This window comes from Lacicoccus kunmingensis DSM 17847 (genome assembly GCF_059568765.1).
This window is the reverse complement of record NZ_JCANUC010000005.1, coordinates 111,193-164,760: the sequence shown is the minus strand read 5'-3', so window position 1 is coordinate 164,760 and position 53,568 is coordinate 111,193. Positions and strand designations below refer to the sequence as shown.

Annotated in this window: 49 protein-coding genes, 1 tRNA gene and 1 riboswitch; of the genes, 23 read left to right on the top strand and 27 right to left on the bottom strand. The window is 41.0% G+C overall.

The window, feature by feature from the left end; translation table 11 throughout:
* On the bottom strand, positions 1–213 hold a 213-nt coding region (gene tnpA, locus BO48_RS07580), incomplete at its 3' end, for an IS200/IS605 family transposase (protein WP_496366819.1).
* 262 nt (positions 214–475) lie between these two features.
* Here tnpA and murG point away from each other — a divergent pair.
* From murG to BO48_RS07515, 13 genes are all read left to right on the top strand, one after another.
* On the top strand, positions 476–1,555 hold the full coding sequence (murG, locus tag BO48_RS07575) for an undecaprenyldiphospho-muramoylpentapeptide beta-N-acetylglucosaminyltransferase (protein WP_496366818.1): 1,080 nt from the start codon (positions 476–478) through the stop codon (positions 1,553–1,555).
* Positions 1,555–2,178 (top strand): phosphatase PAP2 family protein, encoded by a 624-nt coding sequence (locus BO48_RS07570; protein WP_496366817.1) that lies wholly within the window; start codon positions 1,555–1,557, stop codon positions 2,176–2,178. The genes murG and BO48_RS07570 overlap by 1 nt, the downstream gene beginning before the upstream one ends.
* A 94-nt stretch (positions 2,179–2,272) precedes the next feature.
* Entirely contained in the window at positions 2,273–2,893 is a 621-nt protein-coding gene (locus tag BO48_RS07565) for a GNAT family N-acetyltransferase (protein WP_496366816.1), read from the top strand.
* A 77-nt stretch (positions 2,894–2,970) separates the two neighbouring features.
* The gene (locus BO48_RS07560; RefSeq protein WP_496366815.1) at positions 2,971–3,648 is read left to right on the top strand and encodes a response regulator transcription factor; all 678 of its coding nucleotides are present in this window, start codon (positions 2,971–2,973) and stop codon (positions 3,646–3,648) included.
* A complete protein-coding gene (locus BO48_RS07555) occupies positions 3,645–5,018 on the top strand; it encodes a sensor histidine kinase (protein ID WP_496366814.1) in 1,374 nt (457 codons plus the stop codon). Before BO48_RS07560 ends, BO48_RS07555 begins: the two co-directional genes overlap by 4 nt.
* A gap of 88 nt (positions 5,019–5,106) precedes the next feature.
* Positions 5,107–7,893 (top strand): 2-oxoglutarate dehydrogenase E1 component, encoded by a 2,787-nt coding sequence (locus tag BO48_RS07550; RefSeq protein WP_496366813.1) that lies wholly within the window; start codon positions 5,107–5,109, stop codon positions 7,891–7,893.
* Positions 7,893–9,185 carry a 2-oxoglutarate dehydrogenase complex dihydrolipoyllysine-residue succinyltransferase gene (gene odhB, locus BO48_RS07545; RefSeq protein WP_496366812.1) on the top strand — a complete coding sequence of 431 codons (1,293 nt, stop codon included), beginning with the start codon at positions 7,893–7,895 and terminating at the stop codon, positions 9,183–9,185. Before BO48_RS07550 ends, odhB begins: the two co-directional genes overlap by 1 nt.
* A 94-nt stretch (positions 9,186–9,279) precedes the next feature.
* On the top strand, positions 9,280–9,486 hold the full coding sequence (locus BO48_RS07540; RefSeq protein ID WP_496366828.1) for a DUF6501 family protein: 207 nt from the start codon (positions 9,280–9,282) through the stop codon (positions 9,484–9,486).
* Position 9,487: 1 nt separating this feature from the next.
* Complete coding sequence (locus BO48_RS07535; protein WP_496366811.1) at positions 9,488–10,282, top strand: ATP-binding protein; 795 nt, start codon at positions 9,488–9,490, stop codon at positions 10,280–10,282.
* A gap of 7 nt (positions 10,283–10,289) precedes the next feature.
* Positions 10,290–12,041: a vWA domain-containing protein gene (locus BO48_RS07530; RefSeq protein ID WP_496366810.1), complete on the top strand. Its 1,752-nt coding sequence runs from the start codon at positions 10,290–10,292 to the stop codon at positions 12,039–12,041.
* Positions 12,042–12,153: 112 nt separating this feature from the next.
* On the top strand, positions 12,154–13,467 hold the full coding sequence (brnQ, locus tag BO48_RS07525; protein WP_496366809.1) for a branched-chain amino acid transport system II carrier protein: 1,314 nt from the start codon (positions 12,154–12,156) through the stop codon (positions 13,465–13,467).
* 166 nt (positions 13,468–13,633) lie between these two features.
* Positions 13,634–14,533, top strand: coding sequence for an AEC family transporter (locus BO48_RS07520; protein WP_496366808.1), 900 nt, complete (start codon positions 13,634–13,636; stop codon positions 14,531–14,533).
* Positions 14,534–14,594: 61 nt separating this feature from the next.
* Entirely contained in the window at positions 14,595–15,011 is a 417-nt protein-coding gene (locus BO48_RS07515) for an RDD family protein (RefSeq protein ID WP_496366807.1), read from the top strand.
* A 59-nt stretch (positions 15,012–15,070) separates the two neighbouring features.
* Here BO48_RS07515 and BO48_RS07510 read toward each other — a convergent pair whose 3' ends face one another.
* Genes BO48_RS07510 through BO48_RS07500 form a run of 3 tightly spaced genes read right to left on the bottom strand, consistent with a single transcriptional unit; the run spans position 15,071 to position 17,264 of the window.
* Complete coding sequence (locus BO48_RS07510; protein WP_496366806.1) at positions 15,071–16,264, bottom strand: toxic anion resistance protein; 1,194 nt, start codon at positions 16,262–16,264, stop codon at positions 15,071–15,073.
* Entirely contained in the window at positions 16,251–16,976 is a 726-nt protein-coding gene (locus tag BO48_RS07505; RefSeq protein WP_496366805.1) for a 5-bromo-4-chloroindolyl phosphate hydrolysis family protein, read from the bottom strand. The genes BO48_RS07510 and BO48_RS07505 overlap by 14 nt, the downstream gene beginning before the upstream one ends.
* An 18-nt stretch (positions 16,977–16,994) precedes the next feature.
* Positions 16,995–17,264 (bottom strand): acylphosphatase, encoded by a 270-nt coding sequence (locus BO48_RS07500; protein WP_496366804.1) that lies wholly within the window; start codon positions 17,262–17,264, stop codon positions 16,995–16,997.
* 106 nt (positions 17,265–17,370) lie between these two features.
* Between BO48_RS07500 and BO48_RS07495 the strand changes: the two genes are divergently transcribed.
* Both BO48_RS07495 and cspA read left to right on the top strand, forming a co-directional pair.
* Positions 17,371–17,685: a DUF1033 family protein gene (locus BO48_RS07495; RefSeq protein ID WP_496366803.1), complete on the top strand. Its 315-nt coding sequence runs from the start codon at positions 17,371–17,373 to the stop codon at positions 17,683–17,685.
* Between the two features lie 148 nt (positions 17,686–17,833).
* Positions 17,834–18,034: a cold shock protein CspA gene (gene cspA, locus BO48_RS07490; protein ID WP_017548994.1), complete on the top strand. Its 201-nt coding sequence runs from the start codon at positions 17,834–17,836 to the stop codon at positions 18,032–18,034.
* Positions 18,035–18,114: 80 nt separating this feature from the next.
* Here cspA and lysA read toward each other — a convergent pair whose 3' ends face one another.
* The 8 genes from lysA to BO48_RS07450 all read right to left on the bottom strand — a co-directional run bounded on the left by lysA (position 18,115) and on the right by BO48_RS07450 (position 26,854).
* Positions 18,115–19,392 carry a diaminopimelate decarboxylase gene (gene lysA / locus BO48_RS07485; protein WP_496366802.1) on the bottom strand — a complete coding sequence of 426 codons (1,278 nt, stop codon included), beginning with the start codon at positions 19,390–19,392 and terminating at the stop codon, positions 18,115–18,117.
* The gene (locus BO48_RS07480) at positions 19,373–20,455 is read right to left on the bottom strand and encodes an alanine racemase (protein WP_496366801.1); all 1,083 of its coding nucleotides are present in this window, start codon (positions 20,453–20,455) and stop codon (positions 19,373–19,375) included. Before BO48_RS07480 ends, lysA begins: the two co-directional genes overlap by 20 nt.
* 10 nt (positions 20,456–20,465) lie before the next feature.
* A complete protein-coding gene (locus BO48_RS07475) occupies positions 20,466–21,608 on the bottom strand; it encodes a M20 metallopeptidase family protein (RefSeq protein WP_496366800.1) in 1,143 nt (380 codons plus the stop codon).
* Positions 21,601–22,317 (bottom strand): 2,3,4,5-tetrahydropyridine-2,6-dicarboxylate N-acetyltransferase, encoded by a 717-nt coding sequence (gene dapD / locus BO48_RS07470; RefSeq protein ID WP_496366799.1) that lies wholly within the window; start codon positions 22,315–22,317, stop codon positions 21,601–21,603. Before dapD ends, BO48_RS07475 begins: the two co-directional genes overlap by 8 nt.
* A 3-nt stretch (positions 22,318–22,320) precedes the next feature.
* Positions 22,321–23,046 carry a 4-hydroxy-tetrahydrodipicolinate reductase gene (gene dapB, locus BO48_RS07465; RefSeq protein ID WP_496366798.1) on the bottom strand — a complete coding sequence of 242 codons (726 nt, stop codon included), beginning with the start codon at positions 23,044–23,046 and terminating at the stop codon, positions 22,321–22,323.
* Positions 23,043–23,933 (bottom strand): 4-hydroxy-tetrahydrodipicolinate synthase, encoded by an 891-nt coding sequence (dapA, locus tag BO48_RS07460; RefSeq protein WP_496366797.1) that lies wholly within the window; start codon positions 23,931–23,933, stop codon positions 23,043–23,045. The genes dapB and dapA overlap by 4 nt, the downstream gene beginning before the upstream one ends.
* Positions 23,934–23,947: 14 nt before the next feature.
* The gene (locus BO48_RS07455) at positions 23,948–24,931 is read right to left on the bottom strand and encodes an aspartate-semialdehyde dehydrogenase (protein WP_496366796.1); all 984 of its coding nucleotides are present in this window, start codon (positions 24,929–24,931) and stop codon (positions 23,948–23,950) included.
* A 90-nt stretch (positions 24,932–25,021) separates the two neighbouring features.
* Positions 25,022–25,202: riboswitch (Lysine riboswitch) on the bottom strand.
* A gap of 47 nt (positions 25,203–25,249) precedes the next feature.
* Positions 25,250–26,854, bottom strand: a complete 1,605-nt coding sequence (locus BO48_RS07450; RefSeq protein WP_496366795.1) for an ABC-F family ATP-binding cassette domain-containing protein — start codon at positions 26,852–26,854, stop codon at positions 25,250–25,252.
* 80 nt (positions 26,855–26,934) lie between these two features.
* On the opposite strand from BO48_RS07450, the gene BO48_RS07445 reads away from it, so the two are divergent.
* Both BO48_RS07445 and BO48_RS07440 read left to right on the top strand, forming a co-directional pair.
* Entirely contained in the window at positions 26,935–27,660 is a 726-nt protein-coding gene (locus tag BO48_RS07445; RefSeq protein ID WP_496366794.1) for an NAD-dependent protein deacylase, read from the top strand.
* Positions 27,661–27,682: 22 nt separating this feature from the next.
* Entirely contained in the window at positions 27,683–28,546 is an 864-nt protein-coding gene (locus BO48_RS07440; RefSeq protein WP_496366793.1) for a CvfB family protein, read from the top strand.
* A 122-nt stretch (positions 28,547–28,668) separates the two neighbouring features.
* Here BO48_RS07440 and BO48_RS07435 read toward each other — a convergent pair whose 3' ends face one another.
* Positions 28,669–30,135, bottom strand: a complete 1,467-nt coding sequence (locus tag BO48_RS07435) for an MDR family MFS transporter (protein WP_496366792.1) — start codon at positions 30,133–30,135, stop codon at positions 28,669–28,671.
* Between the two features lie 135 nt (positions 30,136–30,270).
* Positions 30,271–32,076, bottom strand: a complete 1,806-nt coding sequence (gene pepF, locus BO48_RS07430) for an oligoendopeptidase F (protein WP_496366791.1) — start codon at positions 32,074–32,076, stop codon at positions 30,271–30,273.
* A 142-nt stretch (positions 32,077–32,218) separates the two neighbouring features.
* On the opposite strand from pepF, the gene BO48_RS07425 reads away from it, so the two are divergent.
* Entirely contained in the window at positions 32,219–32,548 is a 330-nt protein-coding gene (locus tag BO48_RS07425) for a hypothetical protein (protein WP_496366790.1), read from the top strand.
* Between the two features lie 432 nt (positions 32,549–32,980).
* Here BO48_RS07425 and BO48_RS07420 read toward each other — a convergent pair.
* A tRNA-Val gene (locus BO48_RS07420) sits at positions 32,981–33,052 on the bottom strand.
* Between the two features lie 584 nt (positions 33,053–33,636).
* On the opposite strand from BO48_RS07420, the gene BO48_RS07415 reads away from it, so the two are divergent.
* A complete protein-coding gene (locus BO48_RS07415; RefSeq protein WP_496366789.1) occupies positions 33,637–33,801 on the top strand; it encodes a hypothetical protein in 165 nt (54 codons plus the stop codon).
* Here BO48_RS07415 and BO48_RS07410 read toward each other — a convergent pair.
* From BO48_RS07410 to BO48_RS07395, 4 genes are all read right to left on the bottom strand, one after another.
* Positions 33,796–34,329 carry a hypothetical protein gene (locus BO48_RS07410; protein ID WP_496366827.1) on the bottom strand — a complete coding sequence of 178 codons (534 nt, stop codon included), beginning with the start codon at positions 34,327–34,329 and terminating at the stop codon, positions 33,796–33,798. The genes BO48_RS07415 and BO48_RS07410 overlap by 6 nt on opposite strands.
* A gap of 120 nt (positions 34,330–34,449) precedes the next feature.
* Entirely contained in the window at positions 34,450–35,694 is a 1,245-nt protein-coding gene (locus tag BO48_RS07405; RefSeq protein WP_496366788.1) for a peptidoglycan bridge formation glycyltransferase FemA/FemB family protein, read from the bottom strand.
* Positions 35,695–35,718: 24 nt separating this feature from the next.
* A complete protein-coding gene (locus BO48_RS07400) occupies positions 35,719–36,990 on the bottom strand; it encodes a peptidoglycan bridge formation glycyltransferase FemA/FemB family protein (RefSeq protein WP_496366826.1) in 1,272 nt (423 codons plus the stop codon).
* 7 nt (positions 36,991–36,997) lie between these two features.
* The gene (locus BO48_RS07395) at positions 36,998–38,257 is read right to left on the bottom strand and encodes an aminoacyltransferase (RefSeq protein ID WP_496366787.1); all 1,260 of its coding nucleotides are present in this window, start codon (positions 38,255–38,257) and stop codon (positions 36,998–37,000) included.
* A 189-nt stretch (positions 38,258–38,446) separates the two neighbouring features.
* On the opposite strand from BO48_RS07395, the gene BO48_RS07390 reads away from it, so the two are divergent.
* Both BO48_RS07390 and BO48_RS07385 read left to right on the top strand, forming a co-directional pair.
* The gene (locus tag BO48_RS07390) at positions 38,447–39,109 is read left to right on the top strand and encodes a sigma factor-like helix-turn-helix DNA-binding protein (protein WP_496366786.1); all 663 of its coding nucleotides are present in this window, start codon (positions 38,447–38,449) and stop codon (positions 39,107–39,109) included.
* Positions 39,109–39,456: a hypothetical protein gene (locus tag BO48_RS07385; RefSeq protein WP_496366785.1), complete on the top strand. Its 348-nt coding sequence runs from the start codon at positions 39,109–39,111 to the stop codon at positions 39,454–39,456. The genes BO48_RS07390 and BO48_RS07385 overlap by 1 nt, the downstream gene beginning before the upstream one ends.
* Here the strand turns inward: BO48_RS07385 and BO48_RS07380 are convergent.
* The 4 genes from BO48_RS07380 to BO48_RS07365 form a co-directional block, all read right to left on the bottom strand.
* Entirely contained in the window at positions 39,437–39,982 is a 546-nt protein-coding gene (locus BO48_RS07380; RefSeq protein WP_496366825.1) for a GNAT family N-acetyltransferase, read from the bottom strand. The genes BO48_RS07385 and BO48_RS07380 overlap by 20 nt on opposite strands.
* A gap of 29 nt (positions 39,983–40,011) precedes the next feature.
* Complete coding sequence (locus BO48_RS07375) at positions 40,012–40,449, bottom strand: GNAT family N-acetyltransferase (protein ID WP_496366784.1); 438 nt, start codon at positions 40,447–40,449, stop codon at positions 40,012–40,014.
* Positions 40,450–40,538: 89 nt separating this feature from the next.
* A complete protein-coding gene (locus BO48_RS07370) occupies positions 40,539–41,801 on the bottom strand; it encodes a Y-family DNA polymerase (protein ID WP_496366783.1) in 1,263 nt (420 codons plus the stop codon).
* A 97-nt stretch (positions 41,802–41,898) separates the two neighbouring features.
* Positions 41,899–42,912, bottom strand: a complete 1,014-nt coding sequence (locus BO48_RS07365; RefSeq protein WP_496366782.1) for an LCP family protein — start codon at positions 42,910–42,912, stop codon at positions 41,899–41,901.
* Positions 42,913–43,055: 143 nt separating this feature from the next.
* Between BO48_RS07365 and BO48_RS07360 the strand changes: the two genes are divergently transcribed.
* Positions 43,056–44,018: a DUF1002 domain-containing protein gene (locus BO48_RS07360; RefSeq protein ID WP_496366781.1), complete on the top strand. Its 963-nt coding sequence runs from the start codon at positions 43,056–43,058 to the stop codon at positions 44,016–44,018.
* 42 nt (positions 44,019–44,060) lie between these two features.
* On the opposite strand, the gene BO48_RS07355 is transcribed toward BO48_RS07360, so the two are convergent.
* Genes BO48_RS07355 through parE form a run of 3 tightly spaced genes read right to left on the bottom strand, consistent with a single transcriptional unit; the run spans position 44,061 to position 49,967 of the window.
* The gene (locus BO48_RS07355; RefSeq protein ID WP_496366780.1) at positions 44,061–45,515 is read right to left on the bottom strand and encodes an alanine/glycine:cation symporter family protein; all 1,455 of its coding nucleotides are present in this window, start codon (positions 45,513–45,515) and stop codon (positions 44,061–44,063) included.
* Between the two features lie 59 nt (positions 45,516–45,574).
* Positions 45,575–47,995 carry a DNA topoisomerase IV subunit A gene (gene parC, locus BO48_RS07350; protein WP_496366779.1) on the bottom strand — a complete coding sequence of 807 codons (2,421 nt, stop codon included), beginning with the start codon at positions 47,993–47,995 and terminating at the stop codon, positions 45,575–45,577.
* Positions 47,982–49,967, bottom strand: coding sequence for a DNA topoisomerase IV subunit B (parE, locus tag BO48_RS07345; protein ID WP_496366778.1), 1,986 nt, complete (start codon positions 49,965–49,967; stop codon positions 47,982–47,984). Before parE ends, parC begins: the two co-directional genes overlap by 14 nt.
* 217 nt (positions 49,968–50,184) lie before the next feature.
* On the opposite strand from parE, the gene plsY reads away from it, so the two are divergent.
* A complete protein-coding gene (gene plsY / locus BO48_RS07340) occupies positions 50,185–50,769 on the top strand; it encodes a glycerol-3-phosphate 1-O-acyltransferase PlsY (protein ID WP_496366776.1) in 585 nt (194 codons plus the stop codon).
* 65 nt (positions 50,770–50,834) lie between these two features.
* Here the strand turns inward: plsY and acnA are convergent, their stop codons facing one another.
* Positions 50,835–53,540, bottom strand: a complete 2,706-nt coding sequence (gene acnA / locus BO48_RS07335; RefSeq protein ID WP_496366775.1) for an aconitate hydratase AcnA — start codon at positions 53,538–53,540, stop codon at positions 50,835–50,837.
* Between the last annotated feature and the right edge of the window lie 28 nt (positions 53,541–53,568).

The following is a 53,568-nucleotide window of genomic DNA, read 5'->3' as shown; positions in this document are numbered from 1 at the left end:
TTTGGGTGGAATGCTCACCAGCATGTGTATATGATCTGAACAGGCATTCGCTTCATGAATCGTCACACCTTTTCGATCACATAGTTCTCTGATGATCTCTCCTACGCTGCGTTTGTATTTGCCGTATATAATCTGTCTCCGGTACTTCGAGGCAAACACGATATGATACTTACATTTCCATGATGTGTGTGCTAAACTGTTGTTGTCCTTCACTGGGCTGTCCTCCTATGTCTTGTGGAGTGGTCGGGAAACCAACTCCATAGTAGCATAGTCGAGGACCTTTTTTTATACCACGCTGGAAGCTCTTTGGAACCCCCCGCATAGCAGGGGGTTTTCAAAACCCATAAAAATACGGTCTATGACATTTCAGTCATCAACCGTATTTATTATAGAGCCAAATTTTTTGTGCGACTTTTATTGTGCCAAAACTCCAAATGGTTTAAAGTTATATCATAAAGAGAAAATGGAGGTTATTATGAAATCTTCAAAAAGAAAGGTTATTTTAACCGGCGGCGGAACAGTGGGTCACGTCATGCTGAATAAATTACTTATTCCCAGTTTTCAAAATAACAATGTAGAACCCGTCTACATCGGTTCAAAAAATGGTATTGAAAAAGAAATTATAAGTTCAACTTCAATAAGGTATCGTAATATTTCCAGCGGTAAATTAAGAAGATATATTTCATTTGAAAATTTGAAGGATATTTTCAAAGTTACAAAAGGTATATTCGATGCCCGCAAAATATTAAAAAAGGAAAAGCCTGATTTAGTATTTTCTAAAGGAGGTTTTGTCAGCGTTCCAGTTGTACTGGCCGCTAAATCTTTGAAAATCCCCGTTTATATTCATGAATCTGACTTGACGCCGGGGCTCGCAAATAAAATTTCAACAAAATTTGCCACTAAGTGTTATGTTACATTCCAAAAAACGATCGATTATCTTCCTAAAGAGAAAACTGAATACTTAGGGCCGGTCATCAGAGAGGAATTAATGAGTGGCAACAGCGAAACAGGTTATGAATTATCGGGTTTCAACTCTGAAAAGCCTATTCTAATGTTTATGGGCGGTTCGCTGGGATCCAAATCTATAAATGAGTTTGTCAGGGAAAACATTGATACTCTGACAGAGAAATTTCAAATCATTCATCTTTGCGGCAAAGATAATATAGACGAAAGCCTGACGCATCAAAAAGATTATATTCAATTTGAATTTGTCAGGGAGGAACTCGCTCATTTTATAAGTATTTCAGATATCGTCATCGGCCGCAGTGGGGCAAACGCCATTTATGAATTGCTTTTAAATAAAAAACCGATGATACTTGTACCATTACCACTTACTCAAAGCAGAGGAGATCAGTTGGAGAACGCCCAGTACTTTGAAGAGCATGGCTACGCAAAAGTCATTCAGGAAGAGCATTTGACTCTTCAGAATTTCAATGCTGCTGTTAACGATATTAATGACTCCCGTCATGATATCATTATGAACATGAAGAAATATACCGGCGGGTTTAAACCCGATACACTGGTGTCCAAGCTGCTAAATGAGGAGGAAGTTTAGTGAGCCGTATAAAAAAACTATCATTGTTCCTGGTCTTTACATTAATATTCGGTGTTATAGCTGTTTTCCATGAATCGAGACTTGGGCAGTGGATTGACAGAGAAGTATATGAATTCATCTACGCTTCTGAAAGCTTCATCACGACTGCGTTCATGCTCGGCTTCACTCAAATAGGAGAAGTCCTTTCGATGGTAATACTCTCGGTTATCATGATTGCCATATTGATGCTTTATAAACTTAAATTTCATACACTGTTTTTAATTATTTCGATGATGACAAGCAGTATTATGATTCCTGTGATGAAAAATGCTTTCGACAGAGAAAGACCTTCTTTATTAAGATTGATAGACATCTCAGGTTTCAGTTTTCCAAGTGGCCATGCCACAGGTTCAACGATCTTCTTCGGTTCTCTGATGGCGATTATTAATAAGACCTCTTTGAATAACAAAAGCGTATTATATGCTTTATGTGCTTTCTTTATTTTAATGATTTCATCATCAAGGGTATATCTTGGTGTTCATTATCCGACGGATATCATTGCGGGCATTACAATCGGTACAGCTGTAGTTGCAGGTACCAGCTATCTGCTGCACAACAAATTTAAGAAAACTCAATATGTTTAATGGAATGGCAGTGCAAACACTTTTGCATTGCCATTTTTCATTTACGCAATTATAATTAATCTGCATTATATAATTGTAAAGAAGGTGATTTCAAATGGCTGTAAATCTATACGAATCCATTACGCTGGGAAATGAAAGAATCGGGCTCGTCCCCCTTCAGTTGAGCCATGCAAATGAACTGCAGGATATCAACCATGAAAGCATATGGTCATATATGTTGTTCCAGGCAACTACACTGCCGCTGATGACAGAATGGATACAAAGTGCCATAGAACTGAGAAATCAATTGGAAAGCATACCTTTTGCAGTTATATTGAAAAGTACTGGAGAAGTGGTCGGCAGCACCAGAATACAATACATTGACTATGAACGGCAGAGCTGTGAAATAGGTGCAACATGGTTCGGAACTAAAGCACAGCGCTCCTTTGTTAACTCTGACAGCAAATTCCTTCTACTGGAGTTCTGCTTTGAAACTTTGAAAATGATGAGGGTGCAGATCAGAGTGGATGAAAGAAATGTCAGAAGTCACCGCGCAGTTGAAAGACTCGGATTTACTAAAGAGGGTATATTGAGAAAGGAACGCAAACTTCACGGTGTTCCGCGTAATTTAATCGTCTATTCCATCATTGATGATGAGTGGTCAGATATAAAGAAAAATTTAATGATCAAACAGCAGAGTTATATGCTGGATATGCCTGATTTCACGGCAAGCTGACACATAATTCATATTATGTGTTTTTTATTTTTCATATAAATAAAAAGTGGTATGATAGCACAAAGGAAGTGAATGAAGTGAAGCATGTTTTGGTTATAGAGGATGAGCTTAATTTAGCGCGTTTTATAGAACTCGAGCTGACTCATGAAGGGTACTCGGTGACATTGAGTGCTGATGGTGAAGATGGTCTCGACAAAGCGTTGAACTATAATTATGACTGCATCCTGCTGGATTTGATGCTGCCTGCTTTAAATGGCCTTGAAGTATGCCGCAGAATCCGCAAATCGAAAAATACACCGATTATTATGATCACCGCCAAAGGTGAAACGTATGACAAAGTGGTTGGGTTGGACTATGGTGCCGACGACTACATAGTAAAACCGTTCGAAATTGAAGAGCTTCTGGCACGCATCCGTGTCATGTTGAGAAGAACGGATGATCCGGAAACAAATCATAATAAAATACTTTCACTTCACGGCATTTCAGTCGATATTTCAGCTTACAAAGTGACAATTGAGGATAGTGAATTGGAGCTGACCAAAACTGAGTATGAACTGCTTTATCTGCTTATGAAAAATGTAGGTATTGTTCTGAGGCGTGAACAGATATTGGAACACGTCTGGGGTTATGACAGTGAAGTGGAAACCAATGTAGTAGATGTCTATATAAGATATTTACGGAATAAACTCAAGCCTTTTAACAAACACAAAGTGATTGAAACCGTACGGGGAGTCGGGTACGTGATAAGAACATGAACAGAAACTCCTTAAAGTATAAATGGCTGAGGTTATCCACGCTGATAATATCATTTACCTACCTGATATTCAGTACTCTTTTAATTTACTTTACAAGTCTTTATTTAAAAGACCTGGAAGAAAGGGCGCTGGACAGAAGTCTTGAAGAGCTTCAGCATATTTATGAAACGCAGCCGATCAACACGATTTCAAGAAATGATATTATCACGAGTCTTTATGATGAACAGACAATGATTCTTTATACACGCAGTGGAAATATAGTTTCTACAGAGCCGACAAATCAGTTGAGTGATCTGCCGATAGAATTTATACCTGTCAGTGATAAAGTGATTACGTCTCTTGAAAGCGATGATGGAAATTTCCTGGTTGGCCGTTCAAATATCGATACAATGTACTGGAATGGGTACTTAACAGTAATTCATCCACTTGATAACTATTATCTGATTATTCGTACGATGGTGCTTATCGCTTTGATTATCGGTTTTCTTTCAATTTTGTTCACTTCAATAGTTAGTTATTTCTTCTCTACTCAAATGGTTAAACCAATCAGAAGTATTGCAAATCAGTTGAAAAGAATAGAGGGGGAAGGTGTGTCCGAGCGGCTTTCATTATCCACCGATACCGAAGAAACCGATTATATGGTTACGTCGTTCAATAATATGATGGATTCTCTCGAAGAATCATTCAATCAGCAGAAACAATTTGTGGAAGATGCTTCTCACGAACTCAGGACACCGTTACAGATTATCCAGGGACATTTGAAGCTCATCAACAGGTGGGGGAAAAATGATCCAAAAATTCTGGAAGAGTCTCTGAATATATCAATAGATGAACTGCACCGTATCAATAAGCTGGTTGAAGAGTTATTACTGTTGACCAAAAATAATCCGAGACAGCTGGAAGAAATTGAAACCGTCAATATCGTGGATGAGATCAATTCACGGGTGGACAGTATGAGAAAGATACATCCGGATTATCATTTTGCCGTCGAACATTCGGACGAGTCGATACCGTTTAAGATTAACAATCATCATTTAGAGCAATTATTGCTTATATTCCTAGATAATGCTGTAAAATATGACACAGAGTATAAATACATCATTACTAAAACAAAAAAATATCTTGATTATTTTGATATTATAATTATGGACCATGGTATAGGCATACCTGGAGAAGACCTTGAAAATGTTTTCAACAGATTTTACAGAGTAGACAAATCACGAAGCCGACAACAGGGCGGTAATGGTCTGGGATTATCAATCGGAAAAAAACTGATTGAAAACTATCAGGGCAGAGTATGGTTTGAAAGTGAAGAAGGAAATTTTACAAAAGTTATTATCAGATTCCCTTTAAATGAAGGTAATTCATAAAGTTGACGCCTTTAAAATAGCATTAAGTAGTGCTAAAATGGGAATGTATAATATATAAAACATATAAAACTAAAGAGGTGCTGCAAAGATGGAAGGGAAAGCCTATGAAGAGGCTCCAATGAGATTCGGAATGAATCTTGGTTTAATCCTTGATATTCATGATTCTTATTTAGAAAATCCAAACAATGTCAGTGAAGAAATGCGCACATTGTTTGAAAGTCTAGGAACATCGCAAGATGGTAGTTTAAGTCAGGATGCGAAACAAAATGTAAAGGGTATGTTACGTCTTTTGGACGAAATTCGTCTGTTCGGTCATTTGGAAGCCGATATTTATCCTGTATATGAACCAGAGATTAAAAATAAACCTTCTTTAGACTTTAAAGAACACGGTATTTCAGATGAATTATTGAAGAATGTACCTGCTTCACTGGTAAGTCCCCACTTAGGATCGTTATATGACAACGCAAGCGAAGCTTTCAATCACTTGTATGAAGTCTATACGGGACCTATTGCCTACCAGTTCATGCATATCAATGATTCAAAAGAAAGACAGTGGCTTAAAGAAACAATTGAAAATCAAGATGAAGTCAATATGAAATCAGATGAAAAAATCGAACTGTTCAGAGTACTATCAAAAGTTGAAGGATTTGAAAAATACCTTCATAAAAACTTTGTCGGAGCGAAGCGTTTCTCCATTGAAGGTCTGGATACCATGGTGCCTATGCTCGAACATTTATTGAAGCTGATGGCTAAGGAAAATATTCCGAATCTTCAAATTGGTATGGCTCACAGAGGACGTTTGAATGTACTGACTCATATTTTGGAAAAACCATATGAAATGATGCTCAGTGAATTCATGCACACTGATCCGATGAAATTCCTGCCGGAAGATAATTCATTATCGCTGACATCCGGATGGGTCGGTGATGTTAAATATCACCTCGGCGGATCGAAGTTGAGAACCGACAATGGAATTGACCAGCAGATTACGCTGGCAAACAACCCGAGTCACCTTGAAGTTGTAAGTCCTGTTGTTCAAGGGAAAACAAGAGCCGATCAGGAAGATACTGACCATAACGGCCTGCCAAACCTGGATTTCAACCGCTCTTTGGCTGTTTTAGTCCATGGTGATGCTGCATTTCCTGCACAAGGTGTGGTCTTTGAGTCACTGAACCTTGGCAAATTGGACGGCTACACAACAGGCGGTTCTATTCATATAGTCGCCAATAACAGAGTCGGCTTTACAACTGAAGAATTCGATGCCCGTTCAACTGACCATGCGTCAGATGCTGCATTAAGTTTTAATCTGCCGGTATTTCATGTGAACGCAGACAAGCCGGAGCATGTACTCAGAACGATTGAACTCGCTCTTAAATATCGTCAGGAATTCAATAAAGATGCAGTTATCAATTTAATCGGATACCGTCGATACGGCCATAATGAAATGGATGAACCGAGCACAACCAATCCGATGCTCTATAAAGAAGTGAAAGCTCACGATACAATTGAGCATATATACGGCAATCAGCTGGTTGACGAGAAAATCATTTCAAAAGAAGAAAAACAAGATATCATAGAAGATGCACAAAAAGAAATGCGTGCTGCACATGATAAAATTGATAAGAGTGATACTGTCATCAAATCCGAAATCGAGGTGCCTGAAACAATTCAGGAAGGTCTGGAAAATGAACCGGAACCTGAAATCACCCGCGACAGATTAAAAGAAATCAATGATGCCTTATTCGAGTATCCGGAAGGTTTTACAGTATTCAAGAAATTAAAACAGGTGCTTGATCGCCGCAAACTTCCTTTCGAAGATGATTCGGCACTGGTGGACTGGGCACATGCAGAAGCTCTCGCATTTGCCACGATCAACCAGGATGGTACACCGATCAGATTGACCGGACAGGACTCCCAAAGAGGCACATTTGCTCATAGGCATGCAGTACTTCACGACTCGGAGAATGGTGAGGAATACATTCCACTGCATCATGTACCAGATGTAAAAGCAACATTTGATATTCATAACTCTCCTTTATCTGAGGCAGCAGTTGTTGGCTTTGATTATGGATATAATGTTGAAAATAAAGATTCTCTTGTCATCTGGGAAGCACAGTACGGTGACTTTGCCAACATGGCACAAGTTTACTTTGATAACTTCATGTCATCCGGTAATGCCAAATGGGGGGAAACAAGTGGATTTACACTGTTCCTGCCACACGGTCAGGAAGGCTCCGGCCCAGAGCATTCAAGTGCAAGACTTGAAAGATTCCTGCATTTGGGAGCAAATCAGAATATGACAGTAGTCAATCTGACAAGTACCGCAAACTACTTCTATTTATTGAGAAGACAGGCAAAATACCTGAATACTGATAAGATGAGACCTCTGGTAGTCATGTCACCGAAAAGCTTACTCAGAAATCAGCTTGTAAGTAACCCTGTAGATAAATTCATAGGCAATCATTTCAGAGAAATAATTGTCGAAAAACATGATAAGTCCAAGGTTAAAAAAGTGCTTCTGGCACATGGTAAGATGGCTGTAGACCTTTTGAATTATCAAAAGGACAATAACCCTGAAGAAATCGTTCTTATCAGAATCGAACAGCTTTATCCATTCCCAAGTGAAGAGATAAAAGAGGTTCTTGACAGCATTGAGAATCTTGACGAAGTCAGATTCGTACAGGAAGAACCGAAAAACATGGGTGCGTACAGCTCTGTACTGCCAAAAATCCTTGATATTCTACCACCAAATGTAAAAAGGTCATATATTGGCCGTCCGGTTTCATCATCACCAGCTGAAGGTGACGGCGAAACGTACAAAAAGATTCAACAAAATATTATAGAAAATGCAATGAAAGTGCAGGAGGATGAATAATGGCTGAAGTAAAAATACCTGAATTAGCTGAATCAATTTCAGAAGGAACAATTGCGTCATGGTTAAAAGGTGTAGGTGACTCTGTAGAGCAGGGTGAAAATATATTAGAGCTTGAAACTGATAAAGTCAACGTCGAAGTTATCAGTGAAGAATCTGGTGTAATTACAGAATTGAAGGCAGAAGAAGGTGACACTGTCGAAGTTGGACAAGTGGTTGCAGTTGTAGATGCAAATGGTGAAGCATCATCTTCAGATGATAAAAAAGAAGATAAGGAAGATAAGAAAGAGGAGTCTTCCAAAGATGATGAACCAAAATCCGAGTCCAAAGAAGAGCCAAAGGAATCAAAAGAAAATGATGACTCCGGTGATACTGAAGAAGGCTCAGACCGTATCATCGCTTCTCCTGCTGCAAGAAAACTTGCAAGAGAAAAAGGACTTTCACTTAAAGAAATCAATGCCGGAGATCCTAGAGGACATGTCCGTTCCCAGGATGTAGAAAACCACGAAGCATCTCAGGAAAACCAAAAATCAAGCAGCAAGAAGTCTGAAGAGAAACAAGAACAGAAATCTGCAAACACAGAGCCTGAAAAACCGGTAATCAGAGAAAAAATGTCCAGACGCCGTCAAACGATTGCCAAACGCTTACATGAAGTTAAGCAGAATACAGCAATGTTGACAACTTTCAATGAAGTGGATATGACAAATGTAATGGAACTCAGAAAACGTAAAAAAGAATCGTTCCAGGAAAAACATGATGGTATGCGTCTTGGTTTCATGTCATTCTTCACTAAGGCATCTGTTGCTGCACTTAGACAATACCCTGCAGTCAACGCTGAGATTGATGGCGATGAAATGATCTACAAACAGTTCTATGATGTTGGTGTCGCAGTATCCACTGATGAAGGACTCGTTGTCCCGGTTGTGAGAAATTGTGACCGCAAAACGTTTGCTGAAATTGAAGCTGATATTGCCGGTCTTGCGAATAAGGCAATTGAGAAAAAGCTTTCTCTTGATGAAATGACAGGCGGTTCATTCACAATTACAAACGGTGGTGTATTCGGATCCTTATTATCCACACCAATCATGAACGGTACTCAGGCTGGTATCCTGGGCATGCACACAATTCAAAAACGTCCTGTTGCAATGCCTGACGGTTCAATTGAAGTACGTCCGATGATGTACATTGCATTAAGTTATGACCACAGAGTGATTGATGGTAAAGAATCAGTAAACTTCCTTAAAACGATTAAGGAACTGATTGAAAACCCTGAAGATCTGCTGTTGGAAGGTTAAGTTTAAATTCAAAGCAAGATACTATTTCTGGTATCTTGCTTTTTTATGTTAAAATATAATGACTTTACTAATTAGAAATGGGGATTTGATAATGATGCTACATGAAATATGGCAGGATAATAATTTAAGAACAGTTCAGGTAAAACATACAGATGCCAAGAAATACAAAGTGAATGATATGTTGACTGAAGGACAAACTTATACAGTTGTAAATGAAACTGAAGAATATATTTTTGTTAAAGATAATTCAGGAAAAGTCGGCGGTTACTATAAAACTTATTTTGAAGATGTGACCGGCTGATATGGAGAAACACAAGTTTGAACATGAAGATTCAACCATTAAAGAGGATTCCCTGAACATTTTAAAACTAGGGAAGAACCTGTTATTAAAAGGACCGACAGGTGCAGGAAAAACCAGGCTGGCTGATGATCTTTCTTCTGATTTGAAACAGGATATGGTCAGCATCAACTGTTCCGTCGATATAGATATCGAAGCTTTACTCGGCTTTAAAACAATCGAATATAAAGAGGACAGACAGGAGATCGTTTTTGTAGATGGGCCGGTGGTCCGGGCAATGAAAAATGGTTTCATACTATACATTGATGAGATAAACATGGCTAAACCTGAAGTATTGCCTATACTAAATGCCGCACTCGATTACCGGAGAACACTCACAAATCCACTTACGGGAGAAGAGATTGTTGCTGATGAAAACTTCCTGGTCATCGCAGCCATAAATATCGGTTATGCCGGAACGATGCCTATGAATGAAGCTTTACTCAACCGCTTTAATATTGTAGAAATTGATTACGTTTCAGATGATGCTCTTTTAGATATTCTGCAAAACCAGAGTATCCAGGATGATGAGGATACTTTGAAAAAACTGACTGAATTTCATAAAGACCTGGTCACTATGACAAAACAGGGACAGATATCCAAAGAATCTTCAAGTGTCAGAAGTCTGATCGACCTCGCTGATTTAACCACTCTTATTACAGAGTCGAGGGCACTAAAAAGAACGGTTATAGATAAACTCGATAACGATCAGGAAAAAACGGCAATATATAATGCTTTTAAACTACACTTTGAGTTGTGATTAAAATATGAGTTATTCATTTATAAAATTTAACGATGAACTTGTCGACTCCAAAAATATGATGGAGTTGACGGATCTGGCGCGTCTGCTTTTTGAAAATCCAAATTTAACAGTCAATGTCCGAAAACATTCGTATTACAATCCGAAGAAAAATGTCATGAATTTCAGTATGTTTTGGAAACATCGTCCGGACATCACTGAATTGGATGGATTTAAGCATGATATTTTCACACATTTTACTGCAGTCGATACTCTGGATTATGCTGAATATGATGTTTTCAAGAGTGAAAACACTCTGATGCAGCAATTATTTTTATCCATCGAATATTTAAGACTCAGGAAAAACAGTATAGAAAAAAGACCGGTGATCAGGAAACTGTTAGAGCCCGGTGATTTTATTTTAAAAAATAATTATTCAAAGAATACTAAAAATAGTGCAGATGAATTTTTACATCTCATGAACTTAAAAATATTAGATTTTGAAGAAGTGATGGAGTTTAACGGAACAACATTCAATTTTTCATCTGATTCCACATCACACAGCATCTTACTGGCAAGAAAAATTTATAAAGAGTTGGCTGATGACTTTGATTTGGACGTTCTGTCTGTCACTTCTTTACATGATATGTCATTCAGTGATGTTCATGAATTTAATAAGGATAATGAATACAGAAAAGATTCGAAAAGTATATCTTCGGATGCCAGTCATGAGGATGAAGATGATAAAAGCACCGTAGACACTAAAACAAGCGGTGCAGCAAAAGAAGCGACTGTGCTGGGAGAAGTCGGGGAGGCTGTCAATTCTCAAAAATCCGACAGTAAGAAAATAAATATGTATGACGATGATGTCAGTGAATTTAACGAAGGCTTCGGCAAAAATACGGGCAGTAATAAATTCAAGGATTTATCATCGACAAATCAATATGCACTTCTGGAAGTTTCACAGCCAAAAATAAAACTGAATGATTATCAAAAATATCGTCAACTTTATAACCGGTATGGGGAACTCACTAAAAAAGTAATCGGGGACATACAGCAGCTTCTTAATTTTAAACGTAATGAGATCCGGAAACATCAATCCAGTGGAAAGTTGATGAAAAACCCTGTCATTCCAATGATAGAAGGCAGTCATAAATTGTTTATAAAAGAAGATTCTGAGTCTGTAGATATAGATGCTGTTTTCACTTTGGTCATTGACCAGTCGTTTTCCATGGAATCACATCTTGAGGAGACGATTTCAGCAGTCATTGTTTTCAACCATATACTGAAATCATTGAAGATCAAACATCGTATTATCTCACATCATGAGGACACTTTCGAAGTGAGTCCTAATAATTTCCCTAATAAAATTTATGATCATTTGTCTTTTGAAAAATCTTCATATTATTACCCAGTGTCTATACTTGGCATTGAATCTTCAGGGGACAACAGAGACGGCTTCATACTTAAGCATGAAATCTCTATGCTGGAAAATCAAAACGAAAGCGATAAGTTCATCATCATGTTCTCAGACGGGCTTCCAAGTGCTGAAAATTACAACCAAAATGGAATTGTAGATACACATGAAGCAGTCAATATTGCGAACAGACAAAATATAAATGTTATCAATGTTTTTATCAACCATGACAATGATGAACAGACAATCGATTCCATCAAAGATATTTATGGCAACAATACCATCATTGTGGAGCATGCTGAGAAAATACCGGATGCAACCGCTAATTTGCTGAATAAAATCTTATTATCGATTACAAGATAGTTTATGTACTTACCAAATTTATCAAATATCTGAAAGTTTTAAATCTTATGGACATTGCTCGGTTTATCGTGTAAACTAGTTCTATAATTTCAGTTTATACGGAGGTTCGCAAATGAGTAATAAGAATGTTTTTGTAGTAGGTTTTATGCTATTTGCAATGTTCTTTGGTGCAGGTAACTTAATATTCCCGCCTGGCCTTGGATTTGTAAGTGGTGAGCATTTTTGGTTGGCAATATTCGGTTTCGTCATTACCGGAGTAGGTCTTCCATTATTGGGTGTTATTGTCGGATCAATATCCAAAGAAGGTTATAAAGAATCTTTGAAAGCAATTCATCCTGCTTTTGCAGTTGGTTTACTGGTAGTCATTTATTTAACTATCGGGCCGTTCTTTGCGATTCCGAGAACTGCAACAACGGCATATGAAATGAGTCTTATCCCATTTCTTGATTCCCCGAGCGCTATTGCATTACTAGTATTTTCTGTAATATTTTTCATAATAGTATTTGCTTTAAGCTGGAATCCTGGTAGTTTGGCGGACAGTATAGGTAAAGTTCTAACTCCTTTATTATTGATTTCAATACTGTTGCTTGTCGGTACTGCCATTGTCATGTACATATCAAATCCTGTGAATACGGTAGACGAAAACTTTAATGCAGGTGCTCCATTCACTGCAGGTTTCCAGGAAGGGTACCTGACAATGGATGCTATAGCCGCCATTGCTTTCTCTGTTATCGTTTTAAACGCTATTAGAAATACAGGTGTTAAAGACAGAAAAGCTTTACTGTTTGGTACAATCAAGTCTGCTTCACTTGCAGCACTATTACTTGGTCTCGTTTATGTATCACTAGGCTGGTTGGGTAACAAAGTGGATCTTGCTGGCGCAGTTCCTGACGAACAGAACGTAGGAACTTTCCTTCTGACGTTCATTTCATCAGATGCATACGGAAGTTTCGGTGCGCTTCTGCTTGGGCTCATAGTACTGCTGGCTTGTATAACTACCGGAGCAGGTCTGATTGTTGCGGTAAGTGAATACTTCAACAGCATAGTACCTAAAATCCCTTACAGAGCGTTTGTCATCATATTCACATTGATTTCATTCGGTCTTGCAAACCAGGGTCTTGATCAGGTGATTACAACAAGTGTTCCTGTTCTGTCCATCATTTATCCTATTGCGATGGCTTCTGTACTCTTGTTAATATTTTCCTACTTTGTACCATCACCGAGAATGGCATTGCAAATCCCGATTGTATTGATTATTATTACGAGTATACTTGCTGTTGTTCACAGAAATGAATGGGCAAATTTATCTTTCATGGAAGCCTTGCCGTTATTTGAAACTTCATTTGAATGGATTCCAATATTGATTATAGGCTATATCGTCGGATATCTGATTGGCATGAAAAAAGAAAAAGTATCTTACACTTAAAACTTTTACATGGAAGAGAGCATATGCTCTCTTCTTTTTTATCATTTGTTATAAGTTTTTCATATACATCAATCATTATTACTTATCAACTATAAATGTTATAATAAGGGTAACTTATGGTATAGAAAAGAGATGAATTGATTTGAACTATATCATTCCTGTATTTATGGACGTTATCGTCCCAATTTTAATTCTTCTTGGAATTGGACTCCTTCTTCAGAAGAAGTTCCAGTTCAGACTGAGACCGATTGCCAATCTCGTCACATACTGTTTTATGCCCGCAGCAGTTTTTATTAATATCTACTATGCGGAAATTAATCTTTCCCTTGTGATTCAACTGTTTTTATATCTGACGTTATTTATATCTATTTTAATCATTCTCAGTAACATCATCAGCCGGTTGTTGAATTTGGAACAGGCAGAGGCGACAGCGCTAAAAAACAGCATATCCTTGATGAACTCGGGGAACTATGGCCTGCCTGTCAGTCAATTGGTTTTCAGTTCGAATCCGCTTGGAGTATCAGTACAGATCATCGTTCTTGTAGTACAAAACTTATTAACATTCACTTACGGTTTATATAACTTGATTTCAACTTCCAAAACTATTTTTGAACTGATTAAGGATTTACTCAAGCTACCAATAATCCATGCACTGGTCATAGCTATGATTTTTAAAGGCTTTGATGCACCGATTCCGACATTCCTGCTTGTACCGATAGAACAGCTGGCAGGCGGGTTTGGAGCACTCGCATTGATTCTGCTCGGTGCCCAACTGGAAAGTATTAAAATAAGATCATTCCAAAAAGTGATTCCATGGAGCTTAGCAGGCAGACTTATAATGGGGCCGGCTGTCGCTCTGATATTAATATTCACACTCGGTATAGACGGAGTAATTGCCCAGTCACTGCTGATTGCGAGTGCATTTCCGACATCCAGGAATACAGCAACACTTGCGCTCGAATATGATGTAGAACCGGAGCTTCATGCGCAGATTGTACTTTACAGTACCCTATTGAGCAGTATCACAGTTACATTTGTCATTTATCTTGCTATGCAACTCTTTTAACATACAGCTGTTTCCTGTAGCATGGTAACTAACAAATTTATCAGGCAGGGGTGGTATGAGTATGGAATATGGAGCAGGGTTCTGGGTACGCTTAGGCGCAAGAATTATCGATATGATCATCATCGGTGTCACAATATTTTTATTCATCGCCATTTTTTCACTGAACACCGAAAGCATGGTGGTACAAACATTCGAAGGCGTCTTGTCACTGCTGTATTATGTATTGTTGCCGGTCATCTGGACTGGATATACTATCGGCAAACGCGCACTCGGCATAAGAATCATCAATGAAGACGGGGCAGACGTTCGACTGTTTCAGATGTTCATCAGAGATTTTTTGACAGTGTTTCTTTATGCAGCGACACTGGGTCTGGCAGTCATCGCATCAGCGGTTATGATTGGTGTCAGGGAGGATAAAAAGGCTATTCACGATATTTTTGCGAAAACCAGAGTGGTTTACAGAAGACAAGAGGATTAAAAATAAAATCCGGAGCATCGCTAAATCAGCGGGTGCTCCGGATTTTCATTTATATTATTTTAGTATCTGTGTTCTTCTTTAAGCTGCAGCAATCTTGTTTTCAAATCATCTTCCATCTGGACAAGTTCAGTTTCAGCTTCCTTACGTTTTTGGGAACCTTCAGCCTGAATCTGTAAGGTCTCTTCAATGGTAGTCACCAGGTTGTCCTGTGTTGTCTTAAGGGTCTCTATGTCTACTATGCCTCTTTCGTTTTCACGTGCTGTTCTCAGAGAGTTCTGTTTAAGCATTTCAGAGTTTTTAGTCAGCAGGTCATTTGTCGTGTTTGTTACTGCCTGCTGTGCTTTGGAAGCCGACTCCTGTCTTAGAAGTGTCAAAGCGATGGCCATCTGATTTTTCCATAATGGTATACTTGTCAGAATCGAGCTTTGGATTTTTTCAGCTAGTGTCTGGTTGATGTTCTGTATCATGCGAATCTGCGGTGCAGATTGCAGAGTGATCTGTCTGGATAATTTCAGGTCGTGTAATCTTTTTTCAAGACGGTTGACGTACTGCATCATATCATTAACATCCTGAACATCCATCTGGTTGCTGGACTGGTCTGCCTTTTCTCTCAGCGCAGGCAGAACTTCAGTTTCAATTTCTTCTTTTTTCAACTCTGCAGCTGCGATGTATATGTTGATTGCATCGAAGTAATCTTTATTCTGGTCATATAGATTATCCAGTAAATGAACATCTTTTACGAGAATTTCTTTTGCATGTTCAAGCTGGATACTGATACGATCCACTTGAGAGGCCACACTCTGATGTTTTGAAATCAATTCATTGACCGACTTTTTCATACGGCCGAATAAACGGCTGATAATATTTTTCTTATCGTTGGTCAATTCCTCCGGGTCTATTTCTTTCAACTTCTTCATTAAACTTTCCAATGTTTCCCCGATAGGACCGACATCCTTGGACTGCACTTCATTCAGCATCTGATGTGAAAATTTTGAGAGGGCCTGCTGTGCATTCGATCCATAAGTGATCAGTGCATCATTATCCAATGGCTCAATCTTGGACTTGATGTCCTGTATGCGTTTCATATCATCTTCGCTGAACCTCTCTTTGAATGTCGTCAATACGCTTTTGTTGCCATCCTGTCCAGGTTCCTGGTTTTCAGGCTGTAAAGAAGGGAGGTCCGAAGCCTGGGAAGATGCGAAAGGATCACTCAACAGCTCATCTTTTAAATCTTTGTTATTATCTTGATTCATTATTTTCACTCCTACGGACTTTTACTTTTTCCTGTTCTTTTTTAGGAAATTTCACTTTTTGTTCATGTAAATTATTATCGAGTTGCATTTTTCTGTCAGTTCTTTTTTTATTCATACTTATAATTTCTTTTTCTACCTCGAGATTTTGATAAGTCGAACGGTTCATATGAGATAAATTCGCCTGCAGCGTTCTTTTAAGCTCTAACAGGGAAAGACGGGTTTCATGCAGTTTGATTTTTTCTTCTTTGGATTTTCCCGGCATCTTATAAAGGAATAAATACTGCTCAATTGTATTTACTGCCGAATCCAGATTGGAGTGGAAAAATTGCTGCACGTTATAAAATACCTTTGGATCATCTTCTACTGTGTTGATTATTGATTTTACGATGCGGTTAATATCAAATATCAACTTCGCGTCTTTTAACGTACGAATATTATAGTAGCTTTGTCTGAGACGATTCAGTTTTTCTTTGGCTTCTTTCATCTGGTTTTGAATATACTTATATTCACTTTTGGTCAATCCGTATTCTTTTAATTGCCTGTTCTGGCTAACAGATTGGGTAGGCAGGTAAGCTGCAAAAAATCCACCTGCACCGACCAGCACATCGTAGACAAGGTGGATGTCCAAAGCGAGCATAGAAACTAAACCGGTCACTATCGAAACCGGCACAGCAACGATCGATGCAGTCCAATGTGAAATTTTAAATTTCATTTGTAACACCTGCAATCATTATAATGTTTTAAATTTTTTATATTCGGTATCTGTTTCAACAGATTTGACGGTGTAGTCATCAACCCTGGAAGTGGGGGAGGCACCTTTGGAAACCTGCACTATAAATTCTTCCACAGCTTTTTTATCTCCCTGGGCCATGATTTCGACATCTTCCGTTAAATTTTTTGCATAACCTGTAATACCGTATTTATCAGCTATCATTTTACTGTGATATCTAAATCCTACACCTTGTACTCTTCCGCTTAAAGTAATAAGTTTTGCTTCCATATTCACACCTCTTATATATAATTATAAAACCTTCTCCTTGATATTGCTAATTATTCGCGTATATAATATGACTATTATCTTATTATAATAGATAGGGGTTTTAAAAATGTATCAAGTGGCCGTTTTAAAAGCTGATTATGAAGGTTGGTGGCTATTTGAAGGATGGCAGAATGAGTTAATTAACATCAAAGATTTTAATTCTGAAATAAGCATGATAAATTACTATGAAAAACTAATTGAACAGATGGCTGAAGAGTACCATACTTATCAAAAGGGGAGGTACCATCTGATTGCATTTTATAATGCGTGTGAACTCGAATATTGTGAAGACTGTGAAGAAGATCTTCAAATATTTTATACACCATTATGCATGAAAGATAACGCTTTTATGGAAGTGCCGAAGATTATGAATATTTTATGAAATTGGGTTTGCAAAAGTGTACATTGTCTAGTATACTTTAGATATCAATAGGCAATAGAAACATATTAAAGAAAGACTAGATAATCTATTTTTTCAGAGTTATGATTTTATGCACTATTGTAATATAGTCTTTTTGGAGGAACAATTAATGAAACAAGGTACAGTAAAATGGTTTAATGCAGAAAAAGGTTTTGGTTTTATCGAGATCGAAGGAGAAAACGATGTATTCGTTCACTTCTCAGCAATCAATCAAGAAGGTTACAAATCTCTTGAAGAAGGTCAATCAGTAGAATTTGAAGTAGTTGAAGGCGACCGCGGTCCACAGGCTGCAAACGTTGTTAAACTATAATTTAAAAATTTAATTAACGATTGTCATAGATTGTAAATTAAACCCCATTACTTTAAAAGTAATGGGGTATTTTTATGTCTTTATTCTTCTATGAGTACATCATTCTGGATAAGCTGATCGAGCGTCTGACGCTTGATCACCTGTTTCACACCATGCGGTGAGATGAAAATGACTGCAGGTTTCTGCATCTGATTATAATTCGATGCCATGGAGTAGTGATAGGCACCAGTTGTTTTTACAGCAACATAGTCATCACGTTCGATATCCGAAGGCAGAGGTTTATTTTTACCTATAATATCTCCCGATTCACAAAGTTTGCCGACAACATGTGTAGATATGCTCTCTACATCATCAGTCTGCTTTTTAACGGGTATTATATCATATTCGGCCCCGTAGAGCGGTGTGCGTATATGATCGCTCATACCGCCGTCTATCGACGCATACCTGCTGACACCCGGTATGTCTTTGACAGTCCCGACTTTATAAATCGTGACAGCCGCTTCTGCAGCAATCGAACGTCCGGGCTCAATCATGACATGCGGCAGTTCCAGGTCGTACTGGTTACAAACTGTTTTCAACTGTATAAGAATTTCTTCAAATCCTTCTTCAATCGGGAATCTGATATCTTCATCAGTATATTTGACGCCGAATCCGCCACCCATGTTTAAAATCTCTATTTCAATTTCATGATCATTCAGCCAATCATAGACAGCAGTCAGTGCATTGACGAACGGTGCCGGATCGGACAGTTGGCTGCCGAGATGATAATGGATGCCTTTAAAATTCAGGTTTTCCGCTTTATCTATATCCATGATGGCTTTCAATGCAGTGCCGTCAACGATGGACAGACCGAACTTGCTGTCTGTCTGACCGGTGGAGATAAAGTCATGTGTATCCACATCCACACCCGGGTTCACTCTGATCAAGACATCGACTGGATCTTTTGCAAGGTCATACAGTAATTTCACTTCATCGAGGGAATCGATGATGAAGAGGCCGACACCCTGATCGAGTGCGAATTCCAGTTCTTCGACCGTTTTATTGTTTCCGTGGAACTTGATCAGTGACGGTGAGAATCCACCTTTAATCGCTGTATATAATTCCCCTGAAGAAACAACATCGATTTCCATATCTTCTTCTTTTAATAAATTGATCATCTGCAGTGCTGTAAAAGCTTTTGATGCGTATGATACAGAATAATTGTCCAGATGAGAAGAAAGCACTGCGTGAAATCGTCTCATCATGTCACGCATATAGACCTCATCATAAATGATGAGCGGTGTACCGTATTGGTCTGCCAGATTCGTGACATCCTGTCCGCTGAATTGCAGTTTGTCATTATGATATTCCAGAGTCATGTATAATCTCCTTTGTCAAAGTATTGTAGTTTAATGTGGCAAGCTGTTCGGAATTTGCACCGACACCTTTAAATGTATATTCATCCAGACGCATTTCAGGATGATATATATACACTTTATCATTAATGGAAACCGCTTCGTCAACTTCAACTATCATATGGCTCATCATCAAAGTGACAATCGGGTACCTTTTTCCGTTAATCAGACAGTCATATGCCGCACGTTTCCTGAGCACCCCGTCCCCGTAACCGATATCCACAACAGCCACTTTCGTTTTTCTGTCTGCGACGAATGAGCCGCCATAACCCATCGGCATATCTTCATCCATGCTCCTAACCTGTACTACTTTGGAATAAAGAGCAAATGGCTGGATGAACAGCTCATCATTTAAACCGGAGTAGGGCTTGGAGCCGTATAATCCTATACCGAGTCTCGTGTGAGTATGGCCTTCAAGCAGACCGTCCCGTGAGAAACTTGCTGTATTTTGAGAGTGGATATATTCAAGCACCATGTTCAGTTTTTTGAAGTGGCCGAGAAAATCAAGCCAATTTTTCCGCTCGATTTCATAAATACCGTCGAATTCATCAGCGTAGCCGAAATGGCACCACGCACCCTGGATAATAAACCGCTCCTGCTCATTCAAAGTCATTTGGTGATTGAGCACTTCTTCAACTTCACTGAAAGATTCGAATCCTGAACGGTTGAACAGCCCTGCGTATTCTATGTGTACATTAATTCCTTTCAGTCCCTCATAATACTTGTTGTAGTACTCAAGGGAAGGGAGGGTCATACTTAAATTCAAAGATTTTACGAACTCAAACTCATAAGTCGGATTCAAAAGAAATACCATTGAATCTTCAGTGATCTTTCTTATTGCTTCCGCTTCTTTCAATGAGGTTGTTGCAAAAGCGGTGATACCCGCTTCTAAAAATGCCCGGACCGCAAGGTTCAATCCAAAGTTATAGGCATTATTTTTCACGACAGCAATCGTTGGTGTGCCGCTTTGAACCTGTTTTGCCTGTGTGACAAGTTTTTTTCTGTCTATCGTCAATATCCCGCTCATATTATCAACCTCAGTTACTATAATTCTTCAATATATTTTCATAATAGTCAGCGACTTTAATCAGTACCGACTCATCAAAATTAAATGTGGAAGTGTGCAGGCTGCTCATAAAGCCCTGCGCCTTATCCTGAGCTCCGATAAATATAAAATACGTCGGGGCAATCGCATCGTAGAAGCTGAAATCCTCTCCAAACAAATACGGCTTATCTTTAATGACGGCTTTCAGCCCGGTTGCTTCGACACTGTCGTATACGATGTCCTGCAGTGCCGGCGTATTTTTAACAGGCGGATAACCTTCATTGTAGGTCAGCTCAATTTCACAGTCGTATAAATTCATTGCACTGGTTTTTATTTTTTCCATATGACTCTTTATGATGCTCAGATCATTTTCCTCATATGTTCTGATCGTCCCTTCGAGATAGCCGTTTGACGGCACCGTGTTAATGGCTTCTCCGGCATTCATCTGCCCGATATGAATGATATTGCGGTTCAGCCCGTCCAGATGGAACTGCTGAATCTGAGTGATTTCCCGTGTGATGAACATCAATGCTTCGACCGCTGATTTACCTTTGTGCTTGTTTGCAACATGCGCAGACAAGCCATCGATATAAAACCTGTACTCAGTCGCACTGGCTGTTATTTCATTATCTCTGAAAAGGGCAAGACCTGTACTTTCGTCAGGCATGATGTGAATCCCGAAGATTGCATCGATTGCTTGTCTGTCCGTCCAATTAACTATCATCTGCCTGGCACCCGCCATCGTTTCTTCACTCGGCTGGAAGATGAAATAACAATTGTGCGGGAGGGCACCTTCATCTTTCAAAAGCTTGCATCTTTTGAGGAATAAAAGGAGGGCGGCCGTATGGCCATCATGGCCGCAGGCATGCATCACACCGTCATTTTTACTTTTGTAGTCCACATCGTTCTCTTCTTGAATAGGCAGTGCGTCAATATCTGCTCGAAATCCAAGGGTGGTATTGCTGTTCCCTTTTAAATACGCAACCACTCCTGTTGAAAGTGGTTGCGTATAATCAATATCAAGAGATTCTATAATCTCTATTATATATGATGTTGTTTCGAACTCATTCATGCTGAGTTCGGGATTTTCATGCAGATGTCTTCGATGTTTTGTTACAAACTCAATCTCAGTCATTTAATTTCCTTAATGCTGAAACGATTTCTCTTTTTGAACCTTCAACTTCACTTGCCTGCTTAATGACTCTCGCAGGGGTACCGGCAACGACTGCGCCTTCGGGTACATCTTCTGTGACGATTGCGCCAGCTGCCACAATGGCGCCTTTACCGACACGGACACCTTCTAAGATGACTGCGTTTGCGCCGATCAGAACGTCATCTTCGATAACGACAGGGGAGGCACTTGGCGGTTCAATGACGCCTGCAAGTACTGCACCTGCACCGACGTGAACATTTTTGCCTGTTGTTGCACGGCCGCCGAGTGAAGCATTCATATCAACCATCGTACCTTCGCCGACGATGGCACCGATATTGATTGTTGCACCCATCATGATGACAGCACCATCTTCGATTACTGCATGCTCACGGATGAACGCACCAGGTTCGATACGTGCTTTTGTATTAGTCAGATCTTTTAATGGAATAGCTGAATTTCTGCGGTCCTGTTCAATTTCTACCTCTGTAAAAATATCTTTATTATCATTATAGAATTCATTGAATTCATCATAATCTGCAAAGATCGTCTTTGAACTCTTGCAACCAAAAACTTTAAAGTTCTCAGGGAAAGTTACATCCCCAAAACTTCCATTTGCATATACTTTTACTGGTGTTTCCTTCTTGGCATCCGATATATATTGAATTATGTCCTCTGCTGTAAACTTTTCCATCAATTATTCTCCTTTAAATAAATTATTATAATCGTAAAAACCATTATCTTTTTTGTGTAATACTTCTGCTGCTTTTATCGCACCGTTTGCAAAGATTTCCTTCGACTGCGCGCGGTGTCTGATTTCAATCACTTCATCCAGTCCTGCAAACAGGGCAGTGTGTTCGCCCACAATAGTGCCGCCCCTGATGGCTGATACTCCGATTTCTTTTTCATCTCTTTGCTGGTAGACATCGGAACGGTCATAAACTGCGTGACTCTCATCGCGATGGTCAAGCGCTGTATCCAGCAATTTGACCAGTGTACCGCTTGGCGCATCGACTTTTTTATTGTGATGTGCTTCGATGAGCTCAAGATCGAAATCATCCAGCTGTTCCAGTGCGCTTTTGAGAAGGTTGTTCAGCACGTGTACACCATAGCTCATATTCGCACTGAAAAAGACCGGAGCATTTTGACTTTTTGATTTTAACGTCTCGACAATCGTGTCCTTTTCACCTGTTGTGGCAACGACAATCGGAGTTTTAAAATCTTTTTCAATCAACGGGAGCAGAAGTTCCGGGTTGGAAAAATCAATCGCTACATCTGCACCGGCTCCGTCAATATCTTCAAAGTGGGGATAATCTGAGTCATTAGTCCGGGCTATGACACCGACCACTTCATGTCCGGCGTCCGTCAGCAGGCGCTCGGTTATTTTATTCATTGTGCCGTAGCCTATGAGGAGGACCTTCATACTCTCGATCCCTCTTTGAAATTCTCATATGCTTTCACAATTTCCTGACGCGTTTCTGATTCCACAGGCAACAGCGGCAGTCTCAGTTCATAATTGCCAAAACCGAGTTCGCTCGTCAGCACTTTGATAGGAATAGGGTTGACGTCCACCTGAACGGCATCGATTACCGGCATGAGGCTGGTGAATGTATGTTTTGCAGTGAAGTCGCCGGAAGTCATTCTTTCATAAACGTTTTGAAGCTCCCCAGGGATGACATTGCCGACAACACTGATCAGGCCTTTACCGCCAAGCTGTATGAAATCTGCCAGGTTATCATCATTGCCGCTGTACAGTACGAACTCATCCTGATCGATCAAGTTCAATACTTTGATTGTATAGTTCAAGTCGCCGACTGCATCTTTCAAAGCGACGATATTAGGGTGGGTGCTCAATTCAAGCACCGTTTCAGGCTCGATTGTCATCCCTGTTCTGCCTGGCACGTTATAGAGGATGACAGGTATATCAATTGAGTCTGCAATCGCACTGAAGTGTGCAACAAGGCCTTTCTGATTCGCTTTGTTATAGTACGGCGTAATCAGCATTACACCGTCTGCACCGGCATCCATTGCGAACTTCGACAGTTCGATCGAATTCATGGTCGAATTTGTGCCTGTACCGGCGATGACCGGTACACGTCCTGCAGCTGTTTCGATTCCCACTTCGATCAATTGTCTGATTTCATCACCTGAAAGAGTAGGGGATTCTCCTGTTGTGCCATTGATGATCAATGCCTGTGTATCATTTTCAATCAAATATTCAATATGTTTTTTAAAAGCGTCATAGTCTACTTCGTTATTATTAAACGGGGTGGTCATTGCAACTCCAATACCTTCAAAAATCGGGTTCATATATAACACTCCTATTAATTATTATTATCCATTAATGACTTCAGAATCTGGACAGTGTTCTGTGCCGCTCCCTTGAGTAAGTTGTCTCCTACACACCACACATGGAATGTGTTCGCAAGGGTAGGGTCTTTGCGAATTCTGCCGACAAAGATTTCAGAACGGTTTGCAGCATCAAGTGGTGTCGGATATTCATTCTTTTCCGGGTTATCCATAACTACGATATGCGGGAAACCTTCAAATGCTTGTTTCACTTCGTCAACCGTGGCTTCCTTATCCAACGTAACGTTCATCTGAACCGCATGGCTTGTGATGATCGGCACCCTGACACATGTTGCTGTCACTTCTATTGAATCATCTTCCAGTATTTTTTTTGTTTCATCAATCATTTTCTTTTCTTCTTTTGTATAGCCGTCATCCAGAAAATCATCGATATGCGGCAGGACGTTATTGTAGATCGGGTGAGGATAGGTTGTCGGTTCTGCACCATTGGCACCTTCCTCCAGATCGCGTATACCGCCTTCACCTGATCCGGACACACTCTGGTAAGTTGCATAGTGGACCCGCTTGACTCCAAATTTATCCTGCAGCGGTTTTAAGGATACTACCGATTGAATCGTTGAACAGTTCGGGTTCGCTATGATTCTTCTTTTCAGTTTCGGTTTATTTATTTCAGGGACGATCAGGTCCACATCTTCGTTCATTCTCCAGTGACTGGAGTTGTCTATGACGATTGCGCCGCTTTCTTCAAACAGCGGGGCGAACTTTTCACTCGTTGATCCGCCGGCACTCATCACGACGTAGTCAAATTTCTCCTGCGCTCTTTCTTCGGTAAGTTCTTGAATAACATATGTTTGTCCACCGACTGAAACTTCCTTACCGGCGGATCTTTTAGAAGCAAATAATACCAGTTCATCATATTTAATTTCATAATGCTCCAACATTTCAATTAATTTGCTACCTACAACACCGGTAGCGCCAGCAACTGCAACTTTTACCATTAAAATTCCTCCTAAAATGTTATTAAAGAACGAGATATTGTCAGATAATAAAAAAACAAGCCCGGAATGCCGGACTTGTTAAAGTTTATATACAAGTGATGCACTCCATTATCATTATAATAATGACAAGTCATTAGCTCTTAACCTAGTGACCCAACAGCCTATCTCTCGAAAAATAGACCATTTCGGCATCTTACCCTTTCACTTACTATAATTCTCGAGAATTAATGGTTAATAAGTTACTGATGATCGATGCGCCTCATCTCGCTATTTAATTATTAAATATCATTATAAACACAAATATTCAGAAAGTAAACCTTAAACTTTCAAAACACCTTTATCTTTCAGATATTCTTCGTAAGTGGACTCTTTTACGATTGCACCTTCAGGCTTCAGTTCTATTACCGTGTTGGCAATCGTATTGATGAATTCAAAGTCATGGGAAGTGAAGATAATTGAACCTTTGAATTTCTTAAGTCCCTCGTTTACCGCTGTAATACTTTCCAGGTCAAGGTGGTTGGTCGGCTCATCCAGTAAAATAACATTCGCTTTTGATAACATCATTTTACTCAGCATTGCACGCATTTTTTCTCCACCTGATAGTACACTTGCTTTTTTCTTCGCTTCTTCACCACTGAAGAGCATTCTGCCGAGGAAGCCGCGGATGAATGTTTCTGTCTGTTCATCTTCAGGTGCATATTGACGCAGCCATTCAACCAGGTCGATATTTACACCTTCAAAGTACTCAGAGTTATCTTTGGGCATATAGCTTTGGGAAGTTGTCACACCGAATCGCACTTCACCTTCGTCAGGCGTAATTTCACCTGCAAGAATCTTTAGAAGGGTAGTGCGGGCAACTTCTGTGTGACCCATCAATACCGCTTTGTCATACGGATTTAAAGTGAAGCTCACGTTATCAAGCACTTTTTTTCCATCGATGGAATGAGTCAAGCCGTTGACATATAATAGATCATTCCCGATTTCACGCTCAGGGGTGAAGTTTACAAAAGGATATTTTCTGGATGATGGCTTGATATCTTCCAGCTCAATTTTTTCAAGCGTCTTCTTACGGCTCGTCGCCTGCTTGGATTTTGAAGCGTTCGCACTGAAGCGTGCAACGAAATCTTTGAGTTCTTTGATTTTCTCTTCTTTTTTCTTATTCTGATCCTGTGCCATCTGCAGTGCAAGCTGGCTGGATTGATACCAGAAATCATAGTTTCCTACATATAGTTGTATCTTTCCAAAATCCAGGTCAGCAATATGAGTGCATATGTTATTCAGGAAATGACGATCGTGGGAAACGACGATAACTGTGTTTTCAAAGTTGATCAGGAAATCTTCCAACCATTGGATCGCTTCAATATCAAGACCGTTGGTCGGCTCATCCAGCAGTAAAATGTCAGGGTTACCGAACAGGCTCTGGGCAAGCAGCACTTTAACTTTCTGACTGTTGTCAAGCTCCGACATATTCTTCTCAACGAGGGAACTGTCGATGCCCAGTCCGTGAAGCAGACTTTCTGCATCACTTTCAGCAGTCCATCCGCCCATCTCTCCATATTCACCTTCAAGCTCGGCAGCTCTGATGCCATCTTCATCCGAGAAGTCAGGTTTCATATATATTTCATTTTTTTCATTCATTATATCGTAAAGTTTCTGGTGTCCCATCAGTACGACATCCAGAACACGGTACTCCTCATAACCGAACTGGTCCTGTTTCAACACGGCAAGGCGCTCATCTTTACCCATGGAAACATGGCCTGACTGAGCGTCAAGTTCGCCTGATAAAATTTTCAGGAAAGTTGATTTTCCGGCTCCATTCGCTCCGATTAATCCATAACAGTTTCCAGGTGTGAATTTAATATTCACATCTTCAAAAAGTTTACGGTCGCCAAAGCGTAAACTTACGTCACTAACTTGTAACATACACATTCTCCTTAAATATATTCCTTAAGCGATAATACCACAAATATGATACTATTAAAATAACATATAAGAGGAGAAAAGTGATGAAACAGCAATATCAACAACTATCTGATATCATTTCAGATTCTGAAAACATTGTCTTTTTCACAGGCGCAGGTGTTTCTGTTGCAAGTGGCATACCCGATTTTAGAAGTATGGGCGGTTTATTTGATGAAATTTCCGGTGAAGGCCAATCCCCGGAATACTTACTCAGCATTAACCATTTAGAAGATGACCCTGATAGTTTTATCAACTTTTATAAAAAAAGATTATTACTCGCAGATAAATCTCCGAACACAGTACATGAATTCATCTCCAGGCTTGAAGCATCCGGTCAATCTACCGGTGTCATCACACAAAATATCGATGGTCTTCACCGGGATGCCGGCAGCCGTAATGTAGATGAGTTACATGGTTCTCTCAATGAATTTTATTGTATAAAATGTAAAAAGACCTATCATAAAACAGAAGTAATGGACAATGATATTTCTTATTGTGAGTGTGGCGGGGCAGTGAGGCCGGACATTGTACTTTACGGCGAAACATTAAATGAATTGACCGTGTTGAGTGCAATGTCTAAACTGCAGGCAGCAGATACTTTAATCGTTTTAGGCACTTCGCTTGTTGTTAATCCCGCTGCATATTTGACGACTTATTTCAGCGGTAAAAACTTTGTCATAATCAACCAGGACGAAACGCCGTTTGACGGTGACGCAAACCTTGTCATCAATGATGATATGACAGATGTGATTAACGCAATTATATGACAAATTATTTAGGGGACATATTATGGATAACATATCAGGAACAGTGCAATTTTTAGAAGTGATCAAGAAAGAAGGTTCAACGTATCATTTGAAATATGATGCTAATACATTCATCCGTATGAATGCTTCAGCAACAAAAGAAGATCATGAAATCGGCGATGAAATCAGTGCATTCATCTATCCGAACAGAAGTGGCGAACTTTTTGCGGCACCGATCGTACCACCGGTCGCGGTCGATAAATTCGGTTTTGCAGAAGTTGTGGAAGTGAATAGAGACGGAGCGTACATTAATATCGGTTCACCAAGAGAAATTCTAATCCCATGGGTGGACTTGCCGAAAGTAAAGGATGTATGGCCAAAAGAGGGCGATGAAGTATATACGCAGCTGAGAGCAGAGTCAGACAACCAGCTCTTTGGTAAACTGATCTCGGAAGAGGAAGTTGCTGAGCGTTTTACACCTGTTCCGCAGGAAGAGTTTGAAACGATTAAAAACAAATGGTTTGAAGCGAGACCATATCGTCTGCTCAGAGTTGGTACATTCCTTCTGACCCCTGACGGCCGTAAAGTATTCATTCATGAATCTGAACGGGAAAAAGAACCGAGACTCGGTGAACTTGTCAAATTCAGAGCAATCGGTGTAAACGACAAAGGTGAAATCAATGGTTCATTTTTACAGCAGGCATATAAAAAGATGGATGATGACGCTGAAAAGATACTGGACTATATTACTAAAAATGACGGCATGATGCCTATGACGGACAAATCGGATCCGGAAGATATAAAAGAAGCGTTCAATATGTCGAAAGGTTCTTTCAAGCGTGCTCTTGGCAGGCTGATGAAGGAAAAGAAAGTTGAACAGCGTGACGGGGGAACCTATTTGAAGTAATTGCAAATGAGAACTCTCAAGGTATGGCATTTGCTGTCATACCTTTTTATATGATCTTTATTCGCCATGGAATTGAAAAGCACGTCCTGCAAAAATTATGCAGGACGTGCTTTTTTATTTTGTTATTTGGAATCCTCCATGTGCAGCTTTCTGATAATCTCTTTTTCTTCTTTCGGCCGCTTCATGAACATCGCGAGTATAAATGCGGTGAGGGCAAGAAGCGTACTTCCCATAAATGCCCATTCAAAGCCGACGACTTGTGCCACTTTTACAGCCAGTTCCTGCGGCATATCTTCGCCATGTATGAAACTGTTTGCGCCCATTGAAACAAGGGTGATCAGGATTGCTGTGCCGATGGCTGCTGATATTTGCTGCATCGTATTTGTCATCGCTGAAGCGTGTGAATACCACTTTGGCGGCAGCTGGTTCAGTGCTGATGTGATTACCGGCATGAGTGCCATGGATAAGCCAAACATTCTAATCGCATAAATGATCGTCAAATAGGTGAATGTTGTATCCAGTGACAGATTCGTAAACATGAATGTTGTGGCAGTTACTATTCCAAGTCCCATCAATGCAAGCCATTTCGCTCCGTATCGGTCATAGAGCCTGCCGGTGATGGGTGACATGATTCCGATGACAATTGCACCTGGAAGCAGCATCAGACCCGATTGCAGCGGACTGAAATCAAGCACGTTCTGCATAAACAACGGCAGCAGCGTCTCTGCACCGATCAACGATACCATGACCGTCATTGAAATGATGATGGCAAGTGTAAATATTTTAAATTTAAATACTCTGAACTCGAGCATCGGTGTTTTTAAAATCAGCTGTCTCCATACGAATAATCCTATAATGATTACGCCGACAGTCAAGGTGGTCAGGACGACCGGGCTTGTCCATCCTTCATTCGAAGCGATGCTGAAACCATATAAGAACGATCCGAAACCGACAGAAGATAATACGATGGATATTATATCAATTTTAGGTTTTCCGAGATCAGTCACATTATGAAGAAATAAATATGCTGTAATCATAGTGATTACAACAATCGGCAGTACTGTAAGGAACAGTGAACGCCATGAAAAGAACTCCAATAAAAACCCCGATAACGTTGGGCCGATGGCCGGACCGAAAGCGATGACGATTCCTATCATCCCCATCGCTGTCCCCCGTTTATTGACGGGAATAATTGCAAGCAGGACCGTCATCAATAGCGGCAGCATGATACCGGACCCTGATGCCTGTACAATACGTGCCAGTATAAGCACGGGGTAAATCTGTGCTGCTGATGCGATTAATGTACCTAACCCGAATAATCCAATCGCTGTTAAAAATAAACCCCGGGTGGAAAAGCGGTCAATCAAAAATGCTGAAATAGGTATCATAATCCCATTTGCCATTAAAAATGCAGTAGTCATCCACTGGACCTCTGCCTGTGTAATTCCAAATGCTTCCTGGATGGATGGCAGAGCGGTTGCGAGTAAAGTTTCATTTACGATACCCATGAATGCTCCCGTTAAAAGTGCAGCTATCATCAGTGCCTTATCTTTTTTCGGCAGATTCCAAGAGTTATCAGTATGATCCATTATTTTATCTCCTTTATATTGCGCGGGCTTTAAAACACAAGAGAGATAATACCACAATCTCAATCACTATAGCAATCAATCGGGATCGTTTATTTCAAAGTGAAAAATGCATGGCAAGAAAGCCATGCATGGTTATTATCCTTCAATCTCTTCAGTTAATTTCTCCAGTTCATCCACCAGCTCGCCAATGTAGGCGATAGTATCTTTCAAGGGCTTATCGGTGGTGATGTCGATACCCGCCATTTTCGAAAGTTCAACCGGCGACTTCGTACCGCCTGCCTTTAAAACTTTCAGCCAGTCATCGACTGCAGGCTGTCCCTCATCCAATACACGTCTGCCCATCTGAGTCGCAATTGTCAGACCTGCTGAATATGTGTAAGGGTAAAGTCCCATATAGTAGTGGGGCTGTCTCATCCATGTCAGTTCGGCATTTTCAGAAATGACCACGTCGTCTCCCCAGAATTCTTCAATTACACCGCGCTTCAGCTGGTTTAAATCATTGGCACTCAAGCTTTCATGAGTGTCTACTTTCTTATAGACTTCACGCTGATATGCCGCTTCCAGAAGATGAGTGACAAAGTTATGGTAATAAGTTCTTGAAATGATTGAACTGATTACCCAGCGCTTGAATTTAGGATCCTTCGAATTTTTAAGCAGATGATTCGCCATCAACATCTCATTCATAGTACTCGGTGCCTCTACAAAGTAAGTTGAGCTTCTTGCGTCAAATACATTCTGTTCACGGTTCGCATTATAAAAATGCCCCGCATGGCCGAGTTCATGAGCCAGTACAAAAACTTCCGTCATCAATGATGTCCATGAAATCAGTATGAATGGATGGGAACCATACGGACTCGCACAAAATGCACCGGTGGATTTCCCTTTGTTCTGAACGAAATCTATCCATCTTTCATCATAAGAACGGTTGAGCATTTCTGTGTAATCTTCACCCATGATACTGAGAGCATCCGTTATATACTTTCTTGAGTCCTCAACACTGATTTCCGGTTCACTTGACGGATCTAAGGAAATCTTAAGGTCTTCATAACGCATTTCATCCAGACCATTCACTGTTTTGAGCAATTTGGCATATCTTCTCATATGCGGTGCGAGGTCTTCCATTATAAGATCAATCTGGCGGTGGTATAATTCACTGTCCACTTCCTGAGGGTGCAGCAGGTAATCTGTCACAGAGTCAAAACCTCTTAAATCTGCTGTCGTCTTTTCTTTTTTCAGGTGAATATCATAAGTGCCGGCCGTCGTATGTTCATATTCCTTAAGTTTGCCGTAAAATTTCTTGTAGGCATTACGGCGCACTTCTGTATCCTGGTGGCTTTCAAGCTCACCCTCATAAGCAAGGTAGGATAGTGGTATATCTTTGCCGTTCGCTTTAAATGTACCGAAGTCTATATCCAGCAGCTTTGTCTTCTGATATAAGCCGTAAGGACCGTTAAAGACGTTGGAGTATGCCGCCAGTGCCTTCTCAACTTTTGCATCCAACTGATATGGCTTGTTCCGGATCAGTTCATCAACGAAATTTTCGTACTCTGAATCTTTCTCTTTGATCGAGTTTAAAAATGATTCGTCCTGAGCTAACAGGTCACTTCTCAAAAAGCTCGTGTCTGTACTGAATTTCGCACTTGCGTTACTCACTTTGGTGCTCAGTTTCTGAGCGTCTGCATCACTCTGGTCTGCTGACAGTCTCAGACTCGCATATGTGCCGATCGGCACCAATTTTTCGACCAATTGTCTGAAGTCGTCCATCGCAGCAACCGCTGTATTCAAATCATCCATTTTTCCTTCATACTTTGATGCAAATTCAGAAACTTTCTTCAAAAAATCTGAGATTGCACTTTCACAGTCACTGTCCGATTCGAACAGCGGCGTGAGATCCCATGTATATTTTTCATCCACTTCATGTCTTGATTTTAATTCTCCCATTTGTTTGACACTCCTTTATAATTTCGGAAACCGAAGTATAATATTATTATACATGAATATTCTGATAAAACACATTAATTTATATAAAATCTGTTCTAATGGATTTAAATGAGATATTATGAAAGTAAGAAGGGGTGAGGCAATGATAGAAGATGTTTGGTTTTATATAAACAGTACGCTTATGGTCATCATATTATCTTTTTTAATACCGTTCTTTAAAATAAAGTACTGGTGGCTTATGCCGACAGCATCATTAGTTATAATGGGGCTGGCAGGTTTTATTCTGCCGAATTTCAATGATGAACTGAGCTTTGAACCTTTAGTCGGCTATGCTGTGTTCCTAATGGTATTATCTATCGTGGTGACGCTGCTGGCTGTAATGTATGCCCGCAAACGAAAAAAAGAAAAGAACGCGAGAGCCGCTGAAAAAGAATCTTTGAATGATGAAGCAGGGAATGATAAAGAGATATAAAGCGATCAGAAGCCCGACCGGGTTCTGACATGCACCCCTAAAGTTGAACTCCAAAATTCAACTTTAGGGGTGCTTTCATATGTATAAAAAATATTCAATCGATTTCAAAATTAAAGTGGTGAATGAGTATTTGACGGGTGACAATGGCTTCAAAAGTCGGCCTCGCAGTATCTGACACATTGAATATTACATTTCTCAAAGATTGCTGCATGGAGTTATGAGATGGGAGTGCACAGTGCTGAGCTGCTTATTGATAAAGCGCCCGCAGCTTTATATGTCGGTCACGGGAAATGATTGAAAATCCGGTTGAAGCAATGAACTGGCCGGAACAACCTGAAATAAAAATGATGGTAAAGAATAGGGCGAGGATCACTTTTGAACAAATAAAAAGGATACGCCTGATTTAGGCGTATCCTGATATGTATTTTGGAGTGACTCCGAGTGGTTTCGAACCACCGACCTCTTGCATGTCAAGCAAGCGCTCTCCCGCTGAGCTACGGAGTCATATTTTTAACGTCTAATTAATAATGTATATTGATTTGGTTAATATGTCAAATCAACTTATCATAACATCTCTACAAAAAGTATAATTTTACTTTAAACGGGTGAAGTGTCATAAAATTTGAGAGGGTGGCTGAATATCTTTACGTAGCGATCGGTTAATCGGCGGTGCGCTAAATGAAAGCAGCTTATATCACGAGCAAGGCAGGCTGCGTGTTTTATAACCGTAACTCGGAGGACCGGTGTTCTTTATTATAGTGGAAATGGAACCTGGCAGTGACATCTACCGGGTTATAGGCCGGTGGCCGCCGGAAGATCGTTAAGTCATAAACGCATATCCGGATAACAGTGATGCAGCACTCATAGATCATGATATGGAAATCAGCTGATTCGGCATTCTTTATATAGATAAAACAATGATAAGGGGATATAATGCCTCAATTTTGATAAGCGACATATAACTTCCTATAATATATGTTATGTAAACTTTATGATATATTTCAAAAGGGTGCCTGATTTATGGTATGATTACCGTATTAATCTGATATTTTGGAGCGATTATTTTGGGTCTATTTCTATTAATTTTTGTGTTGATCGTTTCTGCATTTGTTGTACTTCAAAATGCAAAGGAATTTGAATCTGATGCTGAAACCGCAAAAGAAAATAAACTGAGCAGGAAATTTATCATAACAATCATTGCCTCATTTGCAATCATGCTGATTGTCTTCATTACAGCATTTCTACTATTATGATGCCAGTAAAAATCTGATCAGTCCAAGCACTGCAAATACAAACAATAAAACCCCGGAACTTATACCTGTAACTGCACTGTATGCGACGCCAAGCTTACGTGCCATCCACGGTGATATCAATGCTGCTGCAACCATAAGTACTGCGAGCACATACAATGCAGCATCATTGAATACTTCTTTAAGGAATATAAAATGCACGCCGACAATCAATGCAATCCACGGCGCTGCATATTCACGTTTTTTCATTCGGAATATTACAATGACACCAATAACAGCGACAATCATTTCCAACCAAAACACTATGATATATGTTGTTAATACATCATTATCTCTTAAAGCACTTGCTGCATCCCAGTTTGTCACACTTAAATAAACACCTGCCAGACCGAGCAGCAATGCTATGCCGGATGCTATACCGATATATGCCCGCCAGTGTTTCCTCGGTGCTTCCTGTGCCCAGCCAAACCACACAAAACTCATTATCCCGAAAATTGCCGTATACATTGTAAAATCCCTTATGTACTCAATTTCCATGATTATCCCCCTACTGACAATACCCGTTAGTTACTTTTTACCATATATACGTATTGCTTTCAAACCGGACAATAAAAAGGAGAGAAAATTTACAATTTATCTCCCCTATCGATGCTATATTTTATTCAGTTTTCTTGCCACGCTGAAGATCAGTTTATTGAACACTTTATCGAATGTGCCCGGCAGTTCTTCAATTTCGATATTATATCCTTTTTTAAACCTGTAAACGCCGTAATCTTTGGCATCTTCAGTGAAATCTCCTGTCAGGCCGAAGAAATTAAAGCGCTCAAGTCCAAGCGTTTTCGCCTTTTTGATCATTTCCCACGTCGCATAGTTTGTACCTTTGAAAAATGAAAGTTCAGGATAACTGCCGCTGAACAGATACACCATTTCATGGTTATTATAGTAATACATGCCCGCTGATAAGTTTAAATCTGTACCGAAGTCCGCTTTATAGCCTTCAATCTTCTCAATTCTTGAATGCTTACTGTTTAACTGCTGTTCGATCTGTTCCAGTTTCTTTTTCTGGCCTTTGGTTGCTGTGCCCTCTTTTTCTTTTTCCAGTATGTGATTTTTTTCATCTGAAAGTCCATCACGTTCTGCGGCCAGCTGGTCCAGATATTCATCCACGTTGACATAAGTCATGACCAGATACATCTTATCCTTAAGAGTTTTCAGCAGATTCTTGATTTTATCGGACGGCACCGGATCAAAGCCGATCCGTTCCTCGGTCTCCTTATAGATGTCGATGAACAGATCGTACTCGTCTTCATCAAGATACCGCAATTTAACCGGCATGATCTCCGCCTGTTTGGTATTATACCTTGTGGTGGATTCCATATTTTTCATCAGTTCTTTTTCACTCGGTGTAATATCCAGTACACCCTGGTATCTGAGCAGTTCTTCGGTAATCAGTTCTTTTGTGAACCCGTGGTGCTTATAGCCGAGCTTTTCATATATATTGATGATTTCCGGATTGTTTTTGTCATCTTCAATCAGGTGACCGTCTTTATCGTGCATCTGATAAATATGGTAAGGCGAATGGATCAGCTGCAGTGCCCCATTTTTCTGAACATACTTGTCGATTTCGGATAAAAAGAATGCCAGACGTTCATTATTGAAGGCTTTGATCAACGGACCTGTATGAGATGTAAAGAGTCTGTATCTTTTCAGTACGGATGTCGCACTCAGCATGGACACACCGATCAGCTCTTCTTCTTCAAACAGACCGAGCAGGTGTGTTTCATATAGGCCGGATATATAGTCATAGTACAGATTATCATGAAGATAATGCATATAACTGTCATAGTCATCGATGAACCGTTTGAATGTATGCTCACTTATCTTGGCTGTATGCATTTTAAGTTCAACCTTCCTTTATCATTACTTTGAAATCATCTGGTTTAATTTGGCTTTCACTTTATAAACATTGTAAGGCACCGGTTTGATGACTTTGACGAAATCGCCGACCAGCTCTTCAATTTCCGCATTGAATCCACGCTTGAACCTGTAAACGCCGTAGTCTTCGCCGTCTTCTGAAAAATCACCGCTGACGCCGTAGAAATTATAACGGTCGATATTGTTATCGATGCAGTATTTCATCATTTCCAGGTGCATCATGTAGGGACCGACAAACTGAGGATACTTACTCGTACTCGCGCCTGAGTTGTAAACCAGTTCGTAAGGCGTTTCAAAATAAATGCCCGCTGCGAGATCAAGCGTATTTCCTTCGATTGCCTGAATCTCACGCGCTTCTTTCAGGTCCTCTTCAATCTTATTGATCTGCTTTTCCATCTCTTTGATCTTATTGATCGTCTTATCATTTTTGTTCTCTTTCTCATCCTGCTTGGCATGGCGTTTTTTAAGATCTTCGCTCTCTTTCGTCAGATTCCCAATATACTCATCCAGCTCTATATAAGCAAGCGGCACCAACAGCTTATCTTCATAAGTCATTTTGAAATACGTGAAATATTTAAGCGGATCCGGGTGTGTGAAGAACCCCTGACGTTCTGAAGTCGCCAAATATAATTTCATGAATTTATCCATTTCGTCAACTTCTAAAAATCTCACTTTAACGCCGAATTTCTGCGCTTTTTTAATATTTCTTTTACGCTGGGAATCAAACGTCTTAACAAGTGAATTCACATTATCATAGCCACTCACATCAAGTACACTCATCCAGCGGGCCTGCGAAGTTTTTGAATAGCCTCTTGTAAAGCCCTGATGCACATAACCTTCTTCTTCCATGATCTGAATCAGCGTATCCTGTGCCTCGTAATCCGTTTTTTCATTAACGTCTTTATCATATTTTTTATAAATCCAGTTAGGATCGACTTTTACATAGGAACAGTTATTATTTTTCAAGTACCTGGACAGTTCCTGAAAATAAAACCGCACGAGCTCATGATCGTGATAATTCATTACCGGTCCGCGGTTGGAATAGTAGAAGTATTGGCCGAGGCCAGTCGATTTCAGACTGAACAGACTGGCACCAATGACTTCACCCGAATCGTCTTTGACGCCCAGAAGGCGGACAGACTGGTCATCTTCAAGCTCACGGTTCGTTTTATTTTCTATCATCTGGAAAAAGGCGGACTCCTCCCCTTTTTCGATATAATTTTGATATTCCAAATCAGTTAATTCCGTAAAAATCATGTTCATCCTACCTTCCTAATTTCTGACGCACTTTATTTATAGACTGATACAGGAGATATGCAGGTTTGTTGATCGGCTGTATGAAATCACCGATGTACTCATTCACTTTCGCATTGAACCCTTTTTTGAATTGAACGACGCCTGCATCTTCTGCTCCCGGTGTAAAGTCACCACTGATACCGTAGAAATTATATATATCAATATTATTTTCAATTGCGTAATTGATCATTTTCCACTGGATCAGATAACTGCCTGAGAAATGACGGAAATCGTTGTCGCTGCCTCCCGCGAGATAGACGACTTCATGAGGTGTCACAAAGTAATATGAACTTGCGACCGGCAGTTCCTTACCATGCTTTTCGAGCAGTGCTTTACCTTCTTCAAGTTTGTCTTCAATGTTTGCCAGCTGTTCGCTCAAATTGACAATCTTTTTCTGCTGTTTCTCATTTGAAGGATCTTTTTCCACAGCATTCTGCGCTTTTTCAATATTTTTCTTAAGTTTATCCATATCCTTTTGAGTCGTTTCATTGTAGCTTTCCAGGTCGACATATACGAGTGGGATGAGCACGTTGTCCTTGAAGTATTTTTTACGGCTGATGTAATACTCATCATCTCTGTCGACGAATTCTTTCATCTCGGAAGTATCTTTCATAAATTTACGGAAGACATCAATATCGTCCAGATCCAGAAACTTGATGCCGAGACCATGCTTTTCAGCTTTTTTAATATTTCTCTTTCGGAGACTGTCCATATCATTCAGTACATCTTCCGGCGTCTTATCGGAAAGATCTAATATCGAATGCCAGCGGATTTGGATGACCGGATCAAAACCTACTGAAAAGCCATCGTGACGGAAACCATGTGCCTTGAAATACTCAAAGATATATCTGTTGCCCATATCTTTCGTTATTTCACCTTCATGATTGCGCTCATTGATGACTTCATAAGGGTCGACTCTTAAATGCAGTACATTTTTAGTTTTTAAAAATTGTTTCAGACCGTCAAAGAAAGTATCAAACACTTTCTTATCGCTGTAATCCATTACAGGACCACGGTTGGTGTAAGCATATTTCATCACTTTCATCACGGGGGTCAAAGTCACTAAACATGCCGCACGGACTGCGTCTTCATGTTTAACGCCGACCAGATAAGTTTCTGTCCCGCCATCTTTCTTCAGCCGGTAGTTTTCCTCTGTCTGGGTAAAATGGCTGAAGTTGTTCAGCGTGAAGTGATTAAACTCTTCTATTGTTAACTCTGTAAATTCCATTTTGGCACTCCTGTTCACATTTTTCACTTTAGTATATTAACAAACTTCATTATAAATTTCATCTTTATTCGCTCTTTATTGTAATTCGTCTGTTTGAACGAATTATAGAATATTCGCTTAATTGAACGAATTTAAGTATAATGGACATACCTTGTATATTATATCATTAAACAGAGGGAGTGATGAGCGATGATATCTTTATTAATAATGGACGTCAGCGGCAGCACTAAAGCCGACCGGAATTTATCAAAAGAGATAAAGCGGCTTGAAAAAGAAATTTCCGACTGGTTACGTCACCAGGAAAAGTTTTACGTAAATTACCGGATGGGTGATGAATTATTCATCATTTCTTCTAAACCTCACTATACCCTATTTATCGCATTTTATGCCAAATTATTGTGGCGGAAAAACAGCTTTCCTTTGAAGTGCAGCTTTCATACAATCGATGTGGAATATCCTGAAACCGATCCGGAAGAATGGACCCACGCCGGCATCAAAGATACACGGAATGCACTGGATGAAATTAAAAAATCCGCCATCCAGGACTTCGCTGGTGTGGATATCGACAGCTCGCTCGACGTCGCACTGATGTATGTCACAGATATTTTGAACAATTTAACCGAATTGCAGCGCGGCGTCCTGCTTATGAAAATGTCAGGTATGACTCAAAAGGAAATTGCGGAGGTTTTGAATAAAAGCCATTCGACCATATCCGCCCACTATCATAAATCAAGAGGCCGTCAGCTTGAAGTCATCCTGGATTTCCTGCAGTCATACTATGCGGATGAAGTGGATATTGCCGGACTGCAGAATAAAGTCACCCGGTCTTTCAGAAAGTCAGGTGACAGCTGATGTGGATCATCGCTCTTGGCATTCTTTTTTATATTTTTAGCGGCCTGCTGATCAAATTGTTCCTCGAATTTTTATCCGGGGAGAAAAACCCGGAAACAGACTATATCGGCATGACCATCGGTTATTCAGAACGTCTGATCATCATCGTCTTCGTTGTTCTGAATCAATATACGGCACTCGGGCTGATTATTGCCGCCAAATCCATCCTGAGATTTTCCGGTGATAAATCCGATGAAAATGTCAAAAAGCAAAGTGAATATGTTCTTGTCGGCACGATGATTTCGCTTGTTTTAGGCGTGGCCAACGGCCTGATGTTCCTGTGGGGATTCAATGAGGTTGCCGCGTAGCTGTCCACTCTTCCCGCAAAATGCCCATTCTGATCGAATCATAATAATGGCCGTCATAATAGCGCACTTTCCGGATTCTCGCTTCCATCTGCATCCCGAGCTTTTCCGCGACACGGATCATGCGTTCATTTCCGGACCATGTCGTCAGGCCGACACGGACGAGCGGCAGCGTGTTGAATAAATGGCCGATCCACATTTTCAATGTCCGCGTACCGAGACCGCGGCTCCAATTGTCCGGCTGATAAAGGACAATGCCGATCTCCAGCCAGTTGGATGCCTCGTCCTCCCAATAATAGGAGACGGTGCCGACAGCTACACCGTCCTTTTCAACCAGCCACCGGTTGTCTTTATTGACCCACGGGGCGGAACCTCTTAAAAAATCTTCATATTCCAACGCATAATGGGGGTAATACGGTGCATCCCATTTCTTCCACTCGGGGGCTTCTTCTTTGAATATCAGTTTCCACACATCATATAGATCCCCTTTTTCAATCGGCCGGATCACCAGCTCTTCATCACGGTACATATAATTCCCCTTTTCATTGAACATGATTTTTATTCCACAGAATTTTTAAAGACGTAGCTGACTTTGTCATAACCCATTTTGTCTTCATAAAAGCGGTGGGCTTCCGTTTTTTCAAGGCCGGATGACAGCGCAACACTGTCATAGCCGTTTTCCCCGGCCCATTCATGGACAAATTCCAGCAGTGCTTTGCCGTAGCCTTTTGAGCGGCTGTCACTGTCGGTGACCAGATCACACACCCAGACGAATCTGCCGTAATATAAAGTAATCATCGGCTTGAATCCGGTGACGGCCACAATCTTTTCATCCTCGAACAGCGCAAATATTTTATAACTGTCCTTCACCTGCGCCTCCAGCACCAGATCCATGTAGGCCTCTTCATCCAGATGTGTCCGCAGCTGTTTCATGACAGGAAATCCTTCCTTTATTTCCTCTGACGTCTGCAGTTCTTTTATGATCGGAGTACCCATATCATGTCCCTCCCGTATTTTTAGATGTTCTTATCCTACCATATACAAACCGGATGTGAACCGTGATATCATTCTGATATGCTCGCCGCCTACCTCTTATGCCCCGCAATCAGTCCTTCCCTGAGTTTCAGGGTGGATGCCTCGGTTCGGCTTAAGGCACGCATGACAGAGAGCTGGCCGTACTTCACTTTCAGTTCATCAATCGTTTTCACCAGTGCTTCTTCCTTCAGCATTTTTTCCATATCTTCGAACAAAGATATCTGTTTTATGCTGTCGGGGATGAAATTGGTCAGAGACACGCTGATCGTCCGGTACAAGGCATTGGTATCCGCCATCTGCAGCAGATGGCGCCACACTGCTTTCATCATTTCATTTTCGTTATTGGTGCCTTCCTTGACCGTGAACTGTTTCCTGTATACTTCGCCGTCTTTTGTGCCGACTGAAAACTGAACGGTTCTCGCAAGCCGGTTTGCGAGTCGCAGCCGGTGGGCCACTTCATCTATCTGTTCAAATAAAACGACATAGATTTCTTCAAATTCATAATCCCTCATCAAGATCTGGCTTTTTGCGATGGACGGCGAATGGACGACATGTTTTTCCCGTATGACACTGAAGTCTATGCCGTTGGCATGAAGGTGCCAGTCGACACCGACGACGCCGAAATCACGCTTTAGATGTACCGGACTGTAATGTGCCAGATCTCCGATATTGAAGATTCCGCGCTGGTTGAGCTTCACTTCACTGCGCCGGTTAATCCCCCAAAAATCCCTCAGCGGTGTAATCGGCCACAGCTTTTCAGGTACATCGTGATAGCGCCACTCTGCAATGCCGTCACTCATTTTCTTCGCCTCGATATCCAGGGACAATTTACTCAGCAGCATATTTTCTCCGATGCCGATGGCACTGTCAATTTTCGTCGCCTCATAAATCTCCCTTCTTATTCTCCTCGCCAGAAGATACGGGGACTCTTCAAACAGATGCCAGCTTTCCGTAACATCCATAAAAAATTCATCGATGGAATACTGATGGAAATCTTCAGGAGCAACATACTTGAGTGCCACTTCAGTGATCTTTCCGGAGTAATCCAGATAGATTTTCATCGATGGATTGATGATATAAATATCCCGGCGGTTCGGAATTTCAAAAAGACGCGATCCTGTCTTTATACCGAGCTTTTTCAATTCCGGTGTTGCAGCGAGTACAACCGAACCGATACTCTTCGTATCACCGACCACCGCCAGTTTCGTCGTCTTCGGATCCAGCCCTTTCAAAATACAGGATACACTCGCAAAAAAACTTTTTAAGTCCACACATAAAATATGCCGGTGCGGACAAATATGATAGTTATACATAACCTCACCTCTTTACGAACATACGTTCTTATTAAATATAACATATCATCCGCATCGGGTCACCATGAAAAAAGACGCCTTTCGGCGTCTTCAGTAATTATGGCTGCGGCACTTCTTCATCCGGATCCGGCTGCTGTGCTTCTGTATCATCCAGTTCATCATCCAGGAACTGATGCAGTACTTCACTGTTCCAATCGTAGTCAAGATCGATGACGCTGCCGGCGTGGTAAGTATCAACAAATTGATATGATCCTTCCACAGGCAATGTGAGCGAGTCGATATCCTTATCACCACGAACAAGGAATGAACCTGCCATACGGTAGAGTTCTGCTTCGCTCATGCTCGTATTGACATATCCCATACCCGTGCCCATGGCGTGCGGCAGATTGAAGACACCGCCGACAGTCAGTATTTCATCCTTGACCGCACCGATGACCTGCTGCTGGCGTCTGACACGGCCGAAGTCACCTTCCGAATCCTGACGGAAACGGGCATACTCAAGTAAATCTTCACCGCCGAGACGCTGTTCACCCTTGTACAGTTCTGTCGTAATCTTCTCGGACATATCCTTTTCGACATCGATCATGATGCCATCATCATTGATGGCGTCCACGACCGATTCAAACGCCTGATAATCGACGACGATATAGTCTTCCACCTGTACGCCGAAGTTCGACTCCAGCGTCTGTCTCAGAAGTTCGACGCCGCCGAGTGAATAGACGGAATTTATTTTATAATTCTGGTAGCCCGGAATGTCGACATAGACATCCCTCATTATCGATGCGAGTTTCAAGTCTTTCTGCATATAGTCGTACTGGCCGAGCATGATGACGTCCGTCCGTGTGACGCCGTCATCCTCCCTGTCCGCTCCGAGGAGCAGAAACGTTTTCTTGCCGTCGTTATTATCGGTCCCGTTAAATGTCATCTCTTCATGATCCACGCCGTTTTCCTCTGCAGTTTTCAACCCTGACTGATAAGACAGGAATATATATAAAATTGCACTGATCAATAAAATGATTAAAACTAATGGTATATACGCTCTTTTTCGCAGCTTCAGCTTCTTGCGTGTACCCGTATTGCTTTTATCCACACGCTTATATTCATTATTCATATTCATGCTCCTAAAATTTCTCTACAAAATATTCTACTCTTAAACGATAAAATAATAAAGTAAATATAATACGCCGGTTAAAAATTGTTTTAAAATCCGCTCTGTAGTAAAATTAATAAAAATCGAATGAAAAGAGGATTATTATGTATAAAAAGCTTACTCTGCTGGCTATGGCAGTGTTACTCATATCAATTATACCAACAACTTTGAAGGCAGCTTCCGAATGGGATAATGCCGTGACGATATATGGTGCAGCACTTGAGAACGATGACAACCTCCGCAGTGAAACGAGCGGACTGCTTGAAGCCGAAGACAATGATGAAACCGGTTATGTATATTCGGAAGATGTTGATAATTATCTGGGCATGCTTTATGACAACAGCGTATTGAAGTCAAGCATCCGTATCATGCAAAGAGATCCGGGCTACGGACTCAACATCACACTTAACGAATCCATGGGTGAAATCACAAAAATCACTGAAGAGACATATCAGAATGCTTTACTGACTTCAGGCATCACTGATGCAGATGTCACCATCGCAGCCGCTGAAGATGTTACAGGTGAAAGTGCGCTGTCAGGCATATATAAAGCATATGAAGTACAAGGTGAGGACATCCCCGAGGAACGGACGCAAAATGCACAGGAAGAACTTGAAGCAATTTCAGATATATCAGATGAAAACAGTGATGTCGAAGGATTTTCACAAGTCCAGCTGAACAAAATGATCACTGAAATCAAAATTGAAATCGTCAATAACTATGGCGGTGAAGTGACAGAAGAAGATGTAAGAAACATCGTCGATGAGAAGATGCAGGAAAACGGCCTCCAGGATATTTTATCCCAGGAACAGGTCGACCGCATCATCGTCATCATTACGAACATTCAGGAATCCGGTCTGTTTTCCGGTGAGGAAGCGGACAGATTGATTGAATCATCACGCAACCTTGTAGATCAGATCACTTCAAGCGATGCATTCAGCGACGCACAGGACAAAGCAGAAGAGATCGGACAGGAAATACAGGATTCAGGCGCATGGGACTCATTCGTCACAGCACTCCGCAACTTCTTCAACAGTATCGTTGATTTCTTCAAAAACTTATTTTAAACAGTAAACGACCGCATACATTTGATGTATGCGGTCATTTTTTTATTCTTCTTCTTTTGTTTTATCGTAACGGCCTCTCTCCCATTCGCCGATACCATGTTTGTCGATATCGACATTATCGATGTAGAAGACCGGCTGCTTGCCCGCTTTCAGCTGATCTGAGTAATCCTTCGACACTTTAAAGACGATTTTACTCAGTCCGATGATTGCTACAATGTTTGTCACTGCCATCAGAGCCATGAATACGTCTGCCGTATTCCATGCAAGCGTAATATCCATAACCGCTCCGACGTAGACCATCCCGATAACCAACAGCTTAAAGATGAACAATACAACAGGATGTTCCTTTATAAAGTTAAGGTTGCTCTGTCCATAGAAATAGTTCCCTAAAATTGAACTGTAAGCAAACAGTAAGATGACGACTGCTATAAAAATACCGCCAAAGTCTCCAATCTGTGCTGACATGGCTGCCTGTGTCACTTCAATACCCTGAGTCGCATCTTCACCGTAACTCAAATCCGTATACATCAGAATAAGAACAGCCGTCGCTGTACAGACAATCATAGTATCGAAATAAACACCCAAAGACTGGATAAGCCCCTGTTTCACAGGATGGCTGACCGCAGCTGATGCAGCGGCATTCGGAACAGAACCCATACCTGCTTCATTCGAGAACAGCCCGCGTTGGAAACCGTTCAGGATTGCTGCACCCACAGCACCTGCAAAAGCTTCCTGCAGACCGAAGGCATTCGCAAAGATCTGTCCGATCATCGGCAGAACAAGATCGTAATTAATAACTAATATGAATATGACCACACCAAGATAAATCGTTGCCATGACCGGGACAATATAGCCGGTTACATTCGCTATTCGTTTCGCTCCTCCGAAAATAACTACCGCAGTAAAGATTGCAAGAATAATACCGATAATGTTGCGGTCGATGCCGAAAGCACCGTTATATGCAGCCGCAATGGTATTTGCCTGCAGCCCGTTAAATGCAAAACCGAAAGTCACGGTAATCAAAATCGCAAAGAACATGGCCAGCCATTTCTGGTCCAGTCCTTTTGACATGTAATATGCAGGACCGCCGCGGTAACCGCCTTCTTTATCTTTCACTTTGTACAGCTGTCCCAAAGTGGACTCAAAAAATGCAGTCCCCGCGCCGATGAATGCAATGACCCACATCCAGAACACAGCACCCGGACCCCCGAGCACGATTGCTGTTGCCACCCCGGCAACATTCCCGGTTCCTACACGTGAAGCGGCACTGATCGTGAATGCCTTAAAAGCGGAAATCCCTTTCGTCCCATCAGGCAGCGTTTCAGGTTTCTCTTTCAACACGGCAAACATTTGTTTAATTGATCTGAGTTGAACAAAACGTGAAGATAATGTGAAAAACAGGCCGGCAACAATCAATATCCCGACAAGAAAATCGCCCCACAAAAGATCGTTCATTGTTCCAATGATATTTTCAAAAATACTGATGAAATTCTCCATAAAAAAGCCCCCTTTATGTTAATGAATTATAACATTGGGAGCTTAAAATGAAACCTTTTTTATAAATCTATGTCATCAAAGTAAACATCTGTCACTTCACCGAACGTATCCTCATCCACTACAAACGAGCCGTTCACATACTTTCCAGTAACCCGGATGTCCTTGCCGCTGATCGTCGAATCATTTGACTCGGAAACAATGACTGCATTGATATTATCATCAAATAGTTTTGCACCGACAAGACGATGTGGTTTGGATTTTATTTCTTTAAGCAGCATCGTACCGACCTGGGCACGGGCGCCTGATTCGAATGCCGACAGGTCTGTACGTTTTGCAGCACCTCTGTTGGAGACAGTCAGTAAATACCTCTCATCTTTAATAATGCCTGCAAATATGATTTTATCATCCTTTTTCACATTCATCGCTCTGACACCCTGCGATCTCAGACCTGTCGGATTGACCGCATCCAGACCGTATTTCAGCGTCAAACCTTTTGCAGTGACGTATAAAATCTCTTCCGTTCCTGTCACGGAAGTATCCACATCAACCACTTCATCATCCGCTTTAAGATTCATATAGACAATCGGTCTCTTGATTCTGACAGCTTCGAACAATGAGAGTTCACTGCGCTTAATCTGACCATTTTTCGTAACCGAGACAATCGAGAGGCTGTCTTTGTAGTCATCCACAGTCATGGCGAATATAGGAAATTCATGCGCTTCTATTTTGAAACGGCTCGACAGATGGACACCGTGGTCCTTCCAGCGGATGTCAGGTATTTCATGTACAGGAATGATTAAGTAATTCCCGAGATTGGTAAATACCAGCATTTGTTGAAGTGTATTGGCTTCACTCAGATACACAAGGAAATCGTCTTCTTTCATGCCGATTTCATCAGGTTCACTGGCATTGAAGCTTCTCGGACTTGTGCGTTTGACGTAACCGTCTCTCGTCAGTGAAAGGATTGTCTCTTCCTGAGGAATCAGCAGTGTCTTGTCCAGTTCGATATTTTCAATTTTATCTTCGACTTCGGTCAATCTTTCCGAACTGTATTTCTTCTTAATGTCCCGGAGTTCTTTTTTTATGACCGATAACAGTTTTTTCTCATCATTAATGATTTCATTAAGCTGGTTGATCGTATAATCGAGTTCATTATGCTCTGTTTCCAGCTCAACGATATCAGTGTTTGTCAGACGGTAAAGCTGAAGCATAACAATCGCTTCTGCCTGAGCCTCGGTGAAATGGAATGCTTCGATAAGATTCTCTTTTGCATTCCTTTTATTTTCAGATTCTCTGATCAGGCGGATGACATCATCCAAAATCGACAATGCTTTCATCAGACCTTCAATGATATGCATGCGTTTTTTCGCCTGGGCCAGTTCAAATTGCGAACGTTTATATACAATTTCTTTCTGGTGATCGATATAGCTCGCTAAAATCTCTTTCAAGCCGAGCAGCTTCGGCGCTCTGTTGCTGATTGCGACCATATTGAAGTTATATGCCACCTGCAGGTCGGTGCGTTTATACAGATAGTTGATGATACCTTCTACATTCGCATCTTTTCGCACTTCAATCGCAATTCTCAAGCCCGTTCTGTCTGTTTCATCCCTGACTTCCAAAATACCGTCGACTTTTCTGTCTGCACGGACTTCATCGATCTTTTTAACAAGGTTTGCCTTATTTACTTCATAAGGCAACTCACTGATTGCAATCAGCTTCTTACCGCTGCGCAATTCTTCAGTTTCAACTTTGGAACGGACAATGACTCTGCCGCGTCCGGTCTCATAAGCTTTTTTCAATTCATCCTTACCCTGGATAATGCCGCCGGTCGGAAAATCCGGACCTTTGACAATTTGAAGCAGTTCATCAATTTTGACCGTCGGTTTGTCGATGACTTTCAGTGTTGCATCGATGACCTCATCCAGATTATGCGGTGGAATATCTGTTGCATACCCCGCTGAAATACCCGTCGATCCGTTGACCAGAATATTAGGAAAGCGTGAAGGCATAACAGTCGGTTCCACATCGGTATCATCAAAATTGTTCATAAAGTCCACAGTGTTCTTATTGATGTCTCTGACCATTTCATTGGATATCTCAGCAAGCTTCGCTTCGGTATAACGCATTGCAGCAGGCGGATCTCCGTCCATACTCCCGATATTACCGTGAATCATGATGAGCTCTTCTCTCATCTTCCAGCCCTGTCCAAGACGGACCATGGCATCGTAAATGCTCGACTCACCGTGCGGGTGGTAGTTACCTATGACGTTACCGACCGCTTTGGCACTTTTACGATAATTTTTATCAAATGTATTACCTTCCCGGAACATTGCATAAAGGACACGACGCTGTACCGGCTTCAACCCGTCTCTTACATCAGGAATGGCACGGTCCTGGATGACATACTTACTATACCGTCCAAAACGGTCACCAAGCACATCTTCAAGTTTCAAATTTTGAATATTTTCAGCCAATGCCATCACCTTCCTCATCCATATGATCTATTTCCTGATTTTCTAAAATACTGTTCTGGTCCTCGAGTGTAAAGCTGACATTCGACTCGATCCATTTTCTGCGCAGCTCGACATTATCACCCATCAGCGTTGTCACACGTTTTAATGACAACGCCTCATCGTCAATCGAGATCTGGATCAACGTACGTGTTTCAGGATTCATCGTCGTTTCCCATAACTGTTCAGCCATCATCTCACCGAGACCTTTATATCTCTGAAGTTCAATGTTTCCGCCCATTTCTTTTTGCACTTGTTCCAATTCTTCTTCAGTCCAGACGTAACGCACATCTTCCTTTTTTCGGACCTTTTTCTTCAATTGGAATAAAGGCGGCAATGCAATGTAGATTTTACCGGCTTCAAATAAAGGCCGCATATAATTGAAAAAGAACGTCAGCAATAAAACTTGAATATGCGCACCATCAGTATCGGCATCGGTCATGATAATCACTTTATCGTAGTTGGAATCTTCAACTTTGAAGTCCGTACCGACACCCGCACCGATGGTGTGGATGATGGTGTTTATTTCTTCGTTTTTAAAAATATCTTCAAATTTAGCTTTCTCGGTGTTGATCACCTTGCCCCGGAGCGGAAGAATGGCCTGGAACTTACGATCCCTGCCCTGCTTCGCCGAGCCGCCGGCTGAATCCCCCTCTACTAAAAAGAGTTCATTCTTTTTCGCATTTTTACTTTGGGCCGGAGTCAGCTTGCCGGAAAGCAGAGTGTCTTTCTTACGGTTTTTCTTGCCGTTCCTCGCTTCTTCACGTGCTTTTCTCGCAGCTTCCCTTACATTTCTTGCCTTGATGGCCTTTTTAACAAGCTGACTGCTCAATGTGCCATTCTCTTCAAGATAGAATGGCAACTTTTCGACGAGTGTGGACTCGACAGCCGCTCTCGCTTCATTGGTTCCGAGCTTGCTCTTTGTCTGACCTTCAAACTGGAGCTGGTGCTCTGGAACCTTAATTGAGACGATTGCCGTCAAACCTTCGCGGATGTCACTGCCGTCCAGATTTTTATCTTTTTCTTTCAATTCTTTTATTTTACGGGCATATTCGTTGAATGCCTTTGTAAAACCGGTTTTGAAACCGACTTCGTGAGTCCCGCCGTCTTTTGTTCTGACATTGTTTACAAAAGAGATGATCGTCTCCGTATACTGGTCATTATATTGGAAACTCACATCGGCTTCGATATCCTGATAGTCCCCTTTAAACTGGACGATATTACCGATGGAATCCTTGCCTTCATTTAAAAATTCGATAAAAGACTTCAAGCCATCTTCATATTGAAATTCTTCCACCTTTTCTTCATCGCCGCGCGCATCGACTATTGACACTTTCAAGCCGCTCAGAAGAAAGGCTGATTCCCTCATTCGTTCAACAATCATTTCATAATTGAACGACGTGCCGAGCTTGAAGATTCTGTTATCCGGTTTAAAAGTGACGGTTGTGCCCGTCTTTTTAGTCTTGCCAGTCACTGACAGCTTCTTATCCACTTTACCGCCGTCTTTAAATGAAATTTCATGGACTTTTCCGTCACGGTGGATTTCGATCTTCATCCACTCACTCAGTGCGTTGACGACAGAAGCTCCGACACCATGGAGCCCTCCTGAAGTTTTATAGCTGCCGGAACCGAATTTACCGCCTGCGTGCAGTACTGTGAATATGACTTCAGGTGTTGTTTTTTTGGATGGGTGCATACCTGTCGGCATACCCCGTCCGTTATCTGAAATTGAAATACTGGCATCTTCATTCAGTCTGATATTGATCTCGTTTCCATAACCGTTCAATATTTCATCCACGGCATTATCGGCAATTTCATAAACCAGATGATGCAGACCTCTTACATCGGTTGAGCCGATATACATCCCCGGTCGTTTACGAACTGCGTCCAGGCCTTCCAATATTTGAATTGAATCATCACTATAATTGTTCGTTTTTGACAAAGAGTAAACCTCCTACAAACATACGTTCGAATTTTAATCTACCTTACTATTTTTATATAAAAACACAATCTTTGCAAGTCTCTGCTAAAAATTTAATAATATAACCAGTTAATAGTTTACATAACATTATTATAGTCAACTATCCAATTTTTATCAATTTATAATATTTTATTTATATGGTAAACTATTAGTACCTGATAATAAAGGAGAGTCTAAAATGGAAAATGTAATACTCCTGCTCATATTCAGTTATTTGATTGGCTCCATTCCATTTAGCTTACTCATAGGTAAAATATTTTATAAAGTAGACCTTAGAGAACACGGCAGTGGTAATATCGGAACTACAAACACCTTCAGAATTTTAGGCAAAAAAGCTGGGATTGTCGTATTGCTCCTGGATATATTCAAAGGTGCGCTTCCTGTCTATATCACCATTCTGTTGGCTATGGATATACATATATTTATTCCGGGACTCGTCAGTGCACTCGGCCATGTCTACCCCATCTTCTTGAAGTTCAGAGGTGGTAAAGCCGTTGCTACAGGTGGAGGTGCAGTACTTGCCTACAATCCAATCGTCTTTATAATTTTAGTATCTGCATTTTTAATTACATTGAAATTGAGCAAATTTGTATCTTTATCGAGTATTGTAGCTGCAGTGACATTAATCGTTCTTTCCCTGTTTTTACAAGATCCATTGTTCATGGCTTTTGCAATCGTACTCGGTTTTGTCGTCATCATCCGACATATATCGAATATGAAACGGATTAAGGATGGAACAGAATCCAAAATAACTTTTATGTAAATCCTGTTAAAAACAATATAACCCGGTGAAATCATATGATTTCACCGGGTTTTTAAATGATTGAATTACTCACTTAATTTTTTTCTGAGAACAAGTGGTAAGATACCACCATGACGGTAATAATCCACTTCCACTTCAGAGTCGAAACGTGCTTTGACCTGAATGACTTGAGCATTACCCTCTGTATCAGTCACTGTAACATCCAGAATATCTCCAGGTTTAACTGTCTCGCCCACTTTGATATCGAATGTTTCACTGCCGTCAAGACCGTAGTCTTCAGCATTCTTTCCATCTACAAACTGCAGAGGAAGAACACCCATCATTACAAGGTTGGAACGGTGGATTCTTTCGTAACTTGCTGCGATAACAGCTTTGACGCCCAGAAGGTTTGTACCTTTGGCTGCCCAGTCACGGCTGGAGCCCATTCCGTAATCATCGCCTGCAACGACAACAAGACCTGTATTCTCTTCCTGATACTTCATTGCAGCGTCATAGATGCTCATCACTTCACCAGTCGGCCAGTGAGTCGTGAAACCACCTTCTGTACCCGGTGCAATCTGGTTACGGATACGGATGTTCGCAAATGTACCGCGGACCATCACTTCATGGTTACCACGACGGGAACCATATGAGTTGAAGTCACGTGGTGAAACACCCTGTTCGATTAACCATTTACCTGCCGGTGTATCTTTACCGATCGCACCCGCTGGTGAAATATGGTCTGTGGTTACACTGTCTCCAAATTTACCAAGAACTCTGAGACCATTTATATCATTGATTGTGCCCGGTTCCTTGGAAAGATTTTCAAAGAATGTAGGGTTTTGGATGTATGTTGATTCCGGCTGGAAATCATACATCGGCGCGTCAGTCGTTTCAATCTTATTCCATGTTTCGTTGGATTCAAACAGATTTTCATACTGTTTACGGAATAGTTCAGGCGTAACATTGCTCATTACTGCATCTCTGACTTCCTTGATTGACGGCCAGATATCTTTCATGAAGACATCATTTCCATCCTGGTCCTGTCCAAGCGGCTCTTTATTAAGATCGATATCGACAGTACCTGCAAGTGCGTAAGCAACAACCAGTGTCGGTGATGCAAGATAGTTTGCTTTGACTAGCGGGTGGATACGTCCTTCAAAGTTTCTGTTACCGGAAAGTACAGAAGATACCAGCATGTCATTGTCTACAATCGTTTTCGTAATTTCAGGCTTTAAAGGTCCTGAGTTACCGATACAAGTTGTACAACCATAACCGACAAGGTTGAATCCTAGCTGATCAAGGTACGGCTGTAGGCCTGCGTCTTCCAGGTAGCCTGTAACAACTTTTGAACCCGGTGCCAGTGATGTTTTCACGTATGGTGGCACTGTAAGACCTTTTTCTACAGCTTTCTTCGCGATTAAACCGGCTCCCAGCATAACGTAAGGGTTGGATGTGTTCGTACATGATGTAATCGCTGCGATGGCAAGGTCACCTGTTTTAAGCTCTGCTGTTGTACCGTCACTGAATTCAACAGTGCCAGTCTTTTCAAACTCGCTCTTATCAAGACCATGACCATGGTTGCCACTCTCAGCAGTTACAGATTTATTATATTTCTCTTTCATTTTAGAAAGTGGAATTAAATCCTGCGGACGTTTCGGACCGGCAAGTGATGGTTCCACAGTTGACAGGTCAAGTTCGACGATATCTGTGTAAGTTGCTTCAACATCAGGATCGAAGAACATATCGTTCTCTTTCAGGTATGTTTCAACAATCTCAATCTGTTCCGCGCTGCGGCCTGTCAGTTTCATATAATCAAGTGTTTCCTGATCTACAGGGAAGAATGCGTTTGTTGCACCGTACTCAGGTGACATGTTTGCGATTGTTGCACGGTCAGCAAGCGGTAACTCTGTGACGCCGCTGCCGAAGAACTCAACGAATTTACCTACTACGCCATGCTGACGGAGTAACTCTGTAACACGAAGTGCAAGGTCCGTTGCTGTTGCACCTTCAGGCAGAGCATTTTTCATGCGTACACCGATTACTTCAGGTACCGGGAAGTATGAAGGCTGTCCAAGCATTCCTGCTTCTGCTTCAATACCGCCGACGCCCCAGCCAAGTACACCAAGGCCGTTGATCATCGTCGTATGTGAGTCAGTACCGACCAGTGTATCCGGATAAGTAACAAGTTCATTATCTTCTTCTCTTACATGTACAACGTTTGCCAGGTACTCAAGGTTTACCTGGTGGACGATACCCGTTGCAGGTGGAACAGCACGGTAGTTATCAAATGATTTTGTTGCCCAGTTCAAGAATTCATAACGCTCATTGTTTCTTTCGAATTCAAGTTCCATGTTCTTCTGGAGTGCCTGGTGAGTACCGTATTCATCAACTTGTACTGAATGGTCAATGACTAAGTCCACCGGTACTTCAGGGTTGATTTTCTGTACGTCGCCGCCAACATCATCCATAGCTTTTCTGAGTGATGCAAGGTCAACGACCGCCGGTACACCAGTGAAGTCCTGCAGGATAACACGGGAAGGCTTGAATGGCACTTCTGCATTGCCGAAGTCACCTTCATCCCATTTAGCAAGTGCTTCAATATGTTCATCTTTGATTACTTCACCGTCATACTGTCTTAAAACCGATTCAAGAAGTACACGGATTGAGTATGGCAATTTTGCCGTTTCTGAAAAACCTTTTTCAACTAATGTTTTTAAACTGTAATAGTTATAAGTTTCATTATTCAAACTGAACGTCTTTTTAGCGTCAGCTTTGTAATTTTGACCCATCGTAAATTTGCCCCCTAAAATTAGTCTT

Bases quoted from the DNA above. Each gene is read 5' to 3' on its own strand.
- murG (WP_496366818.1), top strand. From the start codon at position 476: ATGAAATCTTCAAAAAGAAAGGTTATTTTAACCGGCGGCGGAACAGTG.
- BO48_RS07565 (WP_496366816.1), top strand. From the start codon at position 2,273: ATGGCTGTAAATCTATACGAATCCATTACGCTGGGAAATGAAAGAATC.
- BO48_RS07555 (WP_496366814.1), top strand. From the start codon at position 3,645: ATGAACAGAAACTCCTTAAAGTATAAATGGCTGAGGTTATCCACGCTG.
- BO48_RS07550 (WP_496366813.1), top strand. From the start codon at position 5,107: ATGGAAGGGAAAGCCTATGAAGAGGCTCCAATGAGATTCGGAATGAAT.
- odhB (WP_496366812.1), top strand. From the start codon at position 7,893: ATGGCTGAAGTAAAAATACCTGAATTAGCTGAATCAATTTCAGAAGGA.
- BO48_RS07540 (WP_496366828.1), top strand. From the start codon at position 9,280: ATGCTACATGAAATATGGCAGGATAATAATTTAAGAACAGTTCAGGTA.
- BO48_RS07535 (WP_496366811.1), top strand. From the start codon at position 9,488: ATGGAGAAACACAAGTTTGAACATGAAGATTCAACCATTAAAGAGGAT.
- BO48_RS07530 (WP_496366810.1), top strand. From the start codon at position 10,290: ATGAGTTATTCATTTATAAAATTTAACGATGAACTTGTCGACTCCAAA.
- brnQ (WP_496366809.1), top strand. From the start codon at position 12,154: ATGAGTAATAAGAATGTTTTTGTAGTAGGTTTTATGCTATTTGCAATG.
- BO48_RS07520 (WP_496366808.1), top strand. From the start codon at position 13,634: ATGGACGTTATCGTCCCAATTTTAATTCTTCTTGGAATTGGACTCCTT.
- BO48_RS07515 (WP_496366807.1), top strand. From the start codon at position 14,595: ATGGAATATGGAGCAGGGTTCTGGGTACGCTTAGGCGCAAGAATTATC.
- BO48_RS07510 (WP_496366806.1), bottom strand. From the start codon at position 16,264: ATGAATCAAGATAATAACAAAGATTTAAAAGATGAGCTGTTGAGTGAT.
- BO48_RS07505 (WP_496366805.1), bottom strand. From the start codon at position 16,976: ATGAAATTTAAAATTTCACATTGGACTGCATCGATCGTTGCTGTGCCG.
- BO48_RS07500 (WP_496366804.1), bottom strand. From the start codon at position 17,264: ATGGAAGCAAAACTTATTACTTTAAGCGGAAGAGTACAAGGTGTAGGA.
- BO48_RS07495 (WP_496366803.1), top strand. From the start codon at position 17,371: ATGTATCAAGTGGCCGTTTTAAAAGCTGATTATGAAGGTTGGTGGCTA.
- cspA (WP_017548994.1), top strand. From the start codon at position 17,834: ATGAAACAAGGTACAGTAAAATGGTTTAATGCAGAAAAAGGTTTTGGT.
- lysA (WP_496366802.1), bottom strand. From the start codon at position 19,392: ATGACTCTGGAATATCATAATGACAAACTGCAATTCAGCGGACAGGAT.
- BO48_RS07480 (WP_496366801.1), bottom strand. From the start codon at position 20,455: ATGAGCGGGATATTGACGATAGACAGAAAAAAACTTGTCACACAGGCA.
- BO48_RS07475 (WP_496366800.1), bottom strand. From the start codon at position 21,608: ATGACTGAGATTGAGTTTGTAACAAAACATCGAAGACATCTGCATGAA.
- dapD (WP_496366799.1), bottom strand. From the start codon at position 22,317: ATGGAAAAGTTTACAGCAGAGGACATAATTCAATATATATCGGATGCC.
- dapB (WP_496366798.1), bottom strand. From the start codon at position 23,046: ATGAAGGTCCTCCTCATAGGCTACGGCACAATGAATAAAATAACCGAG.
- dapA (WP_496366797.1), bottom strand. From the start codon at position 23,933: ATGAACCCGATTTTTGAAGGTATTGGAGTTGCAATGACCACCCCGTTT.
- BO48_RS07455 (WP_496366796.1), bottom strand. From the start codon at position 24,931: ATGGTAAAAGTTGCAGTTGCTGGCGCTACCGGTGTTGTAGGTAGCAAA.
- BO48_RS07450 (WP_496366795.1), bottom strand. From the start codon at position 26,854: ATGTTACAAGTTAGTGACGTAAGTTTACGCTTTGGCGACCGTAAACTT.
- BO48_RS07440 (WP_496366793.1), top strand. From the start codon at position 27,683: ATGGATAACATATCAGGAACAGTGCAATTTTTAGAAGTGATCAAGAAA.
- BO48_RS07435 (WP_496366792.1), bottom strand. From the start codon at position 30,135: ATGGATCATACTGATAACTCTTGGAATCTGCCGAAAAAAGATAAGGCA.
- pepF (WP_496366791.1), bottom strand. From the start codon at position 32,076: ATGGGAGAATTAAAATCAAGACATGAAGTGGATGAAAAATATACATGG.
- BO48_RS07425 (WP_496366790.1), top strand. From the start codon at position 32,219: ATGATAGAAGATGTTTGGTTTTATATAAACAGTACGCTTATGGTCATC.
- BO48_RS07405 (WP_496366788.1), bottom strand. From the start codon at position 35,694: ATGCATACAGCCAAGATAAGTGAGCATACATTCAAACGGTTCATCGAT.
- BO48_RS07400 (WP_496366826.1), bottom strand. From the start codon at position 36,990: ATGATTTTTACGGAATTAACTGATTTGGAATATCAAAATTATATCGAA.
- BO48_RS07395 (WP_496366787.1), bottom strand. From the start codon at position 38,257: ATGGAATTTACAGAGTTAACAATAGAAGAGTTTAATCACTTCACGCTG.
- BO48_RS07390 (WP_496366786.1), top strand. From the start codon at position 38,447: ATGATATCTTTATTAATAATGGACGTCAGCGGCAGCACTAAAGCCGAC.
- BO48_RS07385 (WP_496366785.1), top strand. From the start codon at position 39,109: ATGTGGATCATCGCTCTTGGCATTCTTTTTTATATTTTTAGCGGCCTG.
- BO48_RS07380 (WP_496366825.1), bottom strand. From the start codon at position 39,982: ATGTACCGTGATGAAGAGCTGGTGATCCGGCCGATTGAAAAAGGGGAT.
- BO48_RS07375 (WP_496366784.1), bottom strand. From the start codon at position 40,449: ATGGGTACTCCGATCATAAAAGAACTGCAGACGTCAGAGGAAATAAAG.
- BO48_RS07370 (WP_496366783.1), bottom strand. From the start codon at position 41,801: ATGTATAACTATCATATTTGTCCGCACCGGCATATTTTATGTGTGGAC.
- BO48_RS07365 (WP_496366782.1), bottom strand. From the start codon at position 42,912: ATGAATAATGAATATAAGCGTGTGGATAAAAGCAATACGGGTACACGC.
- BO48_RS07360 (WP_496366781.1), top strand. From the start codon at position 43,056: ATGTATAAAAAGCTTACTCTGCTGGCTATGGCAGTGTTACTCATATCA.
- BO48_RS07355 (WP_496366780.1), bottom strand. From the start codon at position 45,515: ATGGAGAATTTCATCAGTATTTTTGAAAATATCATTGGAACAATGAAC.
- parC (WP_496366779.1), bottom strand. From the start codon at position 47,995: ATGGCATTGGCTGAAAATATTCAAAATTTGAAACTTGAAGATGTGCTT.
- plsY (WP_496366776.1), top strand. From the start codon at position 50,185: ATGGAAAATGTAATACTCCTGCTCATATTCAGTTATTTGATTGGCTCC.
- acnA (WP_496366775.1), bottom strand. From the start codon at position 53,540: ATGGGTCAAAATTACAAAGCTGACGCTAAAAAGACGTTCAGTTTGAAT.